Source organism: Vibrio sp. AH4 (assembly GCF_030710545.1).
Classification (GTDB): domain Bacteria; phylum Pseudomonadota; class Gammaproteobacteria; order Enterobacterales; family Vibrionaceae; genus Vibrio; species Vibrio metoecus.
The window spans coordinates 2,034,934-2,092,604 of sequence record NZ_JALAIV010000001.1 but is presented as its reverse complement, the minus strand read 5'-3'; the positions used below and the strand labels follow the sequence as shown (position 1 = coordinate 2,092,604).

Sequence of the window (57,671 nt, the reverse complement as noted above, 5' to 3'; positions counted from 1 at the left end):
CACATTGATAAACCCGATAGGAATACTCGCTAAGGCAAGCAATCGTATCGATTTTTGTTTACTAAACAGCAAAATTGATAACGCCAGTGAGAAAGTGGCACCACTGCCTCCAATAAACACAAAAGTGCCCATAAAAGACAGGTTCATCGGATACGGAGCACTTTCCCCAATCAATAAGTAGGACTCAGAAAGCAGACTCGCTTCTTGTAAGCGTTCCACTAAAGGTAGTAACGCGTAATAACCATGTACCCCGAAAAACCAAAGTAGGGAATTAAGGCTGGCGAACGTTAAGCCAAAGGAATACGGGTCATTGGCATAATCAAAATGCATTAAGCTCGCGAAGATTTGGCGCGTCACTGGGCCAAATAAAATTAAATTAATCGCCACCACCACAATCGAGGTCAAGGCAGCGGGCAGCACCAGATTGAGCGACTCTCGGACAATCGTGCCAGCGCTGTTAGAACGCGTTAAATGCAATGCGGGGTAACGCATCAGCCAAGCAATCAACGGAATAGCATACACAGGAGTGATCAGTGCCGTGACAATCTGAAACGTCGGCAGATTGTATTCGATACTGACCGATGCCGATGACACCACTAAGTAAACGATGCTCAGTAGCGCAATCGGAGGGCGTGGTAAATGCCAATGCATCGCTAAAAGATAAGAAATGGTCGCCGTCATCAAATAAGGGAACGTTTCGGCGATCACTTGGTTGGCACGGTATAACGCCAGTACCCATTCCGGGCGAGCACCGCTAAACAGCTCCCCCATACTGGCAATAAACAGCACAAAGGAAGAGATCATTAAACAGGGGATCAGCCATACCATTCCTTCGCGAATTGAATGCATGGACGAAACCAGATATTGAGAAATATTGGCCAGCTCGGTCTTTTTAGTGGGGGGGTGGCACTTATCAAGAATGGGCATGCTAGAGCAACTCGGAATAATACATAACTAAAAGTTAGCACAGCATTTCCTTAGTTAATAAACCGTTAAACTGTGCAAACTCATACTTATTGCAAATTCTCAAAAAAGACTAACCAATCCTGAATTCAGTTTTTTGATATTGAGACACTAACCACGGGCCAAAGCTATCAAGTAAACCAATGACCGAGCGTTTAGGAATCGCACGTGGGTTTAACAGCAAACCAAGGCGGTCAATTTCAAGCTGCTTCTCTGGATGATAACGTAGGAAGTGAGTTCCACACTCAATGGGGTCGTCAAACCACTGTTTGTCGCGATACATAATCAGTGAGTAACTGGCGCGCAGCAGTTTTTTTGCCACCATCTGCTGAGCCAAAATCTGCTCTTGCTCGCTAGAGGCTTTGGCAATTTTATCTCGGTAGTAGGTTAGCCAATCACCCACATCCATATTCCAATGTTTGGCGATTTCCCAACTCGGTTCGTAATGACCAAAACACTCCGCCAGATCATCGCCATATACACACACGCAGCAATGGCGCAGCATAAAACCCCAAGAGAAAATCGCCTCTAGCGTCGCGATCTCTTCAACGGTGGCCATTTTGATTGATACATCCGTGATCCACGGATAGCTTTTTTGAAAACGCCAACGAATCGTGTTGATTAAGGTGGCACGGTTCTCTTCAAAAGCGCCATGTGTGACCACCACCACATCCAAGTTAGAACGATTGGGTTGCGCCGTTTTGCGCGCCACACTGCCGTAAAGATAAATACTGTGTAGTGCCTGCCCTGCCCCTGCGCGCCAAAAACGTACCAAATCGGCAATCGCGCTTTGATATTCAGGTTGAAAAGGCTGTTTCGGGTCAATCACCGGCAGAGTCATACCGCTCACGTACTCACTTGATTTGCAGAGGCCTTATGTTCCACGATGCGCGGCTATCAATCAATAGCTCACCGTTTCATTGCTTAGCAAAGCACCACTCCGGTTAGCTCTTCATCATGCAACGCGTGAGACAAAACGCAACCTAAGGAGAGATATTCCTTTTCCCCTCATCCTTTAGTTATAATACTGCCACTTTTTACACGAAGGATATATTTCATGCCAAAGGCAAGTGAACTGAAAAAAGGTTTTGCCATCGTTTCTAACGGTAAAACTCTGCTGATCAAAGACATCGAAGTGACCACTCCAGGTGGCCGCGGCGGTTCAAAAATCTACAAACTACGTTGTACTGACCTAAACACAGGCGCACGCGTAGATGAGCGTTACAAATCTGATGACGTTCTAGATACCGTAGAAATGAACAAACGTCCGATCTCTTTCTCTTACATTGATGGCGATGAGTATGTCTTCATGAACAATGACGACTACACCCCATACAACTTCAAGAAAGATGAAATCGAAGACGAACTGCTGTTCATCACTGAAGAAATTCAAGGTATGAGCGTAGTATTGGTTGATGGTGAAGCAGTTGCGATTGAACTGCCATCTTCAGTTGAAATGGTGATTGAAGAGACGGATCCATCAATCAAAGGTGCTTCGGCCTCTTCTCGTACTAAACCAGCGCGTATGCCAACTGGATTAGTGGTTCAAGTTCCAGAGTACATTGCAACGGGCGATCGTATCGTTATCAATACTGCTGAACGCAAATTTATGAACCGAGCGTAATCTTATGGCTGAGCTAATTTCTATCGACGACACCATTGATACCGCATACGACATTTTCCTAGAGATGGCGCCAGATAACCTCGAACCCGTGGATGTGATTCTATTCACCGCACAGTTTGATGATCGCGGCGCGGCCGAAATGGTTGATGTGGGTGATGACTGGGATGATCAAGTGGGCTTTGAAGTCGATAAAGAAATCTACGCCGAGGTTCGCATTGGTCTGGTGAACGAAGAGAACGATGTGCTGGACGATGTGTTCGCCCGTATGCTGATCAGTCGTGACCCAGATCAGAAGTTTTGCCATATGCTGTGGAAGCGTGACTAAACTTCTCAACGCCAGCTTTCGAGCTGGCGTTGCTCTTTATTGACATTCCAAGATGTTAGATTGAGACATAAACCCAAGCCTTATCACAAAAAATTCCGCTAAACTTAACTCAAGTGCAATCAAACTGTGAGTTAGACGATGCGATTCATCCCATTGCTTAGCCTTATTTGTACTCTTGTGGCTTTTCCTAGTCTGGCTAATGAATACCGTTACGGCCCATTCATCAATTACGCCCAAGCGCCTCTCGCCAGCCATTCCCTTACTCCACAGCTACGCGACGGATTTTCACTCCCGCTGGATAGCCAAGAGCTGTTTGGTGGATTTTCTGCTGCCAGTATCTGGAGTGATAGTCCGGGTTATGAGGGTGATTTCTACCAAAACCAGTTCACCTTAGGTCTTAAATGGCAGTTTGCACCCCGTTGGCAGGCGGAGCTGAGCTATCGGTTTAGTCAGGCGTGGGATAACCAGTTGGATTCGCTGACCATGGGCTTTCATGACCTGTTTGGTCTGGATCAAAATGGGCGTGATAGTGTTGATAAACACCGTTTTCATATTGCCGTTCCAGAGCACAAGATTGCGTGGGATGACTTTTCTGGCTCCACTCTCAGCAGCGCCTTTTCTGTTTACACGCAGTACCAAATCCACACTTCCGAGCAGCATGGTCTTTCACTCGGTGCTACGCTCTATTACAACCAAAATGGCTTATTACGCTTAAACCGTTTTGAGCAAGCACTGCAACTGAACTACACCTATCAGCAGGACGCGCATCGAATTTATGGCCTGCTCGGCGTAGTTCATCACAATAGTGCGACAGGCACGCTACCAACGAAAAAATCGACCCTCACTCTGGCAGCGGGTTATGAGTACCAACTCAATACCAAGCACCACTTGTTTAGCTCTTTTCATTTTTATCAAGGCACAGTGGAAAGCCCCAAGGAGCTTGAGAAACCCGCAACAGAATATGTGCTGGGTTATCGCTACGTAATGCCATCTAGCGCCTTGGAGCTTGCGTTAACTGAAAACGTCTTCAGCACCGATAACAGCACGGATATTGCGCTGCACATCAGTTATCGCTATCGCTTGTAGGCGTTATCACTCAGTAAAATCTGCGCAATGTGGCAACTTACACACAAAAAGTTGCAAAACTTCGATTTCAAAGAAATGATTTGTCTATGCAAATGATTTTTTGAAAGAGTTGAAACTTGTCACCACGCTATCTGCAAATCAAACAATTTATGCTCGATAACATCGAGTCGGGTCGTTGGCCAGTTGGTTATCGTACCCCCACTGAATTGGAATTAACCGAGCAATTTGGTGTCAGCCGCATGACGGTCAACAAAGCGCTGCGCGATCTGGTCAGTGAAGGCAAATTACAGCGCCGACCACGTTTAGGCACCTTTGTTTGCGCGGCAGAAGAGAAAGCCGAATCACCTTTGCTGGATATTCGCAACATCGCGGATGAAATCCTCAGTCGCGGTAAACAGTATCACAATAAAGTGGTTGAACAGCGTGCGCTGAACGCCGATGAAGCTGTCGCCATCAAGCTCGGTGTGATGGTGGGTAGCCCAGTGTTTTACAGTGAAATCATTCACTACGCTAACGACATCCCAATGCAGCTGGAAGTGCGTTGGGTGAATAGCCGTTCGGTGCCACACTATTTGGATCAAGATTTTACCCAAATTACGCCCAACCAATATTTGTCGCAAAACTGTCCACTGAGCGCGATTGAACATACTGTAGAAGCCATTGTGGCCGATGCGCATGTCAAACAAGCCCTTTCACTTGCGGCTAATGAACCTTGCTTGCTACTCAATCGCCGTACTTGGAGTGGTGATAAGCTGATTAGCTCTGCCCTGCTCTATCATCCGGGTTCGCGTTATAAACTCAGCTCGAAAATTCTGTTCAACCAATAGTCCCACATGATCACATTTTCGCAACATTCAAGTTGCGAACTTTTACGCTTTCCACTATTTATTTGTATATACATTTGAAATGCCGATATCTGGATGGAAAGCGATGAATTGTGTGTTGACCGAAGCGCGTTTAGTAACCATGCAACCGGGCGTGCAAGGTTATCAGATAACCGAGCCGCAAACCCTCATCATTGAGCAGGGGCGCATTCAACACATTGGCCAACATATTGACCTTCCCAGCGATGCGCATCCTATCTCGTGTGCCGGCAAATTAGTTACGCCGGGATTGATTGATTGCCACACCCACTTGGTTTATGCCGGCAGCCGCGCCAACGAATTCGAGCTGCGTTTACAAGGTGTGCCCTACCAAACCATCGCCGCCCAAGGTGGCGGCATTCTTTCTACCGTGAATGCCACTCGTAAGGCCAGTGAAGAAGCGTTGATCGAACTCGCGCTACCGCGTTTGGATGGCCTGCTGCGTAGCGGTGTCACTTCCGTTGAAGTGAAATCTGGCTACGGTTTAACACTTAAGGATGAACTTAAAATGCTGCGTGCCGCCAAAGCGCTGGAGCAGCATCGCCGCGTCAAAATCACCACCACATTACTTGCCGCGCACGCACTGCCTCCTGAATTTCAAGGCCGTAGTGATGACTATATCGCGCATATTTGCCAAGAGATCATTCCGCTTGTCGCACAGGAACAACTGGCCACCAGCGTGGATGTGTTTTGTGAGTCGATTGGTTTTAGCGTGGCGCAAACTGAACGCGTGTTTCATGCTGCGCAAGCGCATGGCTTGCAAATCAAAGGTCATACCGAGCAGCTTTCCAACTTAGGCGGCAGCGCACTCACCGCTCGCATGGGTGGGCTCTCCGTTGACCATATCGAATACCTTGATGAAGCGGGCGTGAAAGCATTGGCGCAATCGAGCACGGTTGCCACCTTACTTCCCGGTGCATTTTACTTTTTGCGCGAAACCCAAAAGCCGCCGATTGAATGGCTGCGCCAATATCGCGTACCCATGGCCATCTCTACCGATTTAAACCCCGGCACCTCACCGTTTGCCGATCTGTCATTAATGATGAATATGGGCTGTACCTTGTTTGGCCTAACGCCAGAAGAGACGCTACGCGGTGTCACTTGCCATGCAGCACAAGCCTTGGGTTACGCCGCAAACCGTGGACAAATCGTAGAAGGCTACGATGCTGATTTGGCGATTTGGAATATCGAACACCCTGCCGAGCTGAGCTATCAAGTCGGCGTTTCTCACCTGCATGCTCGCATGGTGAATGGAGAGCTAAGCTATGAATCCTAATTTCACCACAGAGCACACTTGGCAAGGCCGCCATGATCCCGAAGATGGTCAAGCCGGGCGTCGTGTGCACCATATCGCTTGTCCCATTCAAGTGGGCGAGCTAGCGAACCAAGAGCCGGGTGTGGCGTTGATCGGCTTTGAGTGTGATGCGGGCGTTGCACGTAACAAAGGTCGCATCGGAGCCAAGCACGCGCCCAACCTTATTAAGCAAGCACTGGCCAATCTCGCGTGGCATCATCCCACCCCCATTTACGATTTGGGCAACATTTGTTGTGAAGGTGATGCATTAGAGCAAGCTCAGCAAGAATGCGCGCAAGTGATTCAACAGGCTCTGCCTCACGCGCGTTCCATCGTGCTCGGCGGCGGACACGAGATTGCTTGGGCAACCTTTCAGGGTTTAGCGCAACATTTTCTAGCAACAGGCGTAAAGCAACCACGGATCGGCATCATCAATTTTGATGCACATTTTGACTTACGCGCGTTTGAATCTGGGGTTGAAACAGCGTTCGTTCCAGTACGCCCAAGCTCAGGCACGCCGTTTAATCAAATCCACCATTTTTGCCAGCAGCAAGGTTGGGATTTTCATTACGCCTGCCTAGGTGTGAGCCGCGCCAGCAATACGCCCGCGCTATTTGAACGCGCAGATAAGCTAGGGGTTTGGTATGTTGAAGACAAAGCCTTTTCGCCTTTGTCACTCAAGGATCACCTGACTCAATTACAACACTTTATTGATGATTGTGATTACCTCTATCTCACCATTGATCTGGACGTGTTTCCAGCGGCCAGTGCGCCCGGCGTCAGTGCGCCTGCCGCGCGCGGTGTGAGCCTAGAAGCGCTTGCCCCCTATTTCGACCAAATTCTTCATTTCAAAAACAAACTGATGATTGCCGATATCGCCGAGTACAACCCGAGTTTCGATATCGATCAACATACGGCGCGCTTAGCCGCTCGTTTGTGTTGGGACATTGCTAACGCCATGGCCGAACAAGTGCAATCCATCCGTCACCCGTGAATCAAAAGGAGTCTCAACATGACACAGTCATCTGCACAAGGAACAAGACTGGACACTCAGCGCACCATTCGCGCCCCTCGTGGCACACAGCTGCGCGCCAAATCTTGGCTCACTGAAGCCCCACTTCGCATGCTGATGAATAACCTCGACCCCGATGTGGCTGAACATCCTCATGCACTGGTTGTGTATGGTGGCATTGGCCGCGCGGCGCGTAACTGGGAGTGCTTTGACAAAATCGTCGAAGTGCTGGAGCGCCTCGAAGATGACCAGACTTTACTGGTGCAATCGGGTAAACCGGTGGGGGTTTTCCCAACCCACAAAAATGCGCCACGTGTGTTGATTGCCAACTCCAACTTAGTACCACACTGGGCAAACTGGGAACATTTCAACGAGCTGGATAAACAAGGCTTGATGATGTACGGCCAGATGACGGCAGGTTCTTGGATTTACATTGGCTCGCAAGGCATAGTGCAAGGCACTTACGAGACGTTTGTCGCGGTTGCGAAAAAGCATTTCAATGGCGATGCCAAAGGCCGTTGGGTTTTGACTGGCGGCTTGGGCGGCATGGGCGGCGCGCAACCTTTGGCGGCGACGATGGCAGGATTCTCGATGATTGCGGTGGAATGTGATGAATCGCGCATCGACTATCGTCTGCGCACCGGTTATGTCGACAAAAAAGCCAACACGCTTGATGAAGCGCTCGCAATGATCGCCGATAACGATCGCCCAATTTCTGTCGGCTTACTGGGTAATGCCGCCGACGTCTTCCCCGAATTAGTCAAACGCAACATCACACCTGATGTGGTGACGGATCAAACCTCAGCACACGATCCACTCAATGGCTATTTACCACTCGGCTGGAGCATGGAAAAAGCCGCGCAGATGCGTCAGCAAAATGAAGCTGAAGTCGTCAAAGCCGCCAAAGCTTCGATGGCGATCCAAGTGCGTGCCATGCTTGATTTGCAAGCTCGCGGCGCTGCGACGCTGGACTATGGCAATAACATTCGCCAAATGGCGCTGGAAGAAGGTGTTACCAATGCGTTCGACTTCCCCGGTTTTGTGCCGGCCTATATTCGTCCCCTATTTTGTGAAGGGATAGGTCCGTTCCGCTGGGCGGCACTCTCTGGCGATCCGGAAGACATTTACAAAACCGATCAAAAAGTCAAAGAGCTGATCCCTGACAATCCACATCTGCATAACTGGCTGGATATGGCGCGTGAGCGAATCCACTTCCAAGGTTTACCTGCCCGTATTTGCTGGGTCGGTTTAAAAGATCGCGCTCGCTTAGGCTTAGCCTTTAACGAAATGGTGAAAAATGGCGAGCTCAAAGCGCCAATCGTGATTGGTCGTGATCACCTCGATTCAGGCTCAGTCGCTAGCCCGAACCGCGAAACAGAAGGCATGCTCGATGGTTCAGATGCGGTCTCTGATTGGCCGCTACTCAATGCGCTACTCAACACCGCAGGTGGTGCTACTTGGGTTTCGCTGCACCACGGTGGTGGCGTCGGTATGGGGTTCTCACAACATTCCGGCATGGTGATTTGCTGTGATGGCAGTGATGATGCCGCCGAACGTATTGCACGCGTGCTGCATAATGACCCAGCGACCGGCGTGATGCGCCATGCCGATGCGGGCTATGAGATTGCCAAACGCTGCGCGCAGCAGCAAAAACTCGATTTACCAATGCTCAACGCTGAGCTGGCCAAACTCAAGTGAGGAAAGAAACCATGTTGCACCTGATGATCAAACCCGGCCAACTCAGCTTAAAACAGTTGCGTCAAGTGAGCCGCTCACCCGTGGTGTTATCCCTCGATCCAGAAGCGATTCCGGCGATTGCCGAAAGCGCCCAAGTCGTCGAACAAGTGATCAGCGAAGGACGTACCGTTTACGGCATCAATACTGGTTTTGGTTTGCTCGCCAACACCAAAATTGCCCCACAAGATTTAGAAACGCTGCAAAAGAGCATCGTGCTTTCTCATGCTGCGGGCATCGGCGAGCTGATGTCGGATGAAACCGTTCGTTTGATGATGTTACTTAAAATCAACAGCTTGGCGCGTGGCTATTCTGGTATCCGTCTTGAAGTCATCCAAGCTTTGATCGAGCTCGTCAATAACCAGATTTATCCTTGCGTACCGAAAAAAGGCTCGGTTGGCGCATCGGGCGATCTTGCGCCGCTGGCTCACATGAGCACAGTGTTGCTCGGCGAAGGCCAAGCACGTTACAACGGCAAAATCATCTCCGGTCTGGAAGCGATGAAAATTGCGGGGCTAGAGCCAATTACCCTCGCCCCTAAAGAAGGGCTCGCGCTACTCAATGGCACTCAAGCCTCGACCGCATTTGCGCTCGAAGGATTGTTTGTGGCTGAAGATCTGTTTGCCTCCGCCACTGTGTGCGGTGCGATGTCGGTCGAAGCCGCTCTGGGAAGCCGTCGCCCCTTCGATCCGCGTATCCACCACGTGCGTGGGCACCGAACCCAAATGGATGCTGCAACGGCGTATCGTCACCTGCTCGATGTCAGCAGTGAAATTGGCCAATCCCACAGCAATTGTGAAAAAGTGCAAGATCCTTACTCTTTGCGCTGCCAACCACAAGTGATGGGCGCTTGCTTGCAGCAAATTCGAAGTGCAGCAGAGGTGTTGGAAGTCGAAGCTAACTCGGTTTCTGATAACCCACTCGTGTTTGCCGAGGATGGCGACATCATCTCAGGCGGCAACTTCCATGCTGAACCTGTGGCCATGGCAGCGGATAACTTGGCGCTGGCGATTGCTGAAATTGGCAGTCTCTCCGAGCGGCGTATGGCACTGCTGATTGACAGTGCGCTAAGTAAACTACCGCCCTTTTTGGTCGACAATGGTGGGGTGAACTCCGGCTTTATGATTGCCCAAGTCACGGCAGCCGCCTTAGCCAGTGAGAACAAAACCCTCGCGCATCCTGCGTCAGTCGACAGTTTACCCACTTCAGCCAACCAAGAAGACCATGTTTCCATGGCGACGTTTGCCGCGCGCAGACTGCGTGATATGGGCGAAAATACTCGTGGTATTTTGGCGGTGGAATACCTTGCAGCAGCACAAGGATTGGATTTTCGTGCACCATTGAAGTCCTCACCACGCATTGAGGAAGCAAGGCAGATACTGCGTGAAAAAGTACCGTTTTACGATAAAGACCGCTATTTTGCGCCGGATATCGAAAAAGCCAATGCTCTGCTGCAACTTGCCGTACACAACCGTTTAATGCCCGATCAGCTGCTACCAAGCCAGCATTAAGTGACTGACAAATCAACATTTCAAGAGCCCTACGGGGCTCTTATACTTAAATCACTTGAAGTGGCGAAAGAACATATCCACTGGATAGACCAATCATCGCAAGATTCTGTCCTATAATGCGCGCAGTTTAGTTGAGATAGCGATAACCATGTTCCTGACTGCATACCATTCAAATCAACAGCACCAATTTCAATTTACTCGCCAACAGGCTAGCCACTTTGCCAAATTGGTCGCGGGTGATTTCAACCCCATCCATGACGAAGACAGTAAACGTTTCTGCGTACCGGGCGATCTGCTGTTTGCTGTATTGCTGCAAAAAGAAGGCATTAGCCAAAAGATGCGTTTTGATTTCTCTGGCATGGTGAGTGATGGCGTTGCTCTGCACATTGAAAATAAGTGTCAGCGTGAAAGCGCAGTCGTGGATGCCAGCGGCAAAGAGTATCTGCACATGTCACGTGAAGGTGAAGTCAACCGCAACCCTGCTTTTATTGAGCATGTGGTGACCAGCTATGTGCAGTTTTCTGGCATGAACTTCCCGCACATCATGGTGCCGTTGATGGAAGAGCAGCAGATGATGATCAACTGCCAGCGTCCACTGGTGATTTATGAATCGATGGAAGTGGAATTTACCCGCCTTGATCTCACCCATCCAGAAGTAGAGTTTGCGGGCGCGACCTTTGATGTGGATGGCAAACGCGGCTTAGTGACACTCAACTTCGTGTTTAAAGATGAAGGACAAGTGGTCGGTAAAGGCCTAAAACGTATGGTCGCCAGCGGTTTAAAACCTTACGACCAAGCGGAAATCGATGATCTCGTCAACCGTTTCAATGAGCGCAAAGAGGCTTTTCTCAGCCAAATTGAGCAAGCGGCATAATTCGCAGAGCATCTAAGTCTAATGCAAAAAAATAACCCGCGGGCAGCGGGTTATTTATATACATCTAGGCAGAAATACGTCTTCTAAATAAACATAATAGAGACAAAAATAGCGTTAAAAAATTAAGACTTCCCGCTGAATCCGTGTTAACCGTACTTGTTACCGTTGTTACCTCTCCAACTTCTGAAGAACTCGGCTGAGCGATAATAATCGGTATTTCATTGTAATAAAGTTTTTCAATAAAAGCTGCATCTTTTCCCGAAGCTACGCTTTGATCTTTCACATATCGAAACTCTAATGTATTAAGATCCTCAAGTAATGCAACACTATAAATCGCATTACTGAAACCTTCTAATTCTTTTTCCAACTTACGATTAATATAAATTTGCAATTTATCCGAATATTCAGCAGACACGTTCATTTGAATGAACAAACTACCCTTAGGTATTCCTTTAACAATTAATGACGAGCTATCACCATCACCAGTAACTCCTGAGCGAAGAGCATTGTTCGGTAATCGCTCCCAGCCATTTTTAGTAGTTAGAACAGATGTTTTAGGTAATTCAAAAAGTGCCTCAATTATTTCTTGGTTTGCACTTCTCAATGTTTGAAACTGAATATTAGACTGTTTAGCTACAGGTAAACCATTATCTAGAATATTTGCATTAATAGTATACTGATATATTTGATAAAAGTTAGGAGAAAATCTAACGTCGATATTACAGCTTTCATCGGGACGAAGCATACGGCCAGAACAATCGTCGTTGATAATAGAAACCAAAGATCGAGGATTAGTCGAGCTGTTAGATATTTCTATATCTATGAAATTAATAGGAATATCACTGAAATTGTTATAAACCAAGCTATGTGTAAAAGGGGCTAATGGTACAGGCTCTAAATAAACATTGCTTTCATAGCTAAAACCACGAATATGGTCGCTTATCCAATCAGTAAAATAATTTATATTTGTATATACACTATAAGTATTATCAGCAGCACAGACTTGAGGCCCCCAACTTACAATACCTAGTTGTACACCACTACCAGCCAAAACTATTGGGCCTCCAGAATCCCCTCGGCACGCGGATTTCTTATCTATTGACCCCGCACAAAAGTTCTCAGAATCTGGCTGATCTGTTATTCCATATGGGTTGTAACCAGACATGGTTCGATAACACTCTGATTGTTCTATCAGAGCCACATCTGCGTATTGCAAAATCGACTCACTGGTATTCCAAGGCCACCTAATAGGGCTAGTACTTCCCCAACCTGCGACTTTCAATGGCTCGCCAATATGATCTGAAACTCGTGTCGAACTATCAGCAATAACAATAGGCGGTGCTTGAACCTCATTCTCTAATTCTAGAACTGCGATGTCATTGAGCAAATTCTCATGCACATAATCTTCGTGAAGATAAATACGACGAACAGCAACTCTTACACCTTCATCATTTTCATTAATTAAGTTATTTATACCTATAATCGCATCTAAATCCTTCGCTTCTTTTGAGGCAACACAATGAGCAGCAGTCAATACATAACGTTTGCCCAAGAAACTGCCACCACAAAACTGACCGACAGATGCAGTTTGACCGCGTTCGACCAAAGCCACAATAGAGGGCCATTCACCAAGAAGAGCATCCGAACCATTAATAATATAAGGTGATACATTTTCAATTGACACTGGATAAACCGTTGCCGGAAAAAACAGTGACGCGATAGAACACGCTAACAACGAAGAAACCTTTTTCACAACTAGCCTTTTCATTAGTAATAAGTATCATTTGAGGCGCGAGATATTACTAGAATCAATAAAAAAATCATGCGCTATTGGTACTATTTTTATTAGTTTGTGAAATGAATCAGCATATTCAGAACAAAGTGTTCATCTACTACAACCAGCGTCTCACTCGCTTTTTGTAATGTAGATAGGCTTCGCCAAACTTGGCTTCTAGAATCCGCTCTTCAGGCTCGATTTGGTATTGATTCATGTACAGCAAAAAACCGCCAACTATCACCAAGCTAAGAGCGTTTTCTTGCCAGTAAGCAAGCCCAAACAACAGGAGCAGTAAGCCGAGATACATAGGATTGCGGCTGAGTGCAAAAACGCCGCTGTCTACCACAGTGGCCGCGAGATCCGGAGCCATGGGGTTCACCGTCGTTTTAAAACGACGAAACTCCAACAAACCTGCAATCCCCCAGAAACCTGAGCTGCAAAAACAGAGCGCCATGACTAGGCTTGGCCACGGTAGTGTAATGGTTAACGTTGGAAAGAGAATGGAAGAGAGATGAATCAACGCCAAGGCCACCAGAAAAACCGCGACTGGAGGAACCTTTAATTCTAAATTTTTCATAATCACCTCAATTCAACTGAATGAAAAAGCCCAGTGGAGTCACTGGGCATTCTGCTTATAACAAGTGTAACAGAGCCTGCAACGGATGCTTAGGTTTGATTTGCTCAAACCGTTTCACTTGGCTACGACACGAGTAACCGGTGACCAAACAGCGCTCTTTCGGTAGCGACGCTAATGCGGGTTGCCAACTCAAATCGTAGATATCCCGAGACATCGCCAATTTATCCACCTCATGACCAAAGGTACCCGCCATGCCACAGCAACCTACCGCCACCGCATTGAGCTGCGTACCAAAGTGGCGGAAGATCTCCACCCACTCTTTTTCCGCATTCGGCAGCTTAGTTTTTTCCGTACAGTGCGCCAATAAGTACCAAGGCTGTGCATCGGTTGCTTGAGGCGTAAACTGCGACAGGCGTGGTTTGAGCCATTCATGAACCGTCAGAACCGAAAACTCGCCGCGCTCTTTGCCTAATATTTCAACATACTCATCGCGATAGCAAAGCACCAAAGCAGGATCCACACCCACGAGCGGAATATTGAGATCCGCCACTTGAGTCAGAAATGCGGCGGTATTCGCTGCCGTCGAACGAAATTGGCGTAAAAAGCCTTTAATGTGCTGCGCTTTACCATTGGGTTTAAATGGCAGCAATACTGGTTTTTTGCCTAACTTAAGCAGCAGGGAGACAAAATCTTCAACCACATCCGCATCGTAATAACTGGTAAACGGATCTTGGACGATCACCACATGTTGCTCGCGCTCTTCTTGTGATAACCCCGCCAAACGCTGCATATCAAACAACACGACCGGATGACGGCGCAAACGCTGGGCGAGTGTCGGTACCGACAAGAGTGGTGCATCGACATAGCCCACCGTTTTAGCGGTTAATTTTTGCACCGAAGATTGTGCTAACACACTATTCACCAGTTGCGGAGCCTTCGCCATCACAGGTAATAAGGTCTCGATATTCGCGACTAAATAATCTTTGACTGGGCGCGGATAACGGCTGTGATAGATATTCAGAAAACGCGAACGGAAACTGGGCACATCCACCTTAATCGGACACTGGCTTGCACAGGCCTTACAGGCCAAGCAACCATTCATCGCCTCGTACACTTCATGCGAAAAGTCGTACTCTTTATCTTTGCTAAAAGCATGACGAACTCGATCCAGCATAGATTTAATTGTTGGCGAGGATTCGAGCGTGGCTTTTTCAAGATCGAGAATATCAATGCCTTGCTCTGTCAGTTGGCGTAACCATTCCCGCACTAATCCTGCGCGCCCTTTCGGCGAGTGGCGGCGATCCGCCGTCACCTTCATTGACGGACACATCGGGGAGCTAGTTTCGTAGTTAAAGCACAAACCGTTACCGTTACACTCCATCGCTTGCTTAAAGCTATCGCGCACTTTGACGTCGATTTGGCGATCGTAAAAACCGCGTTTAGTATCCGATACTTTGACTAACTCAAACGGCGTATCAAGCGGAGTACAAATCTTGCCCGGATTCATCTTATTGTGCGGGTCAAACGCCGCTTTCACACGACGCAGTTCAGTGAACAACTCCTCACCAAAAAATTCTGGACCGTATTCCGAACGATAGCCTTTGCCATGCTCACCCCACATCAAACCGCCATATTTAGCGACGAGCTTAACCACTTGATCGGAAATTTCACGCATCAACAGTTCTTGCTTGGGATCGCACAAATCAAGCGCAGGACGCACATGCAATACGCCCGCATCCACATGCCCAAACATGCCATAAGCCAGATTTTTTGAATCAAGCAGCGCGCGAAATTCAACGATAAAATCGGCTAAGTTCTCTGGCGGCACACAGGTATCTTCGGTAAAGGCGACCGGTTTAGCTCGGCCTTTGGCTGCGCCGAGCAAGCCCACCGCTTTTTTACGCATATTGTAAATGCGGTTGATGCTCGCTAAATCACTGCAGACTTGGTAGCCAATAATTCCCGCTTGTTGGTTGGCAATCATTTCATCAAGGCGCGCGGTTAATTGTGCAACTTGCTCATTAATCTGCGCGCTGTCTTGGCCAGCGTATTCGACCATATTGATGCCTTGCATCTCTTTGCCCGGCACATCGGCCAGCAAGTCTTTTACGCTGTGCCAAATAATGTCTTCTTTGGCAAGATTGAGTACTTTCGAGTCAACGGTTTCTACCGACAAAGCTTTCGCTTCAACCATTAAAGGCGCATTACGCAGTGCGGAATTAAAGCTGTCGTATTTCACATTCACCAAAGTGCGAGCTTTGGGGATTGGCGTTAAATTGAGTTTAGCTTCGGTAATAAACGCCAGTGAACCTTCTGCGCCACACAATACCCGGGTGATATCAAAGCGATCTTCCGCTTCATTAAAAGCATTTTTTAAATCGTAGCCAGTGAGAAAACGGTTAAGCGGCGGGAATTTCGCGACAATTTGCTCACGCTTGGTGCGGCAAACCTGTTCAGTCACCTGCATCGCTTGCGCAGCAAACGTATTGGGAGCAGGCAAACCTTGCGAAAGATCGGTTTCCAGCAGAGACCCATCGGCGAATACTGCTTGCAAAGACAACACATGATCTGATGTTTTGCCATACTGTAGCGAACCTTGCCCTGAAGCATCGGTATTGACCATTCCACCAAGCGTCGCGCGATTACTGGTCGAAAGATCGGGAGAGAAGAAAAAGCCATGCGGGCGTACCGCATCATTGAGTTGATCTTTAATGACCCCTGCCTGCACTCGTACCCATCCCTCTTGCGGATTAATTTCTAAGATACGGTTCATATGCCGCGAGAGATCAACCACCACCCCTTTAGTCAGCGATTGGCCATTGGTCCCCGTACCGCCCCCGCGAGGTGAAAAAGTCACTCTCTCAAATTCTGGTTTTGAACTAATCTTTCCTATAAGTACTACATCTTCGGTAGATTTAGGATGCACAACAGCTTGAGGAAGTTGCTGATAAACGCTGTTATCCGTCGCAACGGCAAGGCGGCTAGAATATTGGGTTTCAATATCGCCGGTAAATCCTGCGCTTTTTAACTCATGTAAAAAGGTTAAAACCACCGGATCAACGTCAGATTGATGATGAAGTCTTGGTAACATTTGCTTCCTGCCCCTACTACGCTGATCCAATCAGCTTTGGGTTAATGTTGGATTTTAAAGAGTAATCTTTGAATTCGGTCACTTTACAACATTTAAAATGGTGATCAAATCAGAATCTGAGTGCCAGAATGCGGTGAAACAGAATTTTTTCAACTTGATTTCTTGCTGACCTATTCTGTTATACGACTTATCAAGAACTGTATGGAAAAAACGATGAAAAAAAATCAAATAGTAACAACGGAAGATATTCTACTCATGCTGTGCCAATCGGTTTCTACGGTTCTCACTTCCGCTACTAACTCACCAATCAACTATTCCGCCATGGTGCAGAAGATCAACAAAACCTCGTTAAAACCCGATTTTGGTTGTTTTGTTCTCTTCGATGGGGGCTTTACTGGTTTAGTGGTCATTAACTTCACCGCTAAAGCAGCGCTTGAAGTCTATACCAACTATATGCGTAACATGGGCATGCCTGACGATGAGCTCGCGGTGCTGCACACTTCCGATGAAGTTGGTGATGTATTGGGCGAGTTGATGAACCAACTGGTGGGTGATTTTACCAATAAGGTGCGCAAAGAACTGCAAACCAACATCACTCAAAACCAACCTAAAATGCTGTCACTCAATAAGCAGGTTCTGCTCTCCGTCGATACTAACCTAGACCGCCCTCAAGCACGCCGAGTGACTTTCTCTACCGCGAATAACAACATTTTCTACCTCGAACTGGCAATGGATAAAACTGAGTTTATCCAGTTAGAAGATTTTGATGTGCGCGAAGATGAAAGCCCAGATGATATTCTTGAAGCCACGCAGCAGCAGAAAAAATCTCAATCAATTGCTACCCAATCTGTACAAGATGATGCCGCTGCAGATTTACTTGACCAACTTGGCATCTAACTCTTCCTAAAGACTCAATTGAGAGGTCGTTACTGTTGTGGCGACCTCTTCCCTTTTCCTTCTCAGGCAAAAAGGCTAGAATGTCGGACTTTTCTTAAGTCGTACCGAATCTGCTTTACTTGCCAATGGATAAACAAAAAGCCCTTAAAAAAATCGCGAAATGCCTTGAGCTAGGTAATTCAGCTAACGTCAATGAAGCCGCCAATGCGATCAAAATGGCGCACAATTTGATGCTGAAATATGGTCTCGATAAGGATGACATTGAGTTCATCAAAATGGGAAAAACCCAATCGACCCATCTCCTCCCAGCCGCGATTTCCTCTGGTATTTTGCGGGTGATTCGTGGCATCAATACTCGATTTGGTGTGGAAGCGGTACTGATCAACCATAAAGGGCTCAAGCGAGTTGAATTTATTGGTGAAGCCGATCGCGCCATCTTTGCGGCATTCGCGTTTGACATCATCTATCGTGAGATGAATGAGCAAACAGGCCAATTTCGTAACAGTTTTGCTGGTACGGGGACTTCATCGCTAGAAGTCACTCGTCGCGTAAATTCCTTTGTTTCCGGTTGGATTGAAGGAGCTTTAGAGAAACTCCCCATCATCACCCCAGATGAAGACTCTATGAATAAAATCAATAACTACATTGATAAAGAGTTTGAAAATATCGACCGTGAAACGTTTAAGCAGCAATTAAGGGAAGCGATGAAGAATTTGACCGAAGATTATGAAATCGGTCTTAAGAAAGGGCGGCGTGTTTCAGTGAATCGTCCTATTCATGGTACGCAAGCACCGAAACTTCTCAAGTAGCCATTTGTAAGAGATTGGTAAAAAGCGCAATCCGCAGATTGACGTTGAACACGAATTCTCGTTTATTGCGCGGAAAATCATTCAATAAACGGAGAGAATGTGTTGAATAAAACAACTTTGTTGTTAGCCGCAGTGATGGCGTTGTCTGGGTGCCAAGCAACCCAACGCCAGAATGCGACAACAGGCGAAACAGAAACAAACTCGGCCACTAAAGGAGCCTTACTCGGTGCCTTAGCCGGTGCAGCCGTAGGTTTAGCCACAGGAGATGATGCCAAAGAGCGCCGTAAACATGCATTAATTGGTGCGGCTGGCGGTGCGGCAGTGGGTGGCGGAATTGGTTATTACTTTGACCAGCAAGAGGCGGAACTGCGTAAAGCACTGCTCGATTCTGGGGTACAAGTGGTACGTGTCGGTGAAAATCAACTGTTATTGCGTATGGAAAATGGCATTGGTTTTACTAGCAGTTCCTATCAACTTGATAGCTATATTCATAAAACCTTGCGTGGCGTGGCACGTATTCTAGTGGAATATCCTGATACGAGCTTGGTGATAGAAGGCCATACTGACAGCACAGGCAGTGATACCACCAACCAAGTGCTTTCTGAAAAGCGGGCAGAATCGGTACGAGCATTCTTGCTTGCACAGGGAGTCGCTGCGGGTCGAGCAATTGCTCGTGGTAATGGTGAACGTTTCCCTCTATGCTCAAATAGCACCGCAGAAGGACGCGCTTGTAACCGCCGTGTCGAAATTCAAATTCTGCCACTAAAATAGTGTAAAGAGCTAAACGACTTGACGTTGCAGCCCATACTGCCATCGATTCAAGTTGAAAAATGATAGCCCGGTGCCTACTGGGCTTTTTTCATATTTAGGGAAAGAAAAACCATGCGTTTGCGTTGTTTATGGCTGTTTTTGCTGTTTTCATTTCCACTCGAGGCCGCCGATGATCTGATCGAGCTGATGAAGCTCGCCAAGCAGAATGATCCGCAAGCCCAGTATCAGCTTGCAATAGCGTACCAAACGGGGAGTTCGACACCACAAAATCTCAACGACGCATTTTACTGGTTTTTGCAAGCGGCAGAGCAAAATTACCCCGCCGCCATGGCGCAAGTTGCAAGCGCTTATATGACTGGGCAAGGGGTAAACAAAGATGCTCAGCAGACTCAATATTGGCTGACCAAACTCGCCCTCAGTGGCAACGTTCGCGCTACAGCGACTTTGGCTAAGTGGTATGAACAGCACCCCTCGCCCATTCCCGCATTGGATTTAGCCGAACTCTGGTATCGCGTAAATTCGAATCAAGACAACGAATCCGAGCAGGGGTATTCACGTTTGCTAGAGCAAAAATTCAATCAACAGCGTGAAAAACAGCTCAGCAGCATCGAATCCTTGGATAAAGTGATTGATCAGGATCTCAGCTCTCCCTCCACACAACCCATACCAACAGCCAATCAAGCGATTACCAGCGATTGGTTATTACCGTTACTCGCAGCCGCGGGACTTCTGCTCGCGATCATTTCTGTTCGCATGATATGGCGAAAACCTCGCAACTCAGTGATCGCATCCACCAGCATCGATCCAGAAACAAAGCTCAAAGAGCAACAGTTCATTATTAAGAGACAGAAACAGCAGCTTGATCAGTTATTTCAAGAATGCAAACGGCTGCAACAAAACCAAGCCAATGACCTCAGCGGGCAAAAAGTGGCTATCGCCTTTGCCGTCATGGGATTCCATCCAACGCAAACACCCGATGTAAAAGCCATCAAATTACGTTATAAGCAGCTATCGAAAATCTATCATCCCGATCTACATGGGAGTGATGAGGAAATGAAACGGCTCAACTCAGCGGTAAAAATCGTGATTGATTCAGTTAATAAATCGTTACAAAAGCAAGCATAAACACAGGGAATTCTTGTTTAACGATTGCAAAATCAGTGTTTGCGCAATCGATCTCCTTCTCAACCATAATTACAAATAGTTAACTTTTTTAATTCACTCATGCCATAATCCGCGCGAAATTTACGCCTGATTTGGGTGGGAGAAAAGACAATGTTTAGCGTAGAAGGCATCTGTGATTGGTGTAAACAGCCAAAACTACTGACAAAACATGAATATGTGGATGGTAAAGCCCATCATTCATGTGAAAACTGCAATGAATTTGCCCGTATGGATGTGCGGCAATTTAATCTAGCTGAGATGGCATTCCGAGAAAAACAACAAGCAGCTCGATAGATAGCATCCTCTTCGATAGAAAAAGCGCCTTAAGGCGCTTTTTCTATTGATAGTCATCTAAGCCCTATTCGCACTTCACTGACTCCACGTGCTACCGCTCACAAAACACGCAACCCATCAAAATTATCACCACTCGTCGCACAAATCCCAACCAATTGAAAAATAATAATTTAACTTAAAAACCCAGATAAGAATCGGCTTCGCTGTACTTTTTTCATCCAAAAATAGGTTGCAAAAACAGCCAACCGATAATACTGTACTTACATACAGCATGTATGGAGAAACAGTATTATGTTACACTCTGAATTCAAACATTTTGGGCTATACCCATCACATACGCGAAATACACAACGTTCAGCGAACGAATTAACGGGTGACGCAAAGGTAATGCAGCGTCTCGCCTGTTTATCGGAGCGCGCACAATGGATTCTCTATACAGCTCAATGCCAACGTCCAAATATTCAATTACTCCATGCACATCAGATCGATAGTGGCAAAGTAATCCATCTCAAGCCATCCAAGGTTTGTTCAGAAGCGGAGATCATTGCCAAAGCCATCGCTTGCCGCACAGCCAGCGCCATTGTGGCCAGCAGTGCGATTGATCTGATGACTCAACAACAGCTAAAACACTATGCTCAGCAACATCATTGCGAACTGTTTTTCATCAAACAGGCACCCTATTCTTTACACTAATCACACGAGAGTGATCGGAGAATAAATTTAAGCAAACGTTTGCTTTTTGTCTGGCGGCAGAAATTAGTTCTGGTATCATGCGCTCAACCCGCGATTTTCTATCGAGTAAAATCGCAAAGTGAAGTTTGAATTCAGATAGGAATGTCTCAATGAGCCTTGCAGATCAAGTCCTTGCCGTCAATGACGACCTCCCCATTCGTACTCATCAGCCTGTGCACAGCGGCAAAGTTCGTTCAGTGTATTGGTTGACAGAGCAAGACAGCCGACGCCTCATCAAAGAAAAAGGCTATCCCGTCGCCGAAGATGCGCCATTGGCTATCATGGTGATCAGTGACCGCATTTCAGCATTTGACTGTATTTGGCATGCTGAAGGCAATGTCCGAGGTGTACCTGGTAAAGGCGCAGCATTGAATGCGATCTCTAATCACTGGTTCAAGCTGTTCCAACAACAGGGTTTAGCGGATAGCCACATTTTAGATATTCCTCACCCTTTCGTCTGGATTGTACAAAAAGCTCGCCCAATCAAAATTGAAGCGATTTGTCGTCAATACATCACCGGCTCTATGTGGCGGGCTTATTCAAAGGGTGAGCGAGAGTTTTGTGGCATCACTTTACCTGAGGGTTTAGAGAAAGATAGTCAACTCCCAGAACTGTTAATGACCCCCTCCACCAAAGGTATTTTGCGTGGTATTCCCGGTGTGCCAGAAGCCGATGACGTGAATATCTCGCGCCAAGATATTGAAGCCAACTACGCGGCATTTAATTTCAACCACCCACAAGATATTGATCATTACGAAACCCTGCTCAAACAAGGTTTTGCCGTGATCAGTGACGCGTTAAAAAGTGTGGGGCAAATATTTGTCGATACCAAATTTGAGTTTGGTTATGTGGCTGATCAGCAAGGGCAGCAAAAACTGATCTATATGGATGAAGTCGGTACTCCTGATTCATCACGAATTTGGGATGCAGAACAGTATCAACAAGGAAAGATTGTTGAAAACTCGAAAGAGGGCTTCCGCCAATTTTTACTCAATTACTTTCCTGACCCCGATATTCTGCTTAATAAAGAACGTATGCCAGAGCGTGAAGCACTCGCACGTGATAACGCTTTACCATTAGAAGCATTACTTGATATTTCACGCACCTATTTAGGCATTGCGGAAAAAATCACCGGACAGCCAATTCATCTTAGCAATCAGCCAAAGCAAGAGATCATCGATATTCTAGACCAAGAATACGGGCTCATAGAACGCTGAACCCATGCCACGATATCGTGGATAATTGGAGTGAACAAAGGGGCGATAGCGCCCCTTTGTTATATAGTTGATTGAAATTTAATTATTTTTTCAAAAAAAATCACAACTTAATCAGAAATTCATCTTGATTGGTTGATTCAATCTGCGCAGCACTCTTGCTTTGAATCGCAGTAAGTTGCTGCTCATCGAGAGCATAAGGCATCACCAGTGTCAGCTCTTCAATCCCTTCTTGTTTCGCCAGTTTTACTAGGGTAATTAAGTTGGATTCATCACTACGCCGAGTAGAAAGCCGTTTTAAGGCGACATCCCACAACCGATCTTGTGGACTCTGTTCCTCCTTGATGGCATCCAACCATGCAATGCCGAAAATCGGTGCAAATGAGCTGACAGCTTCAACAAAAGTCCATTTCTTAGTGCAGGATGCTCCTAAAAATGTGGTGTAGTCGAACACTGCGCTAATCCTTACTTTTTCCATTCTGTCCCCCGACATGATTGGCAACACAGTGAAACCACTATTGACCATGCTTGTCCATATAGCAATACGATATAAGAAAATGGTCTTTTATGTTAGGCAATCGGTTTCAAAGGCTATATAAAAACCAAACTGGTAACACCACGCCTACATTTTTAAAATGATATGTGTTTTGTTGATTAATATTTTCTTATTCAAACAAAATCCACCCCATAAAAACCCAATCAAAGGCATGAATAACCTAAATGTAAAAATAGTCCCAAGGGTTTAAACAGAAGACTTGATCACCAATAGCCACCCAGTTGCACACAAACTATCCATCTCATTGGCTCTTGAATGTTTTAAACACTGGGCTTGCGCACAGAAGCAGGATAATCAACGGACACAAGCCGTTTGTCTATTTACAATCCAACCTGCAAATCGGTATCATTTTCGCGTTTCTCTTCTACCCTACCAATCAATAGGCCGAACATGAATAACGATAAACGTCCGCTGTATATCTCCTACGCAGGCCCTGCTCTTCTTAGTACTCCCCTGCTCAACAAAGGTAGCGCCTTCAGCGCAGAAGAACGAGCTTCATTCAACCTCGAAGGTTTACTGCCCGAAGCGACAGAAACCATTCAGGAGCAAGTGGTACGTGCATACCAACAATATCGTGGCTTCGAAAGCGATATGGATAAGCACATTTACCTGCGCAACATTCAAGACACGAACGAAACCTTGTTCTACCGTTTGGTACAAAATCATATTTCCGAGATGATGCCGATCATCTATACCCCTACCGTGGGTGCAGCATGTGAGAATTTCTCTAACATTTACCGCCGAGGTCGCGGTTTGTTCATCTCTTATGCCAACCGTGATCGTATCGACGACCTGCTCAACAACGCAGCCAACCACAACGTGAAAGTGATTGTGGTCACCGATGGTGAACGCATTTTAGGCTTGGGTGACCAAGGCATCGGCGGCATGGGCATTCCAATTGGTAAACTGTCACTCTATACCGCTTGTGGTGGTATCAGCCCAGCTTACACTCTGCCTGTTGTGCTTGATGTGGGCACCAACAACCCACAACGCCTTGCAGATCCAATGTACATGGGCTGGCGTCATCCTCGAATCACGGGACCTGACTACGACAACTTCGTCGAAGAGTTTATGCAAGCGGTTCAACGCCGTTGGCCTGATGCATTAATCCAGTTCGAAGATTTTGCACAGAAAAATGCGATGCCGCTGCTGGAGCGCTATAAAAACCGCGTGTGCTGCTTTAATGATGATATTCAAGGCACTGCAGCCGTTACTGTAGGTTCACTGCTGGCTGCCTGTAAAGCGGCAGGAAGCCACCTCTCCGAGCAACGTATTACCTTCTTGGGTGCAGGTTCTGCGGGTTGTGGTATTGCGGAAGCGATCATTGCACAAATGGTGTCTGAAGGTATTAGTGACGAGCAAGCGCGCTCGCAAGTTTATATGGTTGACCGCTGGGGTCTGCTCGAAGAAGGCATGCCAAATCTGCTCGATTTCCAACAGCGCTTGGTGCAGAAAAAAGCCAACACTCAAGACTGGACGACAGAAAACAACGGCTACTCGCTGCATGACGTGATCCGCAATGCCAAGCCAACGGTTTTGGTTGGTGTGTCTGGAGCGCCGGGACTCTTTAGTGAAGAGATCATCAAAGAGATGCATCAGCACTGTCCTCGCCCGATTGTGTTCCCGCTGTCTAACCCAACTAGCCGCGTGGAAGCCTTACCAAGCGATATTATTCGTTGGACTAACGGTGAAGCTTTAGTGGCAACCGGTAGCCCATTTGATCCTGTGCTACACGAAGGCAAAACCTACCCGATTGTACAATGTAACAATAGCTACATTTTCCCAGGAATTGGCTTAGGTGTACTGGCTGCGAATGCACGCCGAGTCACCGATGAAATGCTGATGGAATCCAGCCGTGCGTTAGCAAGCTGTTCACCACTGGCGATTAATGGCCATGGCCCCCTGCTGCCGCCTTTGGAATCCATTCATTCTGTATCGAAGAAGATTGCTTTCGCCGTCGCGAAAAAAGCCATTGAACAAGGTGTTGCACCAGAAATCACCGATGAAGCACTGGAAGCCTCCATCGATCAACACTTCTGGCAACCGGTTTATCGTCGTTACAAACGCACTGCGTTTTAATTTAAGCGGAGAAGCCCCTGCATTCAGGGGCTTTTTAACAACATGCAACTGTTTCATTTTCTCGCCCCTGTAGGGCAAAAACTGCATCCATACCTCAGTGAAATCTCCATCGCACTCATCGCTTGTGCTTTAGTGATGCTCGGGGGGGAAATCAATGCCTTTTTGCGTAGAGCATTACGGAATCAACATTTTCTGGTGCGTACTTTAGCGTTTATCTTTATTAACGCGTTTGGATACGGTTTAATCATCGTCAAAGCGAGCCCTTACGTTGCTCGGACACTCGCGCAACTGGATTCCGGCATGATGCTGACCGTTATCGTAAGCTGTTTTGTTGTGATAGGCCTATGGGCACAAAGAAACCATCAAATTTAACTCTCCGCCCCATTGTCATGTCGATAGGAATTCGGTTATCTCGATTCCCTTGGCGCAAATGGGCAAAAAGTTTGCTATTGATTTCTGTCGTATCGATCGTCAGCTTATTGGCGATCGATCGTTGGGTGACTTGGCAAACTCAAAATAACATCATCAATGACACCGACAACACCCCTCCCTTTCAAGTGGCAGTAGTGTTAGGCACCAGCAAATACATCGGTAAAACGCTCAACGAGTACTACACCAACCGAATTGATGCCGCTATTGAACTCTACCAACAGGGCAAGGTGCGCAATTTCCTGCTCAGCGGAGATAATGCACACCGCTCATATAACGAGCCTTGGACAATGAAGCGCGATTTATTACGTGCAGGGATCCCAGCCGAAAACATTTCTCTGGATTATGCAGGATTTCGAACATTAGACTCGATTGTGCGCGCCAAACAAATTTTTGATACCAACAATTTCCTGATTATTACTCAGCGCTTTCACTGTGAACGCGCACTGTTCATTGCACATTATCAAGACATTCAAGCCTCTTGTTTAGCCGTGCCGGGGCCGAGTAGCCATTCAGGGTTTAAAGTTCGTTTACGTGAGGTATTTGCGCGCGCCTATGCCGTTTTTGATCTGTTTGTGTTGGATACCAAACCGAAATTTCTTGGCCCGAAAGAACCCATTATTGTAGAAAGCAGTGGCAGCGAACCAGAGGAAACCGAAGCACCCGCTCAATAGTAAACTCACGGCAAGCATCAACTCATACTTGGCTATTGGCGCTTGCCGTCACCATCAATCCATAATGAACTTCAATACGATTTCGGCCAAGTCGCTTGGCCCGATACAAGGCTTCATCAGCGCGTGAAACCGTTTCGGTGATACGCTCATCCCCCATCTGCGCAATGCCAATACTACAAGTCAAATCCCCACCATGTATCCAGTGGTGGTTTTCTACACATCCTCGCAGACGTTCTGCCAGTTCTACGGCTTGTTCAAGATGTGTCTGGGAACAAAATACGACAAACTCTTCACCACCCCAACGCACCAATCGATCACTCTCGCGAATTTCGCGGTTGAGCACTAATGCGAACTCTCGCAGTAAGTCATCCCCAAGAGTGTGTCCATATACATCATTGATTTGTTTAAAGTAATCAAGGTCAATAAATAACACACTAAATTGGTTTAACTGCCAACGAACTAAACGAGCTTGCTCTTGCAACCAATCTCGTATGCCGTGTCGATTTATTGCGCCCGTCAGTGCATCACGGTGTGCCATTTCGACAAACTTCATGTTTTGTTCATGCAGTGAATGATTTAAACGCTGTAAGTGCGCCTGACGAACACGCGCACGCAATGCTTCACGGCGATTACGGCGGATTTCCAATGCCGATAACCAAGCCCCCGCCGCAGCCCACATGATCAGCATCGCGAGAAATAGTTTTTCACCAGAAACATAGTCGCCAATTAACTCAACGCTATTGATCGTTAATTGGTACTGACCAAGAGGACTACCAGAACCCGTCGCAAATTCAATTTTATTAATATTGCTAAACTCCGGTGCCGAGTTTTCAATTGAGATCCGATTATCCACCAGCCACCAAGTCATCACTTGTAAACTGCGAATAGGAATATCAATCGCCCCCTTATTTACCCCAGGTGTAAACTCTAGTCCATTGTATTTATGGGTATATTCATCTTCTGTATTGGAATACAGCGGATTATAGTTACGCAGATAAAAGCGTAGGCTCGCGGGTTCAGCGCTAGGACCTTGTAAATCAATATCTAATCTTACGGTGTGGATATTACTCAGGTCTAAGCCCATGACAGGGTCGGGATTAATATGAACGGAAATACCGCAATATGGCCACGGATACTCACTGGCGATCAGTTCACAGTCAATATGGGCTTTATTACCTTGGATCTGTAGCGAGCTAGTTGACGCACCATTTGAGACTTGATCATTCGTTGCAAAATAGGAGTAGCGCTGTGGAGAGATCAGCACTCGCTTTGCAGAGCCAAACTGCCAATAAAGTAATACGGTCACCATGGTGATGATCACTAATCCTAACAGCACTCTTGGCACTACTTTCACAAACCTTACCCCAGCGTAAAATCACATTCTTAAAAAGCGTTCTCTTGATTGTAGCAAGCCAATAAAGCGATATTGCTTCCAAAAATAAAGGCCGTACGCCGTTTTGTCACTGACTATTTATTTTCAAACCTACATTTTCAGAGGCATTTCACTTTTTGCTTAAATAGAAGAAAGCGCACCACAGAGGTGGTGCGTGGATAACGGGGAATCGAGGATAGGGAAAAATAAGGAACTGCGCTTTTTGCCGCTCTTCGGTAGATAAATCTCATCAATTTAACGGCGAGTAACCATCATTGAGCACTCTAAACAGCTCATCAATTTCCGCTGTGGTGTTGTAGTGCATAAAGCCAATTCGCAACACACCACCGCTTTCTTCCAATCCGAGCTGACGAATAAGACCCAACGCATAAAAATGACCATTCCATACACAGATATTTTGCTCACCCAACATTTTTGCGATCGTGGCAGACGCCCCCTCTCGAAGGGTCAGCGCAAAAGTAGGAGTACGCAAATCGGCTTGGTGAACACCATGCAGCTGCCATTCAGGGAAATCGGTTAGTTTGTGAAGAAAGTATTCACTCAATCGCTGTTCATGCTCTTGGTATTGCCGATAGCTTGCCACTAATCGCTCGCGCAAAGATTCCTGAGGATCTCCCCACTGCGCCAAATATTGCACTGCGGCAATCACGCCAGCCAGACCTTCAAAGTTGAGCGTGCCGGTTTCAAATCGTCCCGGCCCTTGATTTGTCGCGGGTTCCACTTTGTACGGCGTAATCGAGCTTTGCCACTGCGGCGCAACATAGACAATCCCAACATGTGGCCCAAAAAATTTATAGGCGGAACACGCGAGGAAATCACAGCCTAGCGCCTGAACATCCGGCAGGTGATGTGGCAGATAGTGCACCGCATCGACATAAACCATCGCCCCGACCTGATGCGCCGCCTCAATAATAGCTTCAAGTTCAACCAATGACCCCGTGGTATTCGAGGCATAAGTCACGGCAACCAAGCGGGTTCGTGAATTGATGAGTGAAAGAAGATGGGCTTCATCGAGAGTCCCATTCGCTGGATTTACCCGAGCTTGATGAACTTTCACACCTTTATCCTGAGCCGCTTGCTGCCAACTAGAGACATTGGAGTAGTGATCCAAAGCGGTGACAATCACTTCATCTTCGAGCTGCCAATCACGGCTGATCGCTCGACTGAATTGAAACGTCAGTGACGTCATGTTCGGCCCAAAGACAATCGACTCAGGAGAAGGGGCATTCAGTAGCGCCTGCACATGCTCACGCGCACTTTGTACTAATTCCACCGTTTTGTGGCTAGAAAAATAATGCCCACCTAGATTGGCATTGTAACGCCCAAGATAAGCCACCATCGCATCCAGAACCGATTGCGGCACTTGTGAACCACCAGGCCCATCAAAAAACACCACAGGCTTACCCTTCACTTTTTGGCTTAAAGCTGGAAACTGTTCACGAACTAACTCAGGAATGAAGCGCATGGCGACCCTCCTTAGCCGTCAGCACAAACACATCCATATGCCCTTCTTGTTGATGATCCACCGCTCGGATCGGGCATGCGTTGTGCCATAATTGGCTATCCGCGAGTAAAGCGACCTCTCCATTTTCCAATACCTTGCGGAAAAAAGGCGCTTCGTGACTGCTTAGATAGAGCATGATCTCGCCACCGACTATGTTATGGCGATCGATTCCGACAATCGCAATATGATCAAAGCCATCTTGATGCACACCTTCCGGTGCCACTAAGGTTTCATCAAACACCGCCGCAATGCGCATTTGGTGAATTTCGATCTCTTGTCCATTCGGTAACATGTTGGCTTCCATAAACAGCGAACACAACTCGCGCAGGCCATCACTACTTAAGGTACTCGGCTGCAGTGGTTCAAAACGGCGCACGACATTACCTTGGAAGTGATTAATCTGATCGGTTTGCATGAAATCATGTTTATCAACCTCCACCACTTGCCCATGCATAAAATGGATGACTGAGTATCGGCGTAAGCGATACTGCCCGTCCGCATGATCAGTTTGAGGTAACTCAGCAAAAGAAGGGGCAAGTTGGTGAATCGCCGCCGAACTTAGCTGAGTGATATGTAGGGTATTAGGGTGAGAACGCAACATCATCGACTCCTTCATCTGTAAATTCATCCATGCTTTTTCACAATTTATTTACATTTAAGATTAATCGATTATTTGGCAAAAACAACAATTAGCGACCGAATAAACCAATCACGCGATTATTTCGATAGATTAAACTGAAATTAAATTCAAGTTAAGTTTATTCATCTAATAATCCAATATTGCAAATTGAAAAAGCAGCGCCTTTCACTAAGCAATGTTAAATCGGGAAGATTGCCAATGAGTTAGCATAAAATCAGGTATAAATCAGCCAATCTCAACCTTGTGATAAGTAGAGTAAAGAGAATAAACAATTACGATTTATGCTCAGTGAGCTACTTTCATTCACACTTTATATTCCCTACAATCGAAACCAATTTATTTCATTCGCTTGCGTCTTAATTCCTCGTTCAAGCAATGAGCAAACTCCCTTTCTTCCTTATCGGAGTACTTCATGAGTAACGTGAAACATAGCAAACTTCTTATCCTTGGCTCAGGCCCTGCAGGTTACACAGCTGCCGTTTACGCAGCGCGTGCTAACCTAAAACCAGTACTGGTCACTGGCATGCAACAAGGTGGTCAACTCACCACCACGACTGAAGTGGAAAACTGGCCAGGCGATGCAGAAGGCTTAACTGGCCCTGCACTGATGGATCGCATGAAAGAGCACGCTGAACGTTTCGATACTGAAATCGTCTTTGACCACATCAATGCCGTTGATCTCTCTTCTCGCCCATTCCGTTTGACTGGCGATAGCCAAGAGTACACTTGTGATGCACTGATCATCTCAACTGGCGCATCCGCCAAGTATCTTGGTTTAGAGTCAGAAGAAGCCTTTAAAGGACGCGGTGTGTCTGCTTGTGCGACTTGTGATGGTTTCTTCTACCGCAACCAAAAAGTGGCCGTTGTCGGTGGTGGTAATACCGCAGTTGAAGAAGCGCTTTATCTCTCGAATATTGCAGCAGAAGTGCATCTCATCCACCGTCGTGACAGCTTCCGCAGCGAGAAAATCCTGATTGATCGTCTGATGGATAAAGTGGCCAATGGCAACATCGTTCTGCACACTCATCGTACTTTGGATGAAGTGCTGGGTGATAACATGGGCGTAACCGGCGTTCGCTTGAAAGACACGCAAACCGATCAGACTGAAAACTTGGATGTCATGGGCGTATTCATTGCGATCGGCCACCAACCGAACTCGCAAATCTTTGAAGGCCAGCTAGAAATGAAAAACGGCTACATTGTCGTCAAATCTGGCCTTGAAGGTAATGCAACACAAACCAGTATTGAAGGTGTGTTTGCCTCCGGTGACGTGATGGATCACAACTATCGTCAAGCCATTACCTCTGCAGGAACAGGCTGTATGGCCGCATTGGATGCAGAACGTTATCTGGATAGCTTAGGCAAATAACCTACTCTACGCGTAACACCAGTTTTTATTTTTGCAAAGCCCAACGGGTATGACCGTTGGGCTTTTCTTTGTATACTGGCCGCCTATTACAATTATTATTCTCATTAAGCCTTTCAAATGGACAAGAAAAAACAGCGTAGCTTGAATCTCTGGCTCAAGCAGCAAAGCAAACTGGCGAAACGCTGGCTTGCAATAGCTGTTGGGTTAGGTGTGTTATCAAGCCTATTTCTGGTGGCGCAAGCCGCACTCCTCGCATCAATCCTTCATCAACTGGTGATTGAACAGGTGGACAAACACCTGCTTATTCCACAATTTGTCGGTTTAGTCGTCCTCATCGCGCTGCGTGCGCTTTGCTCTTGGGGACGTGAAATGGCGGGATACCGCAGTGGGGAGGAGATCCGCCGCTACATCCGCGAGCTCATCCTTAATAAACTTCGTGATTTAGGGCCAGCGTACATCAAAGGTAAACCTGCTGGCTCATGGGCAAGTTTGATGCTTGAGCAAGTCGAGAACATGCACGACTTCTTTGCTCGCTACCTACCGCAGATGTCTCTTTCCGTGATGGTGCCTTTTGTGATCCTCGCGGTGGTATTTCCTGTGAACTGGGCTGCTGGCCTGATATTTTTGCTCACAGCGCCACTGGTACCGCTATTTATGGCACTCGTCGGCATTAAAGCCGCCGATGCTAGCCGGAAAAACTTTAAAGCTCTACAGCGTCTGTCTGGCCATTTTTATGATCGCTTACAAGCGCTGACGACCATACGCCTTTTCGATCGCGCAGCAGCGGAAACCGAGCAAATGCGCGGCGCTTCTGAAGTGTTCCGCCATCGCACTATGGATGTACTGCGTATCGCGTTTCTCTCTTCTGCGGTATTAGAATTTTTCACCTCGATCTCGATTGCTCTGACTGCGGTTTACTTTGGTTTTAGTTACATTGGTGAGCTCAACTTCGGCTACTACGGTGCAGGTGTCACCTTGTTCGCAGGGCTATTTATCCTGATCCTCGCCCCCGAGTTTTACCAACCACTGCGTGACCTTGGTACTTACTACCACGCCAAACAATTAGCGGTGGGTGCAGCGGAATCGATTGTCGACTTTCTACAAACCGAAGCCGACACGCTGCATAGTGGCGAACAAACACTGGCCGATGATCAACCCATTGAAATCATCGCGCATGATCTGGTGGTGCTCAGCCCGCAGGGTCAACGCCTAGCGGGTCCACTGTCATTCACTCTGCAAAGCGGCAAAACCACCGCGCTCGTCGGCCCAAGTGGTGCAGGTAAAACCAGCTTAATCAATACCATTTTGGGCTTTATGCCCTATCAAGGCAGCTTAACCATTAACGGCATTGAGCTTCGCGAACTGGATCATGCACAGTGGCGACAAACCATCAGTTGGGTTGGTCAAAACCCGCTGCTACTGCACGGCACTATTCGAGATAACGTGACGCTTGGTAAACAGAATATTGCCGATCAACAAGTCACTCAGGTGCTACAAGCCGCTTATGCACAAGAGTTTGTTGAGCAGCATGGTTTGGATTACCAGATCAATGATCGCTCTGCCGGCCTTTCTGTTGGTCAAGCTCAACGTATTGCTCTGGCTCGGGCTATGTTGCAAAACGGCCGCTTTTGGTTACTCGATGAACCCACCGCAAGTTTAGATGCACGCAGTGAGCAATATGTGATGCGGGGTCTGAATGAAAGCATTCAGCAACAAACGGCTTTATTAGTCACTCACCAATTACAACCGTTGCAATCAGTCGAGCAGATCTTAGTGATGGAAAACGGAGCCTTAGTCCAAACGGGTCATTTTGAAGAGTTGAGCCAACAACCGGGTTTATTTGCCACTATGTTAGCCGCGAATCAAGCCCTACAAGCTGCCAATCAGGGGAATCTCGATGCGTGAACTGTTGCCTTATCTCAAACTTTATAAAAAACACTGGTTCGGTCTGACGCTAGGCATGCTTTTGGCGCTGCTCACCGTGCTCACCTCAATCGGTTTGCTCACTTTGTCTGGCTGGTTTTTGTCTGCCGCTGCGGTTGCCGGACTGACCATCGCTAGAGAAACCTTCAACTACATGCTACCCGGCGCGTTTGTACGTGGTTTTGCCATGGGCCGCACAGCAGGACGTTGGGGTGAGCGAGTGGTCACGCACAACGCCACCTTTAAGTTGCTCACCGATTTGCGAGTCTTCTTCTTTGAAAAACTGACACCGCTGATTCCGGGACGTTTGAGCACCGTGCGTGATGCCGACATGCTCAACCGCATCGTCGCTGATGTGGATGCCATGGATCATGTGTATCTGCGCCTAATTAACCCAGTGACCGTTGGTGTATTGGGTATCGCAGCGCTCACTACCTTAGTCGCTTGGTTTGATACCACTCTTGGGCTTACTCTTGGTGGCGTTTTACTGTTAGTGCTGTTGGTTTGGCCAATCTTGTTCTATCGACTTGGCAAGCACAACGGGCAACAACTTACACAACATAAAGCAGAGCTAAGAATTCGCACTTTGGATTGGTTGCAAGGCTATAGTGAGCTAACCATTTTCGGTGCGGAGCAAACCTATCGCCAAGCGATCTTCACGACACAAGAAAAGCTGCTGCGTAACCAATACACCAACGCGCATGTGTCTGGTTTAGCGCAATCCTTACTCCTGCTCGCGAATGGTTGGATACTGGTGCTGATGCTCTGGTTGGCTGCCGATGGTGTCGGTGGTCAAACCCCAGATCCCATGATTGCTCTCATCGCTTTCGCCACAATGGCGAGTGTAGAGTTGCTGATGCCGATTGCTGGGGCATTCCAGCATTTGGGGCAAACACTCACTTCAGCACGCCGCCTGAATGAGATCATTCTGGCGAAACCGGAGGTCGAGTTTACCGATCAACCCACCCCACATAATGGCCAATACAGCATTGAGTTCAATGGGGTTAACTTTGCTTACCAAGCCAATAAACCGAACACCATTGATGAATTCACTTTATCGCTGCCTCAAAGCCATAAAGTCGCGATTGTGGGTCAAACTGGTTCTGGTAAATCAACTCTAATTCAGTTGCTATGCCGTTATTGGGATGTGCAAGCGGGACAAATTGCGATTGGCGGAACCGATATTCGAGAGTGGCGAGAGAGCGATCTTCGTGCGGCGATCAGTGTGGTCAGTCAGCGTGTCGATATTCTTAACGGCACGCTACGCGACAATTTGAAACTGGCAAAACCAGATGCGACCGATGAACAATTAAGTGAAATCTTGCGCCAAGTGGGTTTAGAAAAGCTGCTGCAAGATACCGCACTTAACGCATGGTTGGGTGATGGTGGTCGTCAGTTATCCGGTGGAGAGAAGCGCCGTATCGGCATCGCGCGAGCACTACTGCATGATGCCCCGATCCTACTGTTAGATGAACCGACTGAAGGTTTGGACAAGCAGACTGAACAGCAAATCATGCAGCTGCTGCACAGCCACTTTGCCAATAAAACCGTACTGTTCATTACCCATCGCTTGATTAACCTTGAACAGATGGATGCGATTGCCCTGATTGAACATGGCAAGCTGGTCGAGTTTGGTCATCACCATGCCCTACTCGCCAAGCAAGGTCGTTATCATCAATTAACCCAAACGCTGTAACCTGCTGGCCCCATTGCTCACGAGCAGTGGGGTTTTTATCACTCCCTTCATAATCGGGTAATAAAAAATAGGTAAGAAAAAAGCCAGTCGATATGACTGGCTTTTTAATCATTGAAAAGCAGAATGGCTCAAACACTTAGCCGCGAGGCTTACGCGCACTTTGCTGCTTATTCGCTACTTTATTACGGGTACTTGACTCACCGCCCGGTTTACGACGAGCTGAGCTACTACGGCCCGGTGCTGTCGATACTCGTTCTTCGTGGCGACGAACCGCACGACGAATTTTCTGGCTACGGGTACGCTCACGCTTACGAGTTGCCGCATCCGGTGCTGTATTCAATACCGTTTCTTTTTCTGGGCGCAGCTCTACCAACTCACGCAAGTAGTTCACTTGCTTCAGATCGAGCTCCATCCAACCGCCACGAGGCAGTTTTTTATCAAGGAAGATATCACCGTAACGGACACGTTTCAGACGACTAACCGTTGTACCTTGTGATTCCCACAAACGACGAACTTCACGGTTACGACCTTCATTGATCACAACGTAGAAAGTATGGTTGATGCCTTCGCCACCGGCGTACATCACATCTTCAAAACGCGCCATACCATCTTCTAGCTGCACACCACGCACGAGGTTGCGAACTTTTTCTTCATTGACGTCACCAAACACGCGAACTAAATACTCACGTTCAACCTGACGGCTTGGGTGCATCAAACGGTTTGCCAGCTCACCATCAGTGGTAAATAGCAGCAAACCTGAGGTGTTGGCGTCCAAACGGCCAACGGAAATCCAGCGCGAACCACGAATTTTCGGCAGACGGTCAAACACCGTACGACGACCTTCTGGATCATGACGGGTACACAACTCGCCTTCTGGTTTGTAGTAAGCCAGAACTCGACAGATGACTTCTTCTTGCGCTTTTACAGACACAACGTGTCCGTCAACACGCACTAAAGCGTTATCATCTTCTAGGCGTTCACCCAATACAGCTACCTTGCCATTAACACTTACACGCCCAGCTCGGATCAGAGCTTCAAGCTCACGACGAGAACCATGACCAGCACGTGCTAAAACTTTTTGTAACTTTTCGCTCATTTATTTACCTATGTGTCGTCTTCTCAGACGTCGAATGACTGTTTGCGATCTCAAAATCGCGGCCGCGTAGTATCGCAAATTTTGTGGATAAAAGCATCCGTTTTGTCAGGTATTCACGGCCACGTCATTCAACTACTGAAAGGGGGTTGGATCACCAGCTCCGACACGAGCCACAACAATCTCATCATCACTGAAATCAATCACTGTGGTCGGCTGCTGACCTAAATAACCACCGTTGAGGATCACATCCACCGCGTGCTCTAAACTATCGCGGATAGCTTCAGGATCAGACTCTGTAAAATCGTTGCCCGGCAGAATCAGTGATGTAGACATCAGCGGTTCACCCAAAGCTTCTAGAAGATCCAACGCGATTTTGTTGTCTGGTACACGGATCCCGATGGTTTTACGCTTTTCGTTCATCAGACGACGGGGAACCTCTTTGGTTCCTTTAAAGATAAAAGTGTAAGGTCCCGGTGTGTTGTTTTTCAGTAAGCGAAACGCGGTGTTATCCACTCGGGCATACAGAGATATCTCAGATAAGTCGCGACACAACAGGGTGAAGTTGTGTTTATCGTCCAGACGACGGATCTGGCAAATACGCTCCATCCCGTGTTTATTTTCTAGCTGACAACCGACGGCGTAACCAGAATCGGTTGGATAAACCACTACCCCACCATTGCGAATAATCGCGACCGCTTGATTGATTAGGCGGGTTTGAGGGTTCTCAGGATGAACATAAAAAAACTGGCTCATGGTTATTCCTCTTCATCGAGTCTCTCGACTCTATTGCTTGGGGATAAGCCCCAATCTTTCCATACAGGTTCTACTCCGGCAGGTAACCAAAGATTTCGTCCCAACTCCATCCAAGGAGAAGGATAGTGAAAGTCACTGCCTTGGGAGGCGAGTAGTTGGTATTCCATTGCGTAATCACCCAAGGTGCGTTTTTCCTGTGGTGATTGCTGCGGCTGGGCCACTTCCATGGCATCCCCACCCGCTTCAACAAACGCGGTCATTAAGCGCTTAAGCCATTTAGCCGTCAAGTCATATCGTCCGGGATGCGCTAATACGGCTTGTCCACCCGCGGCGTGAATTGCGCTCACGGCCTCACTCATTGAACACCAGTTAGGCGGCACATAACCCGGATTATCTCGGGTCAGGTATTTTTTAAACACCTGCTGCATATTCGCCGCGTAGCCATTATCCACCAACCATTTGGCGAAATGAGCACGAGTAATTGGTGCACCATCAGCAATGAGCTGAACCTCTTGCAACACACCCTCACGCGTGGCTTTTTGTAAACGATGTGCCATTAACTCGGCACGTTCGACTCGGCGCTGCTGCTGCTGCGCAATGAGCAGCCCCAAAGCCTCACTGTCTGAGTCAATATTTAAACCGACAATGTGAATGTCTTTATTTTGCCAAACCGTTGAAATCTCAATGCCGTTCACTAATTGTAGCGGATATTGCTGCTGTGCAATGTAAGCGCGAGCATCATTTAAAGCGGCCACTGTATCGTGATCCGTGATCGCCAAAACATCAATATTGAAACTGACGGCTCGTTCAATCAATTCTTGATAGGTAAACCGTCCATCAGAAGCGGTCGTATGACTATGCAGGTCAATTCTCATATTTTTTATTTGCTTGATTTTTAGGCTTGACTTTTTATCTCCGCACTAGTTAACTAGTACGCAAATGCAAGGCTCTTTATTAAGGCTCACTATGTTACAAGAATTTAACCCAAACCATAAACCCAATTTCAGTCCAGCGAATGCTGAACTGGCTTGGTGGCGCACTTGGACAAGTTCTTGGTGGGCTCACGTGTATTTCTAAGTTTAGATACTCACACACCTAGCCCGCCAACTTGAGCGGGCTTTTTATTGGTTTTTTCCACCTATCACTGCTGTTTAGCTACTTTCTCATCGCGGTGATCAGTGCTCAATCGAATCATGGTTAAGGAGGTCTTATGAATAAGGCCATCAACATAAAGAAAACCGCGCCGCTTGAGGTGCTACACAGTGAATTGCCTTATACGCAAGATCCTACGGCTTTATTTCATGCTCTTTGCGCTGGGCGCAGTGACTGCCTACTGCTGGAATCCGCAGAAATCGACTCCAAGCAAAATCTGAAAAGCCTTTTATTGGTGGATGCGGCAGTGCGCATTCTGTGTGAAGGCCATCAGGTGACCTATCATGCGCTCAGTGCAAACGGCCAAGCGCTGCTCAACATCATTCATGGCAACATCACAGCTCTGATTCCTTGCAAAGTAGAGAAAGCGAAACTTACCCTCACCTTCTCGACACCCTGTGATACGTTGGATGAAGACTCACGCCTGCGCGAAGCGTCTTCTTTCGATGCGCTACGTTTAGTGCAGCACAGTTTTGATCTCACTGACCACGGTAAATTCGCACTGTTTTTAGGGGGCTTGTTTGCCTACGATTTAGTGGCTAACTTTGAACCGCTCGGTGAAGCACCTGCCGACAATCAATGCCCTGATTACGTGTTTTATGTGGCGGAAACTCTGATGGTGATTGATCATCAGCGTGAAACTTGCCAACTGCAAGCAACCCAATTCCAACCGGGCGATGCGCTGCACAGCCAACTCAAAAGCCGAATGCGTGAAATTCGTGCGCAAGTGAATCAAAAACTGCCTTTGCCGAGTGCACAGTCTTTATCTGATGTGGAAGTGACCACCAATATTAGCGATGCAGCGTTTTGCGATATCGTGCGTGACCTCAAGCAGTACGTGGTCAAAGGCGATGTGTTCCAAGTTGTGCCTTCGCGCCGTTTTCGCTTACCTTGTCCTTCACCACTCGCAGCTTATCAACGCCTGAAACAAAGTAACCCAAGCCCTTACATGTTCTACATGCAAGATGAGCGCTTTACCCTGTTTGGCGCATCGCCCGAAAGCGCGCTCAAGTACGACATGCACAGTAACCAAGTGGAAATCTACCCGATTGCAGGCACTCGCCGCCGCGGTAAACGCGCCGATGGCAGCATCGATTTTGACCTCGATAGCCGCATTGAGCTTGAACTGCGCACCGATAAAAAAGAGAACGCCGAACACATGATGCTGGTTGACTTAGCACGCAACGATGTCGCGCGCATTAGCCAAGCAGGCACTCGCCATGTCGCTGACTTGCTGCAAGTAGATCGCTACAGCCATGTGATGCACTTGGTGTCGCGCGTGGTGGGTCAGTTACGTGAAGATCTGGATGCGCTGCACGCTTATCAAGCCTGCATGAATATGGGTACGCTGACTGGCGCACCGAAAATTCGTGCGATGCAGTTAATCCGCGATGTGGAACAAGCGCGTCGCGGCAGCTACGGCGGCGCGGTGGGTTATCTCACGGGTGAAGGCGATTTGGATACCTGTATCGTGATCCGTTCTGCTTATGTGGAAAACGGTATCGCCCAAGTTCAAGCCGGCGCGGGTGTCGTGTACGACTCCGACCCACAGGCCGAAGCCGATGAAACGCGCGGCAAAGCGCAAGCGGTAATTTCCGCCATTTTATACGCTCATCAAGGGAAGGAATGATCATGGCCAATATTCTGTTTATCGATAACTTTGATTCCTTCACTTACAACTTGGTGGATCAATTTCGCTCACTCGGTCACGTGGTCACGATTTATCGCAACAACATTCCTGCGGATGCTATCGAACAAGCGCTGCAGCAATTGGACAATCCTGTGGTTGTGTTATCCCCCGGCCCAGGTGCACCGTCTGAAGCGGGCTGCATGCCAGAGTTGCTGCAACGCCTGAAAGGCAAAGTGCCAATGATTGGTATCTGCTTAGGACATCAAGCCATCGTGGAAGCTTACGGCGGTGTAGTTGCTGGCGCGGGTGAAATCATCCACGGCAAAGTGTCGATGATGGAGCACCAAAACCACGCGATTTATCGCGGCCTCCCTTCTCCACTGGCGATTGCACGTTACCACTCACTGGTCGCAACGCAAGTACCGGCAACACTGACCGTGACGGCAGAAGTGAATGGCTTGGTAATGTCGGTGGTTAATGAAACTGACAAAGTCTGCGGCTTTCAATTTCACCCAGAATCGATCATGACCACCCACGGCGCTACCTTGCTGGCCAATGCCATTGATTGGGCATTGTCGGCAACGCCAGCGCAGACTCAATTCGCGTAACCGCACAGGGAGAGAATGTTATGCAAACCATTATTAATAAACTCTATGAACAGCAGGGGCTAACGCAAACCGAGAGCCAACAGCTTTTCGACCAAATTATTCGCGGTGAAATGGATCCTGTATTGATGGCTGCGGTACTGACTGCGCTGAAAATCAAAGGCGAAACGCCAGATGAAATCGCGGGTGCGGCTAAAGCCCTGCTCGCCAACGCCAATCCGTTTCCGCGTCCTGATTACGACTTTGCCGATATCGTCGGTACCGGTGGCGATGGCTCAAACACCATCAATATCTCAACCACCGCCGCATTTGTCGCCGCAGCGTGTGGCGTGAAAGTCGCCAAACACGGCAACCGTGGGGTGTCGAGCAAATCCGGCTCTTCCGATCTACTCAGCTCATTTGGAATCAACCTTGCCATGAGCGCGCAAGATTCGCGTCAAGCCTTGGATGATCTCGGCGTGGCTTTCTTGTTTGCCCCTCAATACCACAGCGGTGTGCGCCATGCGATGCCGGTGCGCCAAACCATGAAAACTCGCACGATTTTCAACATCTTAGGCCCACTGATTAACCCTGCTCGTCCCAATATTGAATTGATGGGGGTTTACAGCAAGGATTTGGTTCGTCCTATTGCGCAAACCATGTTACAAATGGGTCTGAAACGCGCGGCGGTGGTGCATGGTTCAGGTCTTGATGAAGTCGCGATTCATGGCGAAACGCAAGTGGCGGAAATTCGCCAAGGCGAATTGATTGAATACACGCTCACCCCGGAAGATTTTGGTGTTAGCCGTTACCCGCTGGATGCGATCCGTGGTGGAGAGCCAGAAGAGAATCGCGCCATCATCACCCAGATCCTAACGGGCAATGGCACAGCAGCACAAATGGCGGCAGTGGCCGTCAACGTTGCACTTCTGCTGCGTCTATTTGGTCAAGAAGATCTGAAAGCCAACACCCAACAAGCGATCGCCGTGATGAAATCGGGCCAAGCCTATGGATTGGTTCAGCAGTTAGCACAACGAGGTTAAGCAGAATGTCCGAGCAGTTGTCTGAGCATATTTCCGTACAAACCGCGCAAATGGCGCAAGTGCTGGTCAAAATCGTCAACGATAAATACCAATGGATTGAGGAGCGCAAAGCCAAGCAACCTCTTGCGAGCTTCCATCCATTACTGACTCGCTCAGAGCGCGATTTCTATCAAGCCTTGAGCGGCGATAACACCGTATTCATTCTTGAATGCAAAAAAGCCTCACCGTCGAAAGGGCTGATCCGCGAAGAGTTTGATCTCGATTACATCGCCTCCGTGTATGGCGAGTACGCCAGTGCCATTTCGGTACTGACCGATGAAAAGTATTTCCAAGGTCGTTTTGAATTTTTGCCACAAGTGCGCGCTCAGGTAACTCAGCCTGTCTTGTGCAAAGATTTTATGGTCGACCCGTATCAGGTTTATCTGGCACGCCATTATCAAGCGGATGCGATTTTGCTGATGCTATCGGTGCTCAATGATGATCAATATCGTGAACTGGCCGCTGTGGCGCACGACCTTGGTATGGGCGTGCTCACCGAAGTCAGCAACGAGCAAGAACTGGAGCGCGCGATTGCTCTGCAAGCGAAAGTCATCGGCATCAATAACCGCAATCTGCGTGATTTGACCACAGACCTGAATCGCACCAAGCAGTTGGCGCCGCTCATTCCACAAGGCACCATCATTATTTCCGAATCCGGTATTTATACCCATCAGCAGGTGCGTGATTTAGCTCGGTTTGCCAATGGTTTCTTGATTGGTAGCTCGCTGATGGCGCAAAGCAATCTTGAACTGGCGGTGCGTAAAATTGTGCTCGGCGAACACAAGGTGTGTGGCCTGACTCATCCTGATGATGCGGTTAAGGCCTACCAAGCAGGTTCCGTTTTTGGTGGCCTGATTTTTGTTGAGAAGTCCAAACGCTTTGTGGATGTAGAACAAGCTCGCCTGACCATGAGCGGCGCACCGCTACAGTATGTCGGCGTGTTTCAAAACCACCCAGCCGCGCAAGTCGCCGATATCGCAACCGAATTGGGCTTATTTGCGGTGCAACTGCACGGCGAGGAAGATTCTGCGTATGTAAGCGAATTACGCGCTGCCCTTCCAGAATCCATTGAAATTTGGAAAGCGTATGGCGTGAGTGATGCTTTACCTGAGCTACTGCCAGAGCACATCAATCGACATCTGCTCGATGCCAAAGTTGGCGAACAGAGTGGCGGCACAGGACACCGTTTTGATTGGCGCTTGCTGCCAAAACATAGCGACCTGATGCTCGCCGGTGGCTTGAGCGCCGAGAATGTCGCCCAAGCGGCGCAACTTGGCTGCCGCGGACTGGATTTCAACTCTGGCGTGGAAAGCGCTCCGGGTAAAAAAGACGCCAACCAGTTACAACAGGTTTTCCAACAGTTACGGAATTATTAGATTATCAGCATGGCAACATGCATAAGAAAGGAATGTAAGCATGGCTAAATTAAACGCCTATTTTGGCGAATTCGGTGGGCAGTTTGTGCCACAAATTTTGGTTCCGGCACTCGACCAACTAGAACAAGCTTTTATTGATGCCCAGCAGGATGATGCTTTTCGCGCTGAATTTATGAGCCTACTGCAAGAGTACGCTGGTCGCCCCACTGCGCTAACGCTCACGCAAAACATCACCAAAGGCACCAAAACCAAACTCTATTTGAAGCGTGAAGATCTGCTGCACGGCGGCGCGCACAAAACCAACCAAGTTTTGGGCCAAGCCCTGCTCGCCAAGCGCATGGGCAAACATGAAATCATCGCCGAGACCGGCGCAGGTCAACACGGTGTCGCAACCGCATTAGCCTGTGCACTGCTTGGCCTAAAATGCCGCGTGTACATGGGTGCAAAAGACGTTGAGCGCCAAAGCCCAAACGTGTTCCGTATGCGCTTAATGGGTGCCACCGTGATCCCTGTTCATTCAGGGTCAGCAACGCTAAAAGATGCGTGTAACGAAGCACTGCGCGACTGGTCTGGTAGCTACGAGACCGCGCATTATCTGCTTGGTACTGCGGCAGGCCCTCACCCATTCCCAACCATTGTGCGTGAATTCCAACGCATTATTGGCGAAGAAACCAAAAACCAAATCCTTGCTCGTGAAGGTCGTTTGCCCGATGCGGTGATCGCCTGTGTTGGCGGTGGCTCAAACGCGATTGGTATGTTTGCCGATTTCATCGAAGAAGAATCGGTGCGTTTGATCGGTATTGAGCCAGCAGGTAAAGGCATTGATACCCATCAACATGGCGCACCACTTAAACACGGTAAAACTGGCATTTTCTTCGGTATGAAAGCGCCGTTGATGCAAGATGAGCATGGTCAAGTAGAAGAGTCTTACTCTGTCTCGGCAGGGTTAGATTTCCCATCGGTGGGGCCACAGCATGCTTATCTGAATGCCATTGGTCGTGCGGAATATGAAAGCATTACCGATGATGAAGCACTTGATGCGTTCCAAGCGTTGGCACGTAACGAAGGCATCATTCCAGCGCTGGAGTCTTCACACGCTCTCGCGCATGCGATCAAGATGGCATATGCCGAGCCAGACAAAGAGCAGTTGCTCGTGGTTAACCTTTCGGGCCGTGGTGATAAGGATATTTTCACCGTACACAAATTACTTGAAGACAAAGGAGCGTTGTAATGAACCGTTATCAAGCCCTATTTCAACGCCTGAGCGCCGCGCAGCAAGGCGCTTTCGTTCCTTTCGTAACGATTGGTGACCCAAGCCCTGAGCAGTCACTGGCCATCATGCAAACCCTGATTGATGCAGGAGCGGATGCGCTTGAGCTTGGCATGCCCTTCTCCGATCCATTGGCCGATGGCCCGACGATTCAAGGCGCAAACTTACGTGCCTTAGCCGCGAAAACTACGCCAGATGTCTGTTTTGAGCTGATCGCTCAGATCCGTGAACGCAACCCTGACACTCCGATTGGTTTACTGATGTACGCCAACTTAGTTTACGCACGCGGCATCGAAGATTTTTATCAACGCTGCCAAAAAGCCGGTGTAGATTCGGTGCTGATTGCCGATGTTCCGACCAACGAAAGTCAGCCTTTCGTGGCTGCGGCAGAGACGTTTGGCATTCAGCCGATCTTTATTGCGCCCCCCACAGCGAGCGATGCAACCTTACAAGCGGTGGCTCAACTCGGTAAAGGCTACACTTATTTGCTTTCGCGCGCTGGGGTGACTGGGGCTGAAACCAAAGCCAACATGCCGGTGCATGCCCTGCTTGAACGTCTGCAACAATTTGATGCGCCACCAGCACTGCTAGGTTTTGGTATTTCAGAGCCCGCTCAAGTTAAACAAGCGATTGAAGCTGGCGCAGCGGGAGCCATTTCCGGCTCAGCGGTGGTAAAGATCATCGAAACGCATTTGGATAACCCTGCGAAACAGCTAACTGAACTCGCAAACTTCACGCAAGCTATGAAGCAAGCAACACAAATTTAACTCATAGTTTCATTGGATGCGGCACTTCTACTACCGAAGCGCTGCATCATTTTATTAACAACCCGCAAAACACCAACAAACCCATACCAACAACACAAACCCATTCACCATATCAATAGCAAACGTTTCCCTTGCGGCTAAAAACGCCAAGTCACTCTCGTTTTATTCCGCTATTGAGAAATCGCTCGATGCGCTTATTGCTAAATGTAAACATTCCGTGTAAAAAGCAGGAGCAAAATTTTTGCCCATTTAGTGATATGACACTAGTGGCTAACACTAGGAATTTACAATTTATTAGCACAGAGGTTATGGAAGTGTTAAAGACAAAGGGTTTACTAAACAACATTGGCGTGCAAGTGGTCATCGCCATGCTCGCAGGTACTGCCGTGGGTGCCGCGATGGGTCACGATGCAACGCTGTTTGCTCCATTAGGTGCAATCTTTATTAATCTGATCAAAATGCTGGTTATTCCTCTGGTTGCGGTTGCACTCATTTCTGGTGCAGCGGGTCTGGGTGATAGCCATGCCGCAGGCAAAGTCGGCGCAGTCACGTTGAGCTACTTTGCATTCACTTCCGCCGCAGCGGTCGCGTTAGCACTGTTGATGGGTGAACTGTTCCAACCAGGAGTGGGTATTGACGTTTCTGGTGTGGAAAGCATGTTCTCTGCAGAATACGCAGCGCAAGGTGAACTCCCCACTTTCTGGGCAACCATCATCGGTATGATCCCAACCAACGTTTTCCAGTCACTGAACGAAGCAAACATCCTGCAGATTTTGGTTTTCTGTCTGTTTTTAGGCATTGCGATTTCTAAGCAAGCCAAAGAAAAACGTGACCCAGTGATCAACGCAGTGAACACCATTGTTGATGCCATGGTATGGATGATCAACAAAGTGATGCTGATTGCGCCTATTGGTGTATTTGGCTTGATGGCTGATGCCGTGGGTACATTTGGTTTCAGCGCGCTGATGGTGGTGTTTAAACTGTTCGTCGTTTATGTAGCGGCGATTGCAATTTTTGGCTTTGTGGCTTACCCAGTCATGATCCAACTGTTTAGCAAAACATCGGCGAAGAAATTCATTCAAGCAATGAAGAAGCCACAAGCGGTTGCACTGTCTACGGCCTCTTCAATGGCGACACTGCCTGTCACTATGGATACGGTGAAAAACGATCTGGGTGTGCGCAACTCAACGGCGTCTTTCGTACTGCCTTTGGGCGCGACCATCAACATGTCAGGTAACGCGATCTACTACGGTCTGGTGGCGATCTTCTTTGCTCAGCTGTTCAATATTGACCTGAGCATGGGCGCTTACATTGCAATCATCGTGACGGCGACTTTGGGTGCGGTTGGTCAAGCGGGTGTTCCGGGGCCTTCATTCCTTGTGGTGGCGGTTCTGCTCTCTGCCGGTATTCCTATTGAAGGTCTACCACTGCTGTTTGCACTGGATCGTATCTTTGACATGATCCGTACTGCGCTCAACATTACCGGCGATGCGGCTTGTGCAGTGATTGTGGATTCGATGATCACTGAGGAAGCGGCGGCTGAGCTGGAAAAACGTGAAGCTTGATCGCTGATCATTATCATTCATAAAAAAAGCCAGACATTAACTGTCTGGCTTTTTCTTTATTGAGTCACGGGCAAATTATCCCGCGAAGGAGATGGGTTCGCTTAGCGTCCCAACGCCTCTTTATAGTGCTGGCGACAGACTGAAACATACTTATCATTACCGCCAATCGCCACCTGATCCCCTTCGCTGATGGCGTTGCCATGCTCATCGGTACGGATCACCATGTTGGCTTTGCGTCCACAGTGGCAAATGGTTTTCAGCTCAATCAGTTTATCCGCCCATGAGAGTAGATATTTACTGCCTTCAAACAGCTCACCGAGGAAATCGGTACGTAAGCCGTAACACAATACAGGGATATCCAGCTTATCCACCACTTCGGTCAGTTGGTAAACCTGCTCTTTAGAGAGAAACTGGCACTCATCCATCAAAATACAGTGACGAGGTTCAGCCTCATGCAATGTTGCAATCACGTGCAACAGATCGGTATCGGCATGGAAAAGGTGTGCTTCGGCCTCAAGGCCAATCCGAGAACTCACTTTACCGACACCAAAACGATCGTCGATCGCGGCGGTAAAAATCAGTGGGTTCATACCGCGTTCTTGGTAGTTAAACGCCGATTGCAATAAGGTGGTCGACTTACCCGCATTCATTGCCGAGTAATAAAAGTACATCTGAGCCAAAGAAGAAATCCTGTTTGTATCATTTTACTGTCTGCGCTCTCGTGCCGCGCAGGTTAAAAAAAAGGGTGGCTAATGCCACCCTTTGCAAGGCGTTGATTACGCTTTGTCTTTCGTTGCAAGCTTGACCGCAATCGCCAGCTCTTCGAGAGCGGCAGGGTTTGCCAAACTTGGTGCATCGGTCATTAGACACGCGGCGGCTGTCGTTTTCGGGAAAGCGATAACATCACGGATGTTTTCCGTGCCGCACAGCAGCATCACCAGACGATCCAGACCGAATGCCAGACCTGCGTGGGGTGGCGTACCAAACTTCAGCGCATCGAGCAGGAAGCCAAACTTGAGACGTTGCTCTTCTGGCGTGATACCCAAAATGTCAAATACGGCTGATTGCATTTCTGCGTTGTGAATACGGACTGAACCACCACCGACTTCGTAGCCGTTCAACACCATATCGTAAGCGTTTGACAGCGCCTCTTCTGGGTTGGCTTTCAACTGCTCAGGAGAGAGGTTCAGAGGGGATGTGAATGGGTGGTGCATTGCCGCCACGTTACCTTCGTCATCACCTTCGAACATTGGGAAATCAACTACCCACAGTGGCGCCCACGCGGATTCGTTGGTGATACCTAACTCTTTACCCGCTTTCAGACGCAGTGCGCCCAGCGCTTCAGCCACGACTTTGGCAGAATCGGCACCGAACAGAATGATATCGCCAGTTTGCGCTTGAGTACGCTCGATAATCGCTTGAATGATCTCTTCAGTGAGGAATTTCGCTACAGGCGATTGGATACCTTCCATACCCGCAGCCAAATCATTCACTTTCAGCCATGCCAAGCCTTTCGCGCCGTAAATAGCCACAAATGCAGTGTATTCATCAATTTGTTTACGGGTCAGAGCTGCGCCACCTGGGATGCGCAGTGCAGCCACGCGGCCTTTTGGATCGTTCGCTGGACCAGAGAAAACTTTGAAATCGACGTCTTTCAGCAGATCCGCCACGTCCACCAACTCCATTGGGTTACGCAGATCTGGCTTGTCTGAGCCGAAACGACGCATCGCTTCGCTGTAAGGCATGATTGGAAAATCGCCCAGATCCACATTCAGCAGTTCAAGCCACATTTCACGAATCATCTTCTCCGTCACGGCACGCACTTGTTCTGCGGTCATGAAAGAGGTTTCGATATCGATCTGGGTGAATTCTGGTTGACGGTCAGCGCGCAAATCTTCGTCGCGGAAACATTTTACGATTTGGTAGTAACGGTCAAAACCAGACATCATCAGTAGCTGTTTAAACAGCTGTGGTGATTGTGGCAGCGCGTAGAAACTGCCTTTGTGTACACGGCTTGGTACTAGGTAATCACGCGCACCTTCTGGTGTCGCTTTGGTCAACACTGGGGTTTCGATATCAAGGAAACCGTGTGTATCCAAGAAACGGCGTACAAAGCTTGAGGCTTTCGCACGCAGTTTAATGCGGTCACTCATCTCAGGGCGACGCAGATCCAAGTAACGGTACTTGAGGCGTTGCTCTTCTGAGTTCTTCTGGTTGAAGTCGAGCGGCAGAACGTCTGAACGGTTAATGATCTCAAGGCTACGTGCCAACAGTTCTACTTCACCGGTTGCCATCTCTTTATTGACTTGGCTTTCTGGACGCGCACGCACTTCACCGGTCAATTTGATACAGAATTCGCTACGCAGTTGGTTAGCCACGGCGAATACATCCGCCATATCCGGATCCACTACTACCTGAACAATACCTTCACGATCTCGCATATCAATGAAGATCAGACCGCCTAAATCACGACGGCGATTAACCCAGCCGCACAGCTCTACAGTTTGTCCTACCAAGGACTTGTTCAGGTGACCACAATAATGGCTACGCATAGTGAATTTCCCAATCTCAATTAGTCATCAAATTTAACGCTGAAAGGTCGTTGAGTACTCGACAGACTGCCTATTCAGCAAAGTTCCATTTATACGCCGAAAGAGATTTAAGATCGACCTTCCCACGTACAATTTGTTGTCTTTTCTTACCCCTTGCTGCTTTTTAACGCAATAATCCCGTCAACCGGAGATTAAAGGCTAACCAGAAGGGAAAAATAGGCGCTGATTATAGCGCTAAAATCTCGTATTCTTCAAAACTCTCGTGATGATGATTTAAGGAGCCCGAGCAGAGTGACGTCCTCTCTTCCCTTGCGACTCGGTTTAACCCTGTGGTCTCACCCTGCATGGCAGAGTGAGTTTTATGGCAGCGGCACGCAAGCCTCAGAACGCCTTGCGAAATACGCCAGCGTTTTTCACACCGTGGAGGGGAATACCACCTTTTACGCGTCGCCCTCGCCCAGTACTGTGCTCAACTGGCGCGCCGCGACTCACGATGACTTTCGCTTCACCTTTAAGCTGCCAAAAAGCATTACCCACCAGCATTTACTGCGTGATTGTAAAGAAGAGCTGCTGAGTTTTTTGCGTTTAATGCAGCCCTTGCACGACCGGATTGGCATGTGGACAATTCAGCTACCCGCCGCTTTTGGGCCTGAACATCTGGCGCAATTGAAAAACTTTCGAGACTGGTTTCCAGCCGATTTTCCACTGGGTGTGGAGGTGCGTCATCTGGCCTTTTTTGGCAAAGGCGAAGCGGAAAAAGCGCTCAATCAATGGCTGATTGAGCAAAACATTGATCGCATCATTATGGACAGTCGCCCCGTTTTTTCGGCGCTGCCGAATACCGAAGCGGTAATTGATGCGCAGCAGAAAAAACCGAAAGTGCCGGTGCATGCGATAGCCACCGCCAAGCATCCGATGATCCGTTTTATCGGCCATCCTGAGATTGAGGCCAACCTACCCTTTTTCGGTGCGTGGCTACATAAACTGCCCGAGTGGATTGCCCAAGGTAAGCAGCCTTATCTGATGATTCATACACCGGATAATGATTTCGCGCCTCAGCTGGCGGTGCAACTTTACCAACAATTACAACAGGCTATCGCGCTGCCTGATCTGCCGCCGTTTCCCGCGATGCCCGAACAACCACAACTAAGCATGTTTTGAACTCACAATCCGGTACGGCAGTTTTACCCTAAAGGCGATGTGTTTAATGACAGACGCTGCGATTTTTCATAAAATACGCGCCTTTTATTGAGCCAGCACCACAAGAGCTGGCACAAGACGCTGCCATGAGGTCTGCTATGAACCCAAAAGATACTCTCTTTTCCGCACCCATCGATAAAATCGGTGATTTCACCTTTGACGAGCGCGTGGCTGAAGTTTTTCCAGACATGATCCAACGTTCGGTGCCGGGTTATAGCAACATCATCTCTGCAATTGGCATGCTGGCGGAGCGCTTTGTAAAGCCTCATTCCAAGATTTACGATTTAGGTTGCTCACTGGGTGCGGCAACCCTTTCTATGCGCCGCCATATCAAACAAGAAGGCTGCCAAATCATTGCCGTCGATAACTCAGCGGCCATGGTGGAACGCTGCAAGCTGCACCTCAACGCTTATCGCTCTGACACACCAGTGCAGGTAATCGAAGCGGATATTCGCGATATCGCGATTGAAAACGCCTCCGTCGTAGTGCTCAACTTTACCTTGCAGTTTCTCGCGCCGGATGATCGCTACGCGCTGCTAGAAAAAATCTACGCCGGATTACGCCCGGGTGGCATTTTGATCTTGTCGGAAAAATTTGTGTTTTCGGATCAAGAAGCCCACGAGCTGCTGATCGATTTGCACCACGATTTCAAACGTGCCAACGGATACAGCGAATTGGAAATTAGCCAAAAACGCAGCGCGATTGAAAATGTGATGCGCCCCGACTCAATCCAAGATCATAAAGAGCGCTTTGCTAAGCTAGGATTTTCTAGTTTTGAAGTCTGGTTCCAGTGCTTTAACTTTGGCTCGATGTTCGCCATTAAGTAACGCCCTTATTTTATTCGCCATTTTCGTCATTTATCTTCATGCTAGCGACTCTCTGCGCTATGAATGATCCTGAAGCAATTTACAGAGAGCATAGTTTAGGTATTTAGCCCCATGTTCAACTTCGCCAACGTTTACCAACAGATCGCCCAACATCCTCAGTTGCAGTTGTGGCTCAATACACTGCCCCAACAACTGACAGATTGGCAAGCTAAGCAGCACGGAGATCTGGATCGCTGGATGCGCAATCTCAAGAAAATTCCGGTCGGTCAGCCGGAGGTGATTGATCTGAAAAATGCAGTAGCGGCGCACAATCATGAGCCACTCGCGCAAGGTGAACAGAAGAAGCTAGAAGCGGTGCTCAAAACCTTCCATCCTTGGCGTAAAGGCCCTTATCATCTGCACGGGATTCATATTGATACTGAATGGCGATCCGATTGGAAATGGGATCGTCTGCTGCCGCACATTTCTCCTCTGAAAAACCGCTTAGTTTTGGATGTGGGTTGTGGTAATGGTTATCACATGTGGCGCATGTTGGGTGAAGGCGCGCAACAAGTGTTTGGCATCGACCCTTCCGAGCTGTTTTTGATCCAATTTGAAGCGGTGCGTAAACTGTTGGGCGATGATCAACGCATCCACTTATTGCCGCTCGGTATTGAACAGATGCCGGAGCTCAACGCGTTTGATACCGTGTTCAGCATGGGCGTGCTTTACCACCGTCGCTCTCCACTTGATCACCTGCTGCAACTGAAAAACCAGTTAACTTCAGGCGGTGAACTCATTCTTGAAACTTTGGTGGTGGAAGGTGATGAAAATACTGTCTTGGTACCTTTTGATCGTTACGCCCAAATGCGCAACGTCTACTTCTTCCCTTCCGCTTTGGCACTCAAAGTGTGGTTGGAAAAAACCGGCTTTGTCGATGTGCGTATTGTGGATGAAAACACCACAACGTTAGGCGAGCAACGTACCACCGAGTGGATGACGCACAATTCACTGCCCGATTACGTTGACCCACAAGACCCAAGCAAAACCATCGAAGGTTATCCGGCGCCGCGCCGCGCCATTCTGATTGCCAAAAAACCATAATTGACACAGTTTTAACTCGCTTATTCGGTTATAACGTTACCCTTGGCAAAGGATGTTTAGCGCATCCTTTGCTATAACATCTCTATACATTCACTCATTAGAAAATTATAAGGTCGCAAATGTTTAAGCGAATTGCACCCTTTGCCGCATTGAGTTTGCTTTCTGGCTGTGCACTCACCAACGGCGATGAATACCACCAAGCGACACTCGCCGCGATTCAAAATTCTGAAACCAACATGACCCAAAAAATCACCAACGTAGAATCTCAGTTGGGTCTGCAAAATGATTATATCGAAAGCCTTGAACAGCAAATTACTGAGCTAAAAACTCAAGTCAGCCAAATTAAACTGCCGCCTCCTGCACCAAAACGTGTCGAGTCCGTAAAAATTCCTAATGAGCCCAGTGCAACATTGACTAAGCCTCGCCATGATGTGGTCTTGGGTGAAATCGAAAGCGTCACTATCGACACCATCAAACAATCTTTTGACGCTCGCATCGATACTGGTGCAGCAACCTCTTCGCTCAATGCGATCGACATTGAAGAGTTTGAACGCAATGGCAAGAACTGGGTGCGTTTCCATCTCGCTGACGAGAAAAATCCCAAGACCGAAACCAACTGGATTGAAGCACCTGTGCTCCGTTATGTGCGTATTCGTCAATCCACCAACGAGAACACTGAACGACGTGCCGTGGTTGAACTTTGGGTCAAGCTCGGAGCGATTCATGAAAAAGCCCAGTTTACTCTTGCTGACCGTTCGCAAATGACACACCCCGTTCTGCTTGGCCGCGAGTTTATCCGTGACATCGCGTTAGTCGATGTCAGTCGAAAATACATTCAGACCGAACAAAAATAGGCGAGCGAATGACTTCTAAAATTCCTTTTTATATTTCTGTCTTCCTGCTGTTTGTCACGGGGATTACGCTCAGTGTATTGCGTCACCAAGATTACGGCGTGCCTTGGACTCCTGGAGAAGCCCGCCAAGTTTGGGATGTCGAAGCGCGAATTGAATTTGCCGCACAAGGTAAAGAGGCCAAAGTTTCATTGGCGGCGCCCCTCACTCAAGAAGGCTACACCCTAATTAATGAAACCGCTTCATCACCGGGCTATGGCATTTCTTACCTTAATACCGATTCAGGTCGTCGAATTGAATGGTCAATTCGTCAAGCCAGCGGCCCACAAACGATCTACTACAAAGCGCAATTTCTTGTGGATCCACAAGCGAAAGCGGTACAAATTCCACCGACACAAGAAATTGTCAAACCCACGTTTGATGGCCCTGAAGAGTCAGCGGCGATTGCTTTGATTGATCGCGCAGCGCAACGCTCTGCCGATCATGTCACCTTTACTCGTGAACTGATCAAAACCCTCAACGACACCGAAAGCCAAAACGCCTCACTACTGCTGAACAAAATGAGCAAGGTAGAAACCACCCAAAAACTGCTCTCCTACGCCCAAGTGCCGAATAAAGTGGTTGGCGTAATCCAGTTGGAAGATGGTCGCCGTCGTCAGTCGATTCAGCATATGAATGAAGTCTGGAACGGCAGTGCTTGGATCCTGTTTAACCCAGAAACAGGCACGCAACCCACTCATCCGAACCTGCTGGTGTGGGATGAATCCAACGTATCTCTGCTTGATGTCGTGGGTGGACAAAACAGCCAAGTCATGTTCAGTATGATTTCGCAAAAAGTCACACCGCAACAAGCCACCGACAGTAAAGTCGAAGCCGATGGTCTACTGAATTTATCGATTCACAGCTTGCCGCTTGAAGAACAAGCCATGTTCAAGACCATCATGCTGATCCCGATTGGCGCGCTGATTGTTGTGTTCTTACGCGTGATTATTGGCCTAAAAACCTCAGGGACTTTCATGCCAGTTCTGATTGCGGTGGCCTTTGTACAAACGCAACTCACCACCGGCATCATCGGTTTCTTGTTGATTGTGGGAACTGGGCTTGTCATTCGTAGTTATTTATCAAAACTCAATCTATTGCTGGTGGCGCGGATCTCTGCGGTCATCATCACGGTGATTTTGATCATCTCAGTCTTTACTGTCGTCGCGTTCAAAGTCGGTTTAACGGAAGGTTTAACCATCACTTTCTTCCCGATGATTATTTTGTCTTGGACAATTGAACGGATGTCGATTCTATGGGAAGAAGAAGGTGCCAAAGAAGTGCTGCTGCAAGGTGGTGGCTCTCTCTCGACTGCGGTACTCATCTATCTTGCGATGACTAACTCTTATGTGCAGCATTTAACATTTAATTTCATTGGCTTACAACTTGTTGTTCTGGCCGCCATTTTGCTGCTAGGCACTTACACTGGATATCGAATTTCTGAACTGCGCCGCTTCAAGCCATTGGTGGAGGAGAAGTAATGTGGTTCTCATTTTCGCTCTCTGATTACACCTCCCCTTTTAAGCTACGCCGCAAAGGGATCATGGGGATGAATAAGCGTAACCACGCTTATATCGGACGTTATAACGATCGCTCCAAGTACCCTTTGGTGGATGACAAGCTCAAAACCAAGCTGATTGCTCAACAAGCTGGATGTACTGTTCCAAAGCTCATCGGCGTGATCAGCAATCAAGCCGAAGTGAAAACGATCCACGAAATGGTCAAAAGCTGGCCGGGCTTTGTCATAAAACCCGCACGAGGCAGTGGTGGCAAAGGGATCTTAGTGGTGACATCTCATCAAGATGGGGTATACACCAAGCCTTCGGGATCAACCATGAACCAAGAGGACGTGGAACGCCACATCAGCAATGCGCTGGCCGGACTTTTCTCTCTGGGGGGGAAAAACGACGTCGCGGTAGTCGAAAACCTGATTCAGTTTGATGACTGTTTTGATGGTTTTAGCTACGAAGGGGTGCCAGATGTGCGCATTATTGTGTTTAAGGGCTATCCTGTAATGGCAATGATGCGGCTTTCCACTTCAGCCTCTGATGGTAAAGCCAACTTGCACCAAGGCGCTGTCGGTGTGGGGATTGATATTGCGACCGGTAAAGCCGTGCGCGCGGTGCAATTTAATAAACCGGTGACTCACCACCCTGATACAGGTAAAGAGCTTGCCACGTTAGTTGTACCTCACTGGGAAAGGCTGCTGACTTTAGCGGCTAGCGCCTGGGAGATGACGGGGTTAGGTTACATTGGAACCGATATGGTGTTGGATAAAGAAGAAGGCCCAATGGTCTTAGAGCTCAATGCTCGCCCTGGTTTGGCGATTCAAATTGCCAATGGCGCAGGGCTATTACCCCGTTTACAGCATATCGAAAGTTTAGGCTCATCACTGATTTACCCAAACCCAGCAGAACGCGTCGCGTATTCCGTACGTAAATTTGGCGTACATGCTACAACCGCTTAGAAGTACGGCTTACTGCTGAATCAGATATGACAAAAGGCTTCCCGTGGGAAGCCTTTTTCGTTAGCTATGCAAGCATTATGACAGACGTATTACGCGTATTGCGTTTCGAACTCTTTCATAAAGTCGACAAGAGCCTGAACGCCTTCTAATGGCATCGCGTTATAAATAGAAGCACGCATACCACCAACCACACGATGTCCTTTCAACGAGACTAAACCACGCGCTTCAGCCAGTTCCAAGAAGGTGTCATCTAACTCGGGTTTCGCGAGTTGGAATGGCACATTCATCAACGAACGGTTATCAGGGTGGATCTCGTTACGATAGAAATCTGACGAATCAATATAGTTGTAAAGCAACGCTGCTTTGGCGCGGTTTACTTCTTCAATCGCTTTCACACCACCTTGTGCTTTCAACCATTGGAAAACTAAACCCGAGAGATACCAAGCAAAGGTCGGAGGGGTGTTAAACATCGATTCTTGCTCAGCAAGAATTTTGTAATTCAAAACACCAGGCAGCAAGTCACTGGCGAAATCCAGCAAATCATCACGGACGATCGCAATACAGATCCCCGCAGGGCCAATGTTCTTTTGCGCGCCGGCATAAATTACGCCGTATTTTGATACATCAATTTCACGCGACAAAATGGTGGAAGACATGTCGGCAACGATCGGCTTGTCGGTTACTGGCAAATCGTTGATTTCAATCCCATCAATGGTTTCGTTAGGACAAAAATGCACATATGCCGCATTATTGGCAATGCGCCACTCACTGGCAGGTAACACTGCAATTTTGCCTTCTTTTTTGATCTTGGCATCAAAAACATCGACAGTGCAGTATTTCTTTGCTTCTTTCACTGCACTCATTGCCCAGTAGCCCGCATCAATGTACGTTGCCGTGTCCGCTTCACCTAATAAGTTCAATGGTACCGCGGCAAACTGCGCACGCGCTCCGCCTTGGCAAAACAGCACTTTGTAATTATCTGGAATATTCAGAAGATCGCGCAAATCGCGCTCTGCCTGCTCGGCAACTTGAATGAATGGCTTACTGCGGTGGCTGATTTCCATCACCGAAGTACCTAGGTGATTCCAGTTTACAAACTCAGCTTGTGCTTGCTGCATCACGGCTTTAGGTAACGCCGCTGGACCTGCACTAAAGTTATAAACCGTATCGGTGTTGTGCTCCATGTGTTCTTTGCTCCTGCTAACGAAAAGTGTTGTGATTAATACCACTTTTTTTATCAGATAAAAAGCAAGAAAAGAGACCTTACGGCCTCTTTTCTTGAGCAAAACACAACAAAATGACAGGTTAGCCTTGCGACATCATTAACGGCATTAACAACATCACGAGAGGCATGGTTTTTCCACTCGGAAAAACCACATTGCCTTCTTTAATTTCAGCTTCCAGCGTGTAGCCTTTGTCATCTTTTGTCATCATCTCCATCATCATCAACTGGTCAATACCTTGTTGAATGAACGGGAAAGCTTCCACCAATTGGTGAGAAATGAACGTTTTAGTTTGACCGGTTAATGCAGGAACAATCGCCATCGGATCTTGTAAAAGATTCTGCGTGCCTTCCGGAACCGCAAAACGCCAGTTAGAAGCAAAGTCCCCTCCTGCAATGTTGGCCGCAAATTTATCGATAGCCACAAAGAAACCTTTATTAAACAGCGCTTCCACTTGTGGCAGAATTTGTTCAATATCCTTGTCCGTCATTTCTGGGGAGCCTTGATACAGCGCAGAAAGAGCTTTGGTCGCCGTAGCATCTAAATCACCGAGCGTAAAATCTAACGCAAAGTCTTTAAACTCTCCGTCACTGTATTTGGCGTTCGCAACCTTCATTTGATGCGCCGTCGTAAAGCGAGTTTGCGTGCCATCAAGTCCAGAAGTAAAGTGGTAGCTAAAACCATCCATATCAAACTCAGAATGACCTGCTTGACTCACACTCAACTTATCCAGTTTGAAATTTTGCGCTCCTAACCACAAGCCATCACTCTCTTTACCTTGCCCCTCGCCAGAAATTTGGCTAAGCACCATTTGTGCTTGGTTTTCAAAATCCAAGATTGTTTTAGGCATATTGAGTTGGAAAGTCATTTCGCCCAATGTCGTGACAGAACCCGACATTTGTGCAGGCTCAACCGTTACCGTAATCGGCTCTTCACCTTGGAATACGTAATTCCACTGATCCAATTTAACGGTGTAATCGGTATTTCCATTTAGATGGGTATTAGACAAGATCTGCAACGGAAATTGCGGGAATTGTGGCAATGTCGATACGGCAGAAACCCCCGTCAAGCCATGACTTAATTGACTGTCCACCAGAATTTCGGTCGGGATCCCTTCCGCTTGCAATTGAGCTACAATCGCTGGGTCTGTGATGCGGTAACGCGTCTGCATTTGCGACGATAAATAGCCACGTTGGTAATTGACCAGTTCTGCTGTGGTTGAGGCGCTTTTAAAATTGTTAATACCGTCAGTGATCGCGGACTCTCCAATTTGTCCTAC

52 protein-coding genes and 1 other annotated feature (2 of these 53 only partly in view) are annotated in these 57,671 nt (G+C 47.9%); of the genes, 36 read left to right on the top strand and 16 right to left on the bottom strand.

Features of this window, described 5'->3' with window-relative positions:
• Together MKA69_RS09830 and MKA69_RS09825 are read right to left on the bottom strand one after the other, a co-directional pair.
• Positions 1–849, bottom strand: partial view of a PTS sugar transporter subunit IIC/EAL domain-containing protein gene (locus tag MKA69_RS09830; protein WP_305847935.1) — the beginning only. It extends 1,173 nt beyond the left edge of the window; the window shows 849 of its 2,022 coding nt (coding positions 1–849); it begins with the start codon at positions 847–849; its stop codon lies beyond the left edge, outside the window.
• Between the two features lie 187 nt (positions 850–1,036).
• On the bottom strand, positions 1,037–1,804 hold the full coding sequence (locus tag MKA69_RS09825; RefSeq protein ID WP_055028597.1) for a nucleotidyltransferase domain-containing protein: 768 nt from the start codon (positions 1,802–1,804) through the stop codon (positions 1,037–1,039).
• Between the two features lie 216 nt (positions 1,805–2,020).
• Between MKA69_RS09825 and yeiP the strand changes: the two genes are divergently transcribed.
• The 9 genes from yeiP (at position 2,021) to MKA69_RS09780 (ending at position 11,286) form a co-directional block, all read left to right on the top strand.
• On the top strand, positions 2,021–2,587 hold the full coding sequence (gene yeiP, locus MKA69_RS09820) for an elongation factor P-like protein YeiP (protein ID WP_001123593.1): 567 nt from the start codon (positions 2,021–2,023) through the stop codon (positions 2,585–2,587).
• Positions 2,588–2,591: 4 nt separating this feature from the next.
• Entirely contained in the window at positions 2,592–2,912 is a 321-nt protein-coding gene (locus MKA69_RS09815; RefSeq protein ID WP_000818873.1) for an HI1450 family dsDNA-mimic protein, read from the top strand.
• A 138-nt stretch (positions 2,913–3,050) separates the two neighbouring features.
• Complete coding sequence (locus tag MKA69_RS09810) at positions 3,051–3,998, top strand: DUF3187 family protein (RefSeq protein WP_001211039.1); 948 nt, start codon at positions 3,051–3,053, stop codon at positions 3,996–3,998.
• Between the two features lie 116 nt (positions 3,999–4,114).
• A complete protein-coding gene (gene hutC / locus MKA69_RS09805; RefSeq protein WP_305847934.1) occupies positions 4,115–4,825 on the top strand; it encodes a histidine utilization repressor in 711 nt (236 codons plus the stop codon).
• A gap of 103 nt (positions 4,826–4,928) precedes the next feature.
• Complete coding sequence (gene hutI / locus MKA69_RS09800) at positions 4,929–6,137, top strand: imidazolonepropionase (protein WP_305847933.1); 1,209 nt, start codon at positions 4,929–4,931, stop codon at positions 6,135–6,137.
• Positions 6,127–7,149 (top strand): formimidoylglutamase, encoded by a 1,023-nt coding sequence (gene hutG, locus MKA69_RS09795; RefSeq protein ID WP_305847932.1) that lies wholly within the window; start codon positions 6,127–6,129, stop codon positions 7,147–7,149. The genes hutI and hutG overlap by 11 nt, the downstream gene beginning before the upstream one ends.
• 18 nt (positions 7,150–7,167) lie before the next feature.
• Positions 7,168–8,865: a urocanate hydratase gene (hutU, locus tag MKA69_RS09790; RefSeq protein WP_305847931.1), complete on the top strand. Its 1,698-nt coding sequence runs from the start codon at positions 7,168–7,170 to the stop codon at positions 8,863–8,865.
• 11 nt (positions 8,866–8,876) lie between these two features.
• On the top strand, positions 8,877–10,412 hold the full coding sequence (hutH, locus tag MKA69_RS09785) for a histidine ammonia-lyase (RefSeq protein WP_305847930.1): 1,536 nt from the start codon (positions 8,877–8,879) through the stop codon (positions 10,410–10,412).
• A 148-nt stretch (positions 10,413–10,560) separates the two neighbouring features.
• On the top strand, positions 10,561–11,286 hold the full coding sequence (locus MKA69_RS09780; RefSeq protein ID WP_000480153.1) for a DUF3581 domain-containing protein: 726 nt from the start codon (positions 10,561–10,563) through the stop codon (positions 11,284–11,286).
• Positions 11,287–11,350: 64 nt separating this feature from the next.
• On the opposite strand, the gene MKA69_RS09775 is transcribed toward MKA69_RS09780, so the two are convergent.
• The 3 genes from MKA69_RS09775 to MKA69_RS09765 all read right to left on the bottom strand — a co-directional run bounded on the left by MKA69_RS09775 (position 11,351) and on the right by MKA69_RS09765 (position 16,731).
• A complete protein-coding gene (locus tag MKA69_RS09775; RefSeq protein ID WP_305847929.1) occupies positions 11,351–13,039 on the bottom strand; it encodes a trypsin-like serine protease in 1,689 nt (562 codons plus the stop codon).
• Positions 13,040–13,178: 139 nt separating this feature from the next.
• Positions 13,179–13,640, bottom strand: a complete 462-nt coding sequence (locus MKA69_RS09770) for an isoprenylcysteine carboxylmethyltransferase family protein (protein WP_000792733.1) — start codon at positions 13,638–13,640, stop codon at positions 13,179–13,181.
• Positions 13,641–13,695: 55 nt separating this feature from the next.
• On the bottom strand, positions 13,696–16,731 hold the full coding sequence (locus MKA69_RS09765) for an FAD-binding and (Fe-S)-binding domain-containing protein (protein ID WP_305847928.1): 3,036 nt from the start codon (positions 16,729–16,731) through the stop codon (positions 13,696–13,698).
• 213 nt (positions 16,732–16,944) lie between these two features.
• On the opposite strand from MKA69_RS09765, the gene MKA69_RS09760 reads away from it, so the two are divergent.
• The 7 genes from MKA69_RS09760 to MKA69_RS09730 all read left to right on the top strand — a co-directional run bounded on the left by MKA69_RS09760 (position 16,945) and on the right by MKA69_RS09730 (position 22,615).
• Positions 16,945–17,628, top strand: a complete 684-nt coding sequence (locus MKA69_RS09760; RefSeq protein ID WP_000742114.1) for a DUF3334 family protein — start codon at positions 16,945–16,947, stop codon at positions 17,626–17,628.
• Positions 17,629–17,753: 125 nt separating this feature from the next.
• The gene (locus MKA69_RS09755; RefSeq protein WP_305847927.1) at positions 17,754–18,437 is read left to right on the top strand and encodes a DUF2786 domain-containing protein; all 684 of its coding nucleotides are present in this window, start codon (positions 17,754–17,756) and stop codon (positions 18,435–18,437) included.
• 102 nt (positions 18,438–18,539) lie between these two features.
• Complete coding sequence (locus MKA69_RS09750) at positions 18,540–19,208, top strand: OmpA family protein (protein WP_032469838.1); 669 nt, start codon at positions 18,540–18,542, stop codon at positions 19,206–19,208.
• Between the two features lie 111 nt (positions 19,209–19,319).
• A complete protein-coding gene (locus MKA69_RS09745) occupies positions 19,320–20,333 on the top strand; it encodes a J domain-containing protein (RefSeq protein WP_305847926.1) in 1,014 nt (337 codons plus the stop codon).
• A 150-nt stretch (positions 20,334–20,483) separates the two neighbouring features.
• Positions 20,484–20,666 (top strand): hypothetical protein, encoded by a 183-nt coding sequence (locus MKA69_RS09740; RefSeq protein WP_000493164.1) that lies wholly within the window; start codon positions 20,484–20,486, stop codon positions 20,664–20,666.
• Positions 20,667–20,957: 291 nt separating this feature from the next.
• The gene (locus tag MKA69_RS09735) at positions 20,958–21,359 is read left to right on the top strand and encodes a hypothetical protein (RefSeq protein ID WP_305847925.1); all 402 of its coding nucleotides are present in this window, start codon (positions 20,958–20,960) and stop codon (positions 21,357–21,359) included.
• 149 nt (positions 21,360–21,508) lie between these two features.
• Complete coding sequence (locus MKA69_RS09730) at positions 21,509–22,615, top strand: phosphoribosylaminoimidazolesuccinocarboxamide synthase (RefSeq protein ID WP_000050058.1); 1,107 nt, start codon at positions 21,509–21,511, stop codon at positions 22,613–22,615.
• Positions 22,616–22,715: 100 nt separating this feature from the next.
• Here MKA69_RS09730 and MKA69_RS09725 read toward each other — a convergent pair whose 3' ends face one another.
• Positions 22,716–23,066 carry a hypothetical protein gene (locus MKA69_RS09725; RefSeq protein ID WP_000460963.1) on the bottom strand — a complete coding sequence of 117 codons (351 nt, stop codon included), beginning with the start codon at positions 23,064–23,066 and terminating at the stop codon, positions 22,716–22,718.
• A 492-nt stretch (positions 23,067–23,558) separates the two neighbouring features.
• Here MKA69_RS09725 and MKA69_RS09720 point away from each other — a divergent pair, with 492 nt between their 5' ends.
• Genes MKA69_RS09720 through MKA69_RS09710 form a run of 3 tightly spaced genes read left to right on the top strand, consistent with a single transcriptional unit; the run spans position 23,559 to position 26,350 of the window.
• Positions 23,559–25,247 (top strand): NAD-dependent malic enzyme, encoded by a 1,689-nt coding sequence (locus tag MKA69_RS09720; RefSeq protein ID WP_055034058.1) that lies wholly within the window; start codon positions 23,559–23,561, stop codon positions 25,245–25,247.
• Positions 25,248–25,289: 42 nt separating this feature from the next.
• A complete protein-coding gene (locus tag MKA69_RS09715) occupies positions 25,290–25,619 on the top strand; it encodes a DUF3392 domain-containing protein (protein WP_001175807.1) in 330 nt (109 codons plus the stop codon).
• Positions 25,592–26,350: a vancomycin high temperature exclusion protein gene (locus MKA69_RS09710; RefSeq protein ID WP_055034415.1), complete on the top strand. Its 759-nt coding sequence runs from the start codon at positions 25,592–25,594 to the stop codon at positions 26,348–26,350. Before MKA69_RS09715 ends, MKA69_RS09710 begins: the two co-directional genes overlap by 28 nt.
• 22 nt (positions 26,351–26,372) lie before the next feature.
• Here MKA69_RS09710 and MKA69_RS09705 read toward each other — a convergent pair whose 3' ends face one another.
• The 3 genes from MKA69_RS09705 to MKA69_RS09695 all read right to left on the bottom strand — a co-directional run bounded on the left by MKA69_RS09705 (position 26,373) and on the right by MKA69_RS09695 (position 29,848).
• Positions 26,373–27,704, bottom strand: a complete 1,332-nt coding sequence (locus MKA69_RS09705) for a GGDEF domain-containing protein (RefSeq protein WP_055028611.1) — start codon at positions 27,702–27,704, stop codon at positions 26,373–26,375.
• Positions 27,705–27,972: 268 nt separating this feature from the next.
• Positions 27,973–29,208, bottom strand: coding sequence for a cysteine desulfurase-like protein (locus MKA69_RS09700; protein ID WP_305847924.1), 1,236 nt, complete (start codon positions 29,206–29,208; stop codon positions 27,973–27,975).
• Positions 29,192–29,848 (bottom strand): 2OG-Fe dioxygenase family protein, encoded by a 657-nt coding sequence (locus tag MKA69_RS09695; RefSeq protein ID WP_000946307.1) that lies wholly within the window; start codon positions 29,846–29,848, stop codon positions 29,192–29,194. Before MKA69_RS09695 ends, MKA69_RS09700 begins: the two co-directional genes overlap by 17 nt.
• Before the next feature lie 451 nt (positions 29,849–30,299).
• Between MKA69_RS09695 and trxB the strand changes: the two genes are divergently transcribed.
• The 3 genes from trxB (at position 30,300) to cydC (ending at position 34,875) form a co-directional block, all read left to right on the top strand.
• Positions 30,300–31,256: a thioredoxin-disulfide reductase gene (trxB, locus tag MKA69_RS09690; RefSeq protein WP_305847923.1), complete on the top strand. Its 957-nt coding sequence runs from the start codon at positions 30,300–30,302 to the stop codon at positions 31,254–31,256.
• 117 nt (positions 31,257–31,373) lie between these two features.
• Positions 31,374–33,161 (top strand): cysteine/glutathione ABC transporter permease/ATP-binding protein CydD, encoded by a 1,788-nt coding sequence (gene cydD, locus MKA69_RS09685; protein ID WP_305847922.1) that lies wholly within the window; start codon positions 31,374–31,376, stop codon positions 33,159–33,161.
• Positions 33,154–34,875, top strand: a complete 1,722-nt coding sequence (gene cydC, locus MKA69_RS09680; protein ID WP_305847921.1) for a cysteine/glutathione ABC transporter ATP-binding protein/permease CydC — start codon at positions 33,154–33,156, stop codon at positions 34,873–34,875. Before cydD ends, cydC begins: the two co-directional genes overlap by 8 nt.
• Positions 34,876–35,011: 136 nt before the next feature.
• On the opposite strand, the gene rluB is transcribed toward cydC, so the two are convergent.
• From rluB to MKA69_RS09665, 3 genes are all read right to left on the bottom strand, one after another.
• Entirely contained in the window at positions 35,012–35,971 is a 960-nt protein-coding gene (gene rluB / locus MKA69_RS09675) for a 23S rRNA pseudouridine(2605) synthase RluB (RefSeq protein ID WP_001291242.1), read from the bottom strand.
• Between the two features lie 132 nt (positions 35,972–36,103).
• Entirely contained in the window at positions 36,104–36,724 is a 621-nt protein-coding gene (locus tag MKA69_RS09670) for an L-threonylcarbamoyladenylate synthase (RefSeq protein ID WP_000077263.1), read from the bottom strand.
• A 2-nt stretch (positions 36,725–36,726) separates the two neighbouring features.
• Entirely contained in the window at positions 36,727–37,599 is an 873-nt protein-coding gene (locus MKA69_RS09665; RefSeq protein ID WP_001217210.1) for a PHP domain-containing protein, read from the bottom strand.
• 64 nt (positions 37,600–37,663) lie between these two features.
• Here MKA69_RS09665 and MKA69_RS09660 point away from each other — a divergent pair, with 64 nt between their 5' ends.
• From MKA69_RS09660 to MKA69_RS09625, 8 genes are all read left to right on the top strand, one after another.
• The gene (locus MKA69_RS09660; RefSeq protein ID WP_009355828.1) at positions 37,664–37,801 is read left to right on the top strand and encodes a trp operon leader peptide; all 138 of its coding nucleotides are present in this window, start codon (positions 37,664–37,666) and stop codon (positions 37,799–37,801) included.
• Positions 37,748–37,850, top strand: a sequence feature (Trp leader region). It overlaps the preceding gene by 54 nt.
• A gap of 84 nt (positions 37,851–37,934) precedes the next feature.
• A complete protein-coding gene (locus MKA69_RS09655) occupies positions 37,935–39,506 on the top strand; it encodes an anthranilate synthase component 1 (RefSeq protein ID WP_305847920.1) in 1,572 nt (523 codons plus the stop codon).
• Between the two features lie 2 nt (positions 39,507–39,508).
• Positions 39,509–40,114 carry an aminodeoxychorismate/anthranilate synthase component II gene (locus tag MKA69_RS09650; RefSeq protein WP_174499587.1) on the top strand — a complete coding sequence of 202 codons (606 nt, stop codon included), beginning with the start codon at positions 39,509–39,511 and terminating at the stop codon, positions 40,112–40,114.
• Between the two features lie 20 nt (positions 40,115–40,134).
• The gene (gene trpD, locus MKA69_RS09645; RefSeq protein ID WP_001193373.1) at positions 40,135–41,133 is read left to right on the top strand and encodes an anthranilate phosphoribosyltransferase; all 999 of its coding nucleotides are present in this window, start codon (positions 40,135–40,137) and stop codon (positions 41,131–41,133) included.
• A 5-nt stretch (positions 41,134–41,138) separates the two neighbouring features.
• On the top strand, positions 41,139–42,548 hold the full coding sequence (gene trpCF / locus MKA69_RS09640; RefSeq protein WP_305847919.1) for a bifunctional indole-3-glycerol-phosphate synthase TrpC/phosphoribosylanthranilate isomerase TrpF: 1,410 nt from the start codon (positions 41,139–41,141) through the stop codon (positions 42,546–42,548).
• Positions 42,549–42,588: 40 nt separating this feature from the next.
• Positions 42,589–43,779: a tryptophan synthase subunit beta gene (gene trpB / locus MKA69_RS09635; protein WP_055027193.1), complete on the top strand. Its 1,191-nt coding sequence runs from the start codon at positions 42,589–42,591 to the stop codon at positions 43,777–43,779.
• Positions 43,779–44,585: a tryptophan synthase subunit alpha gene (gene trpA / locus MKA69_RS09630; RefSeq protein WP_055034407.1), complete on the top strand. Its 807-nt coding sequence runs from the start codon at positions 43,779–43,781 to the stop codon at positions 44,583–44,585. Before trpB ends, trpA begins: the two co-directional genes overlap by 1 nt.
• A gap of 308 nt (positions 44,586–44,893) precedes the next feature.
• Positions 44,894–46,150 carry a dicarboxylate/amino acid:cation symporter gene (locus tag MKA69_RS09625; protein ID WP_055064494.1) on the top strand — a complete coding sequence of 419 codons (1,257 nt, stop codon included), beginning with the start codon at positions 44,894–44,896 and terminating at the stop codon, positions 46,148–46,150.
• 101 nt (positions 46,151–46,251) lie between these two features.
• On the opposite strand, the gene MKA69_RS09620 is transcribed toward MKA69_RS09625, so the two are convergent.
• Both MKA69_RS09620 and aspS read right to left on the bottom strand, forming a co-directional pair.
• Positions 46,252–46,830: a thymidine kinase gene (locus MKA69_RS09620; RefSeq protein ID WP_001880948.1), complete on the bottom strand. Its 579-nt coding sequence runs from the start codon at positions 46,828–46,830 to the stop codon at positions 46,252–46,254.
• Positions 46,831–46,926: 96 nt separating this feature from the next.
• On the bottom strand, positions 46,927–48,702 hold the full coding sequence (gene aspS / locus MKA69_RS09615) for an aspartate--tRNA ligase (RefSeq protein ID WP_069212669.1): 1,776 nt from the start codon (positions 48,700–48,702) through the stop codon (positions 46,927–46,929).
• A gap of 291 nt (positions 48,703–48,993) precedes the next feature.
• On the opposite strand from aspS, the gene MKA69_RS09610 reads away from it, so the two are divergent.
• The 6 genes from MKA69_RS09610 (at position 48,994) to MKA69_RS09585 (ending at position 55,169) form a co-directional block, all read left to right on the top strand.
• On the top strand, positions 48,994–49,863 hold the full coding sequence (locus tag MKA69_RS09610; RefSeq protein ID WP_001914147.1) for a DUF72 domain-containing protein: 870 nt from the start codon (positions 48,994–48,996) through the stop codon (positions 49,861–49,863).
• Between the two features lie 137 nt (positions 49,864–50,000).
• A complete protein-coding gene (cmoA, locus tag MKA69_RS09605) occupies positions 50,001–50,729 on the top strand; it encodes a carboxy-S-adenosyl-L-methionine synthase CmoA (protein ID WP_069212668.1) in 729 nt (242 codons plus the stop codon).
• Positions 50,730–50,840: 111 nt separating this feature from the next.
• Positions 50,841–51,812 (top strand): tRNA 5-methoxyuridine(34)/uridine 5-oxyacetic acid(34) synthase CmoB, encoded by a 972-nt coding sequence (gene cmoB / locus MKA69_RS09600; protein WP_000481527.1) that lies wholly within the window; start codon positions 50,841–50,843, stop codon positions 51,810–51,812.
• A 119-nt stretch (positions 51,813–51,931) separates the two neighbouring features.
• On the top strand, positions 51,932–52,666 hold the full coding sequence (locus tag MKA69_RS09595; RefSeq protein WP_055028622.1) for an ATP-dependent zinc protease: 735 nt from the start codon (positions 51,932–51,934) through the stop codon (positions 52,664–52,666).
• An 8-nt stretch (positions 52,667–52,674) separates the two neighbouring features.
• Positions 52,675–54,183: an inactive transglutaminase family protein gene (locus tag MKA69_RS09590; RefSeq protein ID WP_000202059.1), complete on the top strand. Its 1,509-nt coding sequence runs from the start codon at positions 52,675–52,677 to the stop codon at positions 54,181–54,183.
• Positions 54,183–55,169: an alpha-L-glutamate ligase-like protein gene (locus MKA69_RS09585; RefSeq protein ID WP_304572004.1), complete on the top strand. Its 987-nt coding sequence runs from the start codon at positions 54,183–54,185 to the stop codon at positions 55,167–55,169. The genes MKA69_RS09590 and MKA69_RS09585 overlap by 1 nt, the downstream gene beginning before the upstream one ends.
• Before the next feature lie 89 nt (positions 55,170–55,258).
• On the opposite strand, the gene serC is transcribed toward MKA69_RS09585, so the two are convergent.
• Both serC and MKA69_RS09575 read right to left on the bottom strand, forming a co-directional pair.
• Complete coding sequence (gene serC / locus MKA69_RS09580) at positions 55,259–56,353, bottom strand: 3-phosphoserine/phosphohydroxythreonine transaminase (protein ID WP_304572005.1); 1,095 nt, start codon at positions 56,351–56,353, stop codon at positions 55,259–55,261.
• A gap of 121 nt (positions 56,354–56,474) precedes the next feature.
• Positions 56,475–57,671, bottom strand: partial view of a DUF945 family protein gene (locus MKA69_RS09575; protein ID WP_055028625.1) — the 3' portion only. Its footprint extends 69 nt past the window's final position; 1,197 of the gene's 1,266 nt are visible here — the last part of the coding sequence; the start codon falls outside the window, past its right edge; its stop codon occupies positions 56,475–56,477.

What these genes read in the sequence shown, in the direction of transcription:
- MKA69_RS09825 (WP_055028597.1), bottom strand. Translation starts at nt 1,804, where the DNA reads ATGACTCTGCCGGTGATTGACCCGAAACAGCCTTTTCAACCTGAATAT.
- yeiP (WP_001123593.1), top strand. Translation starts at nt 2,021, where the DNA reads ATGCCAAAGGCAAGTGAACTGAAAAAAGGTTTTGCCATCGTTTCTAAC.
- MKA69_RS09815 (WP_000818873.1), top strand. Translation starts at nt 2,592, where the DNA reads ATGGCTGAGCTAATTTCTATCGACGACACCATTGATACCGCATACGAC.
- MKA69_RS09810 (WP_001211039.1), top strand. Translation starts at nt 3,051, where the DNA reads ATGCGATTCATCCCATTGCTTAGCCTTATTTGTACTCTTGTGGCTTTT.
- hutI (WP_305847933.1), top strand. Translation starts at nt 4,929, where the DNA reads ATGAATTGTGTGTTGACCGAAGCGCGTTTAGTAACCATGCAACCGGGC.
- hutG (WP_305847932.1), top strand. Translation starts at nt 6,127, where the DNA reads ATGAATCCTAATTTCACCACAGAGCACACTTGGCAAGGCCGCCATGAT.
- hutU (WP_305847931.1), top strand. Translation starts at nt 7,168, where the DNA reads ATGACACAGTCATCTGCACAAGGAACAAGACTGGACACTCAGCGCACC.
- hutH (WP_305847930.1), top strand. Translation starts at nt 8,877, where the DNA reads ATGTTGCACCTGATGATCAAACCCGGCCAACTCAGCTTAAAACAGTTG.
- MKA69_RS09780 (WP_000480153.1), top strand. Translation starts at nt 10,561, where the DNA reads ATGTTCCTGACTGCATACCATTCAAATCAACAGCACCAATTTCAATTT.
- MKA69_RS09770 (WP_000792733.1), bottom strand. Translation starts at nt 13,640, where the DNA reads ATGAAAAATTTAGAATTAAAGGTTCCTCCAGTCGCGGTTTTTCTGGTG.
- MKA69_RS09765 (WP_305847928.1), bottom strand. Translation starts at nt 16,731, where the DNA reads ATGTTACCAAGACTTCATCATCAATCTGACGTTGATCCGGTGGTTTTA.
- MKA69_RS09760 (WP_000742114.1), top strand. Translation starts at nt 16,945, where the DNA reads ATGAAAAAAAATCAAATAGTAACAACGGAAGATATTCTACTCATGCTG.
- MKA69_RS09755 (WP_305847927.1), top strand. Translation starts at nt 17,754, where the DNA reads ATGGATAAACAAAAAGCCCTTAAAAAAATCGCGAAATGCCTTGAGCTA.
- MKA69_RS09745 (WP_305847926.1), top strand. Translation starts at nt 19,320, where the DNA reads ATGCGTTTGCGTTGTTTATGGCTGTTTTTGCTGTTTTCATTTCCACTC.
- MKA69_RS09740 (WP_000493164.1), top strand. Translation starts at nt 20,484, where the DNA reads ATGTTTAGCGTAGAAGGCATCTGTGATTGGTGTAAACAGCCAAAACTA.
- MKA69_RS09735 (WP_305847925.1), top strand. Translation starts at nt 20,958, where the DNA reads ATGTTACACTCTGAATTCAAACATTTTGGGCTATACCCATCACATACG.
- MKA69_RS09730 (WP_000050058.1), top strand. Translation starts at nt 21,509, where the DNA reads ATGAGCCTTGCAGATCAAGTCCTTGCCGTCAATGACGACCTCCCCATT.
- MKA69_RS09720 (WP_055034058.1), top strand. Translation starts at nt 23,559, where the DNA reads ATGAATAACGATAAACGTCCGCTGTATATCTCCTACGCAGGCCCTGCT.
- MKA69_RS09715 (WP_001175807.1), top strand. Translation starts at nt 25,290, where the DNA reads ATGCAACTGTTTCATTTTCTCGCCCCTGTAGGGCAAAAACTGCATCCA.
- MKA69_RS09710 (WP_055034415.1), top strand. Translation starts at nt 25,592, where the DNA reads ATGGGCACAAAGAAACCATCAAATTTAACTCTCCGCCCCATTGTCATG.
- MKA69_RS09700 (WP_305847924.1), bottom strand. Translation starts at nt 29,208, where the DNA reads ATGCGCTTCATTCCTGAGTTAGTTCGTGAACAGTTTCCAGCTTTAAGC.
- MKA69_RS09695 (WP_000946307.1), bottom strand. Translation starts at nt 29,848, where the DNA reads ATGTTGCGTTCTCACCCTAATACCCTACATATCACTCAGCTAAGTTCG.
- trxB (WP_305847923.1), top strand. Translation starts at nt 30,300, where the DNA reads ATGAGTAACGTGAAACATAGCAAACTTCTTATCCTTGGCTCAGGCCCT.
- cydD (WP_305847922.1), top strand. Translation starts at nt 31,374, where the DNA reads ATGGACAAGAAAAAACAGCGTAGCTTGAATCTCTGGCTCAAGCAGCAA.
- cydC (WP_305847921.1), top strand. Translation starts at nt 33,154, where the DNA reads ATGCGTGAACTGTTGCCTTATCTCAAACTTTATAAAAAACACTGGTTC.
- rluB (WP_001291242.1), bottom strand. Translation starts at nt 35,971, where the DNA reads ATGAGCGAAAAGTTACAAAAAGTTTTAGCACGTGCTGGTCATGGTTCT.
- MKA69_RS09670 (WP_000077263.1), bottom strand. Translation starts at nt 36,724, where the DNA reads ATGAGCCAGTTTTTTTATGTTCATCCTGAGAACCCTCAAACCCGCCTA.
- MKA69_RS09665 (WP_001217210.1), bottom strand. Translation starts at nt 37,599, where the DNA reads ATGAGAATTGACCTGCATAGTCATACGACCGCTTCTGATGGACGGTTT.
- MKA69_RS09660 (WP_009355828.1), top strand. Translation starts at nt 37,664, where the DNA reads ATGCAAGGCTCTTTATTAAGGCTCACTATGTTACAAGAATTTAACCCA.
- MKA69_RS09655 (WP_305847920.1), top strand. Translation starts at nt 37,935, where the DNA reads ATGAATAAGGCCATCAACATAAAGAAAACCGCGCCGCTTGAGGTGCTA.
- MKA69_RS09650 (WP_174499587.1), top strand. Translation starts at nt 39,509, where the DNA reads ATGGCCAATATTCTGTTTATCGATAACTTTGATTCCTTCACTTACAAC.
- trpD (WP_001193373.1), top strand. Translation starts at nt 40,135, where the DNA reads ATGCAAACCATTATTAATAAACTCTATGAACAGCAGGGGCTAACGCAA.
- trpCF (WP_305847919.1), top strand. Translation starts at nt 41,139, where the DNA reads ATGTCCGAGCAGTTGTCTGAGCATATTTCCGTACAAACCGCGCAAATG.
- trpB (WP_055027193.1), top strand. Translation starts at nt 42,589, where the DNA reads ATGGCTAAATTAAACGCCTATTTTGGCGAATTCGGTGGGCAGTTTGTG.
- trpA (WP_055034407.1), top strand. Translation starts at nt 43,779, where the DNA reads ATGAACCGTTATCAAGCCCTATTTCAACGCCTGAGCGCCGCGCAGCAA.
- MKA69_RS09625 (WP_055064494.1), top strand. Translation starts at nt 44,894, where the DNA reads ATGGAAGTGTTAAAGACAAAGGGTTTACTAAACAACATTGGCGTGCAA.
- aspS (WP_069212669.1), bottom strand. Translation starts at nt 48,702, where the DNA reads ATGCGTAGCCATTATTGTGGTCACCTGAACAAGTCCTTGGTAGGACAA.
- cmoA (WP_069212668.1), top strand. Translation starts at nt 50,001, where the DNA reads ATGAACCCAAAAGATACTCTCTTTTCCGCACCCATCGATAAAATCGGT.
- cmoB (WP_000481527.1), top strand. Translation starts at nt 50,841, where the DNA reads ATGTTCAACTTCGCCAACGTTTACCAACAGATCGCCCAACATCCTCAG.
- MKA69_RS09595 (WP_055028622.1), top strand. Translation starts at nt 51,932, where the DNA reads ATGTTTAAGCGAATTGCACCCTTTGCCGCATTGAGTTTGCTTTCTGGC.
- MKA69_RS09590 (WP_000202059.1), top strand. Translation starts at nt 52,675, where the DNA reads ATGACTTCTAAAATTCCTTTTTATATTTCTGTCTTCCTGCTGTTTGTC.
- MKA69_RS09585 (WP_304572004.1), top strand. Translation starts at nt 54,183, where the DNA reads ATGTGGTTCTCATTTTCGCTCTCTGATTACACCTCCCCTTTTAAGCTA.
- serC (WP_304572005.1), bottom strand. Translation starts at nt 56,353, where the DNA reads ATGGAGCACAACACCGATACGGTTTATAACTTTAGTGCAGGTCCAGCG.